The organism is Pseudomonas sp. PAMC25584, assembly GCF_058135675.1.
Window position 1 is genome coordinate 6,018,542 of record NZ_CM176870.1, and the last position, 56,086, is coordinate 6,074,627.

Below are 56,086 nucleotides of genomic sequence, written 5' to 3' on the forward strand. Positions count from 1 at the left end.
GCTTGCGATTCTTCGTCAATGCTTCGGGCTTCGCGCCGAGAGCATCAAACGCCCGAACCAGTTCGTGGCGTGCCTTCAGCCAGCTATCGATCAGCTTGTGCACCCCACCCCAGCGTTCCTGAGCATTCTGACAACTTTCCAGCATGATGATCTCTCTTCCCTATAGGGGCGCTGCCGCTGTGTGCCCGCGCAATACTTCAAGGATAAAGCGGCAGCCGGACAAAGCCGTATCTGACAACGGTTTCAATAACGCATTCGGGCCAGATTATGCCCGCATGACTATGGCTTCAAGGTACGCAGGAGAGAAAGTTCATACAAGTGTTTAATCCCCTCCTACAACCTACGACCGGTTTTCAGCGTCTCGACAGGCGCAACGGTTGGCTGAATATCAGCCGTGAAAATTGCATGAAGCCCAGGATCAGCATCGCCACGAAAAACAACAGACTCCACTCCGGAAGGCTCAAATCGAACAGGGTCCAAGTGATTTCCACGCAGTCAACGGTGCCGTTGAAGATCGAGCGCAGCGCCTGCGAAAAAGACAGGCTTTCGAGCATGTACTGCAAACTGGGCCAACAATGGCTGGCCTGATCCGACGTGGTGTTCTGCAATAACACCTGGCGCACGGCGGTAATTGCGCCAAGCGCGGCACAGCCTGTGCTCGCCAGCCCATACCCATAGACGCCGTAGCGTTTGGGGTTATGCACAGCCGCTACCAGGTTGATCAACGTAAAGGTGGCGAGGAATAGCCGTTGTACCTGGCACAGAAAGCAGGGCCGCAGCAGCGCGCCATATTCCAGGTAGAAAGACGCACCCAACGTCAGCGCACCGGCCATGAACGCCAGGAAAAACAAGGAGCGTGAGGGGGCCAAAGACATTGTTTATCCGTACCGCGAGAGATAGGCCGTTACGGTAGAGGAAAGGCCTGACCCCTTTCAATACGCGTTAGAGCAGACGATTCCGCGAAAACGTAGGGACATCCCGCCAGAACTTGGAGGACATAACCTGACGCAACGTAGGAATATATTACGCACCCAGTTAAACCGAGTCTTTACACAGAACCAAAAGGTTGGCTGTCGGACGCATCCGAGCCAACCCTCGCACCACTTCCTACTTCAACCCTGCGCCGGCACGGGTAACGGTGAGGCGAGCAAACGGTTGTCCAGCAGGCCCAAGCCTTCCTGGAACAACTGGTTGCTGCGCTCGGTGTCACCCAACTGGGCCAGCAGGCGTGCCAATTCGGCACACGCCTCGGGGTTGCGCTGCACTTGCAGGCTGCTTTCCAGGTAGTCCCGCGCCTTGCCCCACAGACTGTTTTGCAGACACAGGCGACCCAGGGTCAACAGCAAGCTGGCATCACCTGGATGGTCCTTGAGCCAGCCCTCGGCAAACTTCAACTGGCGGGCCGGGTCACTGCCGCGCAACAGGCCATACAGGCGGATCAGATGGCTGTCATAAGCCCGCTTGATCGCGCCGCGCAACACTTCCTCGGCCTTGGCATCAGCGCCCAACTGGCGCAGTTGCTCGGCGTAGGCCAACACCAATTGCGGCTCCTGGCGTTGGGCGGACGTCAGTTGTTGCCAGGCGCGCTCAAGCGCCTGCAAACCCGCTTCGCCCTGCTCTTCACGCTGGACGGCCAGGCTCAGGTTTTCACCCCAGGCACGGCGCTCCAGCTCGGCCAGTTCGCCGGCCGGCAACACTTTGTCCTTACGCAGCTCAGGCAACAGACGAATCACTGACGACCAATCGCCCCGCTGCTGATGCAAGCGTTGCAACTGGCGCAACACTTGGGCGTTATGGGGATGACGCTCGTGCATGGCCTGCAAGGTGATCAGCGCGCCGTCGGTATCGCCACGGTCCATCTGCAATTGCGCATGGCTCAAGGCAACCGCCAGTTCGGCCTGGGGCTGACGCTCGAGGGCACGCTCCAGCAAACCGTCGCACGCTTCATATCGCCCTTGCTCATTCGCCGCCCGGGCCGCGCCAAGGTAATACAGCAACGGCTGACGTTCGGCTTCGGCGGCACGATGCAGGTGGCGTTCGGCACTGGCCCAGCGGCCTTCGGCGAGGTCCATCTGGCCCTGCTCGATCGCGATCTGCACGCGACGGCTGCGGTTACGCCGCGACCACGGGTTGACCACGCCGCCCGAGGTGCTCAGCAGGCTCAACAGGACACGAATCAGGTAGATCGCCAGGCCGATGACAAACACCGCCACCAGGGTGGCCCACAGGCTCGACTCGTAATGCAGCAGATGGGGATAGGTAATCAGCACGTAGCCTGTGTGTTTCGAAATGCCCACAGCCAGCGCCAGGGCGATCGCAATCGCCAGCACCAGGATCACATAGAAACGCTTCATCGGCTCTACTCCTGGCTCGCCGGCGTGCCAGCCGAAGCCTTGGCTTCGTCGGCAGGCGAGTGACGACGTTCAAGGTATGCCTGCACGGCAGCCAGGCTGGCAGCCAGGTCCGGGGTCACGACCGAGACAGCCTTGGGCTCAAGCTCGGCGATACGCGCCAGCATCGCTTTGCTCTGTGGGTTGTCCTGGTTGAAGTTGTCCTGCAACACGCTGCGCGCCTCACCCAGCGAACGGCTGTACACCGCCGATTCACCATTGAGCGCAGCCCACTGCGCTTGCTCGAGGGCCAGGCTCAGGGCTAGGCGCACCTGGTTCAGGCCTTGGCCGGCGAGCAGCGGGCGAATGTTGTCATCCGGGTTGAAGTCGATGCGGAAGTAACGCGAGAGCTGCTCCCACCATTGGCTCCAGCGGTTTTCCGTATCGGTCGTCGGACGCCCTTGGGGCGCCGGTTCCTGAAGCTGGTATTCCGGCGCGATCGCCGCCAGTTGCACGACTTGATCACGCAAGGCCGCGAGCTGCAGGTACAGCCCGGTACGGTCCGGCTGTTCGGTACTGCGCAACGCGGCAAGGCTCTTGGCCAATTGCTCGCGCGCGGCGTAGGAACCCGGATCGCTCTGCTCGCGAAGAATCTCGTCGGCGCCCTGGACCAGCGACTGCGCGCTGTTGATATCCTGCAGGGCAGACAAGCGCAAACTCGCGAGACGAATCAAGTGTTCGGCTTCAGCCAGGCGCCAGTCCTTGCGGCTGGCTCCCAGCACGGTTTCCAGACGCTGGCCCAAACGCTGCTGGTCGCCCTGCAACTGCGCCACCAGACGGCGGCGCTCTTCCAGCTCGTCCGCACCCGGCAGTTGCGCCAGGCGTGCCGCCAACTGTTGCTGGCTTTGCTTGAGGGTCTGGGACTGGTCGTCGAGGGTCTGTACCTGGCTCAGCTGTTGCTGGCTGCTGGCTTGCAGGGCGCGGACCTGCCAGATCCCCCAGCCGCCGGCGGCAACGCCCGCAGCACCCAGCAGCAAGGCGACGATTGCCAGGCCATTGCCACGGCGCGGCGCGGTGACCGGTGTCTGGCCCGACGCATCGAGCGCGGGCTGAGCTTCATCTTTAGGCAAGGCTGTTTCGCTCACGTATCCATCCTTTGCGTATCAGAGAGTGGGAACGGAATGGCTCCGTAACGCCACTAACAAAGCCGCAGCACTCGCGCCGCGACAATCCACAACTTTTTCTGCGCCAGCGGCCCGCGCTATCTCATAGACTCGCGGGCTGGGCACGAACAGCGGCAGCCGCGCCACCTGTGGCCAATCCGGGCCGGCCAGGGCTTGCAGGTGTAAAAAACCCTGCCCACTGCTGACCACCAGGCCGTTCAAGCGTTCCAACTGGATGCGCTGCATGAGTACCCCCGGGTCGTAGGCCGGAAGAAAACGGCGATACAACTCCAGATAGTCGACACTAGCACCTTGCTCGCGCAAGCGCTCCGCCAGCAGCTCTCGCCCACCCTCGCCGCGCAGGATCAACACCCGTGCATCAGCATGTGCAATAGCCTCGCGCAAGGCGGGCAAGGCAAGCAAGGCCTCGCTGTCGTCGCCGCTGGGGGGATAATGAACGTCCAGGCCCTGTTCGGCGAGGACCTGCGCGGTGGCGGCCCCCACGCTGAACCACGGCAACTGCGGCCAGCGTCGATCCAAGCATTGCACGCCAAGGCGCGCCGCCGGTTTGCTCACCACAATGACCGCGCAATAGCGGCCCAGGTCAGCAAAGACCGCCTGCTGCGCAGGCGTGACCGGCAAGGCTTCGATCTCCAGCAACGGCAGGCTGCTGCTGAAAATCCCGACATCGGACAACGACGCCGCCAACAGCGCAGACTCCTCGGCAGGCCGCGTCAGCAGCACACGCCAATCGGTCACTGCGGGCCGGCCTCGCCGTAGACTTTTTGCAGAATGGCACCGGCACCCTTGTCCAGCAGCGCTTCGGCGACCTGGATACCCAGCGCCGTCGCATCACGCTGCGGCCCGCGCACTTGCGCGGTGATCAAGTTGCCGCCGTCAGGGTCGCCCACCAGGCCACGCAGCCACAGGTTTTCCCCTTCCAGCACGGCATAGCAGGCGATCGGCACCTGGCAGCCACCGTTGAGGTGTTTGTTCAGGGCGCGTTCGGCGGTGACACGGACGTCGGTGTCGTGGTGATCGAGCGGCTTGAGCAAGGCGTGGATTTCACGGTCGGCGGTGCGGCATTCGATGCCCACTGCGCCCTGCCCGCCGGCGGGCAAGCTGTCTTCGACGCTGATGACCGAGGTGATGCGGTCTTCGAAGCCGAGCCGGATCAAACCGGCCGCCGCGAGAATGATCGCGTCGTATTCACCAGCATCCAGCTTGGCCAGGCGGGTATTGACGTTGCCGCGCAGGAAGCGGATCTGCAAATCCGGGCGACGCGTCAGCAACTGGGCCTGACGACGCAGGCTGGAGGTGCCGACGATACTGCCCAACGGCAGCTCATCCAGGGACGCATAGGTATTGGACACGAAGGCGTCGCGCGGGTCTTCACGCTCGCAGATGCAAAACAGGCCCAGGCCTTCGGGGAAGTCCATGGGCACGTCTTTCATCGAGTGCACGGCGATGTCGGCTTCGTTTTCCAGCAGTGCGGTTTCCAGTTCCTTGACGAACAAACCCTTGCCGCCGATCTTCGACAGCGGCGAGTCCAGCAGCTTGTCGCCGCGACTGACCATGGGCACCAGGGACACCAGGAGGCCAGGGTGGGCCTGCTCGAGGCGTGCTTTGACGTATTCGGCCTGCCACAAGGCCAGGGCGCTTTTACGGGTGGCGATGCGGATTTCGCGAGAGGACATGGATCAATCCGTACTGAATAGATACGGCAGATAATAACAGCTCAGGAAAATTCGCTTTGATTTGAATCAGCAAGTGCGGGGCCTCCCTGGCCGCACCGCACCGCGATCACCGCTACAGCCCTTGCGCTAAAGCTGCTGCATCATCTTGCGCACGCCGGCGACATGACGCCGACTGACAATCAAAGCATCGCCGTTAAGCCCTTTCAGGAATAACTGAAAGTGCCCCAAGGGCGTGCGCTGCAGGCGTTCGATGCGCTCACGGGCCACCAGCGCATTGCGGTGGATGCGCACGAAACGGTCGCCAAATTCATCCTCAAGGGCCTTGAGCGGCTCATCAAGCAGCACTTCGCCAGCCTCGTGACGCAGGGTCACGTACTTGTGATCGGCGATGAAGTAGACCACCTGGCTCAGCGGGATCAGCTCGATACCTTTACGGGTGCGCGCACTGATATGGCTGCGCGGCCCGTTACCGCTCTGGGCGGCGGGCTGGGTCAGGGCGGCAAGCTGGATGCGATTGGGGCGCTCGGCCTTTTTCAGCGCCTTGAGCAACGCCTCGGCAGTCACCGGTTTGACCAGGAAACTGACACCGCTGGCTTCCAGGGTTTCGGCAGGGAACTCTTCCTCGGCGGCACACAACACCACGGCGGGTGGCGATTCGCGCTCGCTCAGGCGGGCGGCGACTTGCAGGCCATCCAGGCCCGGCATGCGGATATCGAGCAGCACCACATCCGGCTTGAGGCTGTCGATCAACGTCAACGCCTCCTCGCCCGTGGCGGCGCTCGGTTCAAGGACTGTATAACCCTCGAGCTCACTGACCAGACGGCTCAGTCGCTCGCGGGCTTGGGGTTCGTCATCAACGATCAGGACATTCATATTGCGCTGGATTCCTGCGTGAGTCTCGCACAAGGATAGCGTAGACAGGTGCGGTGACGTGCGTCACAGCGATCCACGCTAAGACTAGCGCGAGCGGCAAAAAGTGCCCCGAGAGCGACACTCATATTTATCCGGACCTGTTCAATAGCGCCCAAAACCTGCCGCCCTTGGGCATCGTCGTAGGGTTTGCTGATACACAATCCGAATACCCCCCTTGTTTAATGGTAGTCAGGGTTATGACCGCATCACCTGACTTTGGTGCATTCACACACTATCAGTCCAACTGTAGACGCTCGCCGAGACGACATTGCTCATTCGTCAAATATCGTTTCAATAAGCACCTTTGCCCAGTCTCTTCCCGGACGCGGTCGGCGGCAAGGCACTTAGCCATCCTTTGCACAAATAAAAATGCCGACCACCCACAGCACCGCCTCCACGGGCAACCCTGTTATTATCGGCGTCACACCTCCACGCCTCTTTTAAGCAGATCACGAGCGAATCCATGAGCACCGACAAGACCAACCAGTCCTGGGGCGGCCGCTTCAGTGAACCCGTCGACGCCTTCGTCGCCCGCTTCACCGCCTCCGTCACCTTCGACCAGCGCCTGTACCGCCACGACATCATGGGCTCGATCGCCCACGCCACGATGCTGGCCAAGGTCGGCGTGCTGACCGACGCCGAGCGCGACAGCATCATCGACGGCCTGACCACCATCCGTGGGGAGATCGAAGCCGGTACGTTCGACTGGCGCGTCGATCTGGAAGACGTGCACATGAACATCGAGGCCCGCCTCACCGATCGCATCGGCGTGACCGGCAAGAAACTGCACACCGGGCGCAGCCGTAACGACCAAGTGGCCACCGATATCCGCCTGTGGCTGCGTGACGAAATCGACCTGATCCTGGCCGAAATCACCCGCCTGCAAAAAGGTTTGCTGGAACAGGCCGAGCGTGAATCGGACACTATCATGCCCGGCTTCACCCACCTGCAGACCGCACAGCCCGTGACCTTCGGCCACCACTTGCTGGCCTGGTTCGAAATGCTCAGCCGCGATTACGAGCGCCTGGTGGATTGCCGCAAGCGCGCCAACCGCATGCCATTGGGCAGCGCCGCACTGGCGGGCACCACGTACCCGATCGACCGCGAGTACACTGCACAACTGCTGGGGTTTGACGCCGTGGGCGGCAACTCCCTGGACGGTGTGTCGGACCGCGACTTCGCTATCGAATTCTGCGCCGCCGCCAGTATCGCGATGATGCACCTGTCGCGCTTCTCCGAAGAACTGGTGCTGTGGACCAGCGCGCAATTCCAGTTCATCGACCTGCCCGACCGCTTCTGCACCGGCAGCTCGATCATGCCGCAAAAGAAAAACCCCGACGTGCCCGAGCTGGTACGTGGCAAGAGCGGCCGCGTATTCGGCGCGCTGATGGGCCTGCTGACCCTGATGAAAGGCCAACCCCTGGCCTACAACAAGGACAACCAGGAAGACAAGGAACCGCTGTTCGACGCTGCCGACACCCTGCGCGATTCGCTGCGTGCCTTTGCCGACATGATCCCGGCGATCAAGCCCAAGCACGCGATCATGCGGGAAGCGGCGCTGCGCGGGTTCTCCACTGCGACCGACCTGGCTGACTACCTGGTACGCCGTGGCCTGCCGTTCCGTGACTGCCACGAAATCGTCGGCCATGCCGTGAAATACGGCGTGGAAAGCGGCAAGGACCTGGCGGAAATGAGCCTGGAAGAACTGCGCAAATTCAGCGACCAGATCGAGCAGGACGTGTTTGCCGTGCTGACCCTGGAAGGCTCGGTGAATGCCCGCGACCACATCGGCGGCACTGCGCCGGGGCAGGTAAAAGCCGCCGTCGTGCGCGGCCAGGCACTGCTCGCCAGCCGCTAAAAGCATCAATGTGGGAGGGAGCAAGTCGAACCGTCGCACCGCCCCTCCCACATTGCTTACTTCTTCGCCGCCATCATCGCCATGAACGCCGGCATCGCCGCTTCCCTGTCCGCCGCCACCTTCATGGCGTTAGGCATGGCATGCAAGCGCTGCAGCAACGCCTTCGCCGCCGGCAATTCTGCCAGCAGATCCAGGCCAAACAGTTTCTCGCCCACGCCGCAGGCGAGGTTCAGGCTGTACATGAAATACAGATCGGCAATCGTAAAGCTCTCCCCAGCGACATAGGGCGCGAACTTGCCGTGCCGAGCTAAAGACCCCACCCCCAGCAGCAACTCGGCCCGGGCTTTGTCCTTGATCGCCTCCGGCACCGGCATGCCGAAAAACGCTTCAGCGAAACAGGCACGGGCGGGTAGCTCGATGTACAGCTCGATTTCCCTGCACAATGCCAGCACCTGGGCGCGCTGAAACGGCTCCGCCGGCAACAGTGCAGTGCCTTCCTGGGTTTGCTCGATGTATTCGAGGATCACACTGGTTTCGTTGATAAAGCCCTGTTTGACACCCAGCACCGGCACCTTGCCCCGCGGGCTGACCGCCAGGGCTGCGGGCGTTTGCCCGGCAAAAAAAGGCACCTCTTCGAACGTCAGGCCTTTCTCCAAGAGCGCCAGCTTGACCATGTTGTAGTAGTTGCTGACCGAAAATCCGTACAGTTTGAGCATCGCAAAGCCTCCAGGCCGTGTGCGGGGTTGGCTGCATGAGTTATAGATCGGCCCGACCAACCTGGCTAGCAGCATCACCTGCCTGAATGGAGGTAGACTGGCGCCCTTTCCTTGAGGAGCCTGCCATGAGCGAGCCGACCGATATCGACAACGACGAAGAAGAGTTCACCGAAAGCACGCTGACCCAGGCCATCGAAAACCAGATCGAAAGCGACAATCCGCCTGCCGCCAAGGCCACGCTCAACAAGCTGACGCTGGTGGGTTACGAGCGCGAAGAGATTTTGAATCTGATGGCCCATGTGCTGGCAGTGGAAATCGACAAGATGCTCGACGAAGACCGCGCCTTCGATACCGACTGGTATGAAACAGCCTTGCGCGCGCTGCCCGAACTGCCGCCTGAAAACGCCTGAACCGGCCGCCCGCGTGGCCGGGAAGCCTGCTTCCTCGCCACAACACTGCGCCATATCAACACCCGCGAGTTTCCCACTGGACAGCCCGTCAAAGTACGTTCACCTTAGGGCCTGCTAGCCTCTAACAAATTCTTAGAAAGTCTGGAGTCCCTATGTCGTATACCCCTGAGTTGGTTGCCGAACTGGAAATCCTTGCACTCTTCAACCTGGGCAGCTCCCAGGAAGGTCTGAAAGTCCATCAGACTGCCGCACCGACCGCTATCGCAGCCGCCAAACGCCTGTTCGAGAAAAAACTGATCGACCAACCGGACGGAGGCTACCTGACCAGCCTTGGCCGGGACGCCGCAGAACAAGCCCAATCCCTGCTGACCATCCTGACCACCACCACGACCAAAGAAGCTGCCTGATTCCGGATATCGCCCATGGGGTCCGCCTGCCGCGGATTCCTAGGGCGTTGCCGTGGACTGGATAAAATTCTGACGCCAAAAAGCGCTTCCCCCTCTAAACCTCCTACGCTTCTGACTGTAAACTCCTACACGGCCGCCCATGTCGGGCCTTGCGCGCCACCGAGTTCGACATGACCCGCACCCATGAAATCCGCCCCGACTTGGACGAAGGCATCGACCGCAAGGTGCTGGCCCAGTTGCGCGCGCGCTTCATGGTGCTGAACGAAGGGCGTATGGCCCGGGCCATCGAAGGGCTGACGCCGCGCCAGCAAAGCGTATTGACCCTGCTGCCGCTGTTTTTTCACGTTAATCACCCGCTGTTGCCCGGTTACGTGTCAGGCAGCACCCCGGCCGGGCTGTCGAATTTCGAACCCGACGCCCAGGCCCTGAGCGAAGCCCAACGCCTGACCCGTTCGTTTTCCTACAAACCGCGCCACGGCAAACCGCCGCAGCCGATCCATGGCCTGTTCCTGATGGGCAGCCTCGGCACCCTGGCCCAGGCCGATCAAAGCGACATGGACGTGTGGGTATGTCACGCCCCCGACCTGGGCGAGAACGACCTGGTCGAGCTGCGCAAGAAATGCCAGTTACTCGAAGCCTGGGCTCTGAGCATGGGTGCCGAAGCGCATTTTTTCCTGATCGAGCCGAGCCGTTTTGTATTGGGCGAGCGCGACACGCAACTGAGCTCCGACGACTGCGGCACAACCCAGCACTATTTGTTGCTGGATGAGTTCTATCGCACCGCGATCTGGCTCGCCGGCCGCACGCCGATCTGGTGGCTGGTGCCGGTGTACGAAGAAATCCGCTACGCCCAGTTCACCCACACGCTGATTTCCAAACGCTTTATTCGCGCCGATGAAACCCTCGACCTCGGTCATCTGGCGCGCATCCCACCCGGCGAATTCATTGGCGCCGGGCTGTGGCAACTGTTCAAGGGCATCGAATCGCCCTACAAGTCGCTGCTCAAGCTGCTGCTGACCGAGGTCTACGCCAGCGAGCACCCGAATGTGCAGTGCCTGAGCCTGCGCTTCAAACGGGCGGTGTTCGCCAACAAGATGGACCTGGACGAGCTGGACCCGTATGTCGTGGTCTATCGCCGCATCGAGGAGTACCTCAACGCGCGCAACGAGCCGGAACGCCTGGAACTGGTAAGGCGCGCACTGTATTTGAAGGTCAACCGCAAGCTCAGCGCCGGCCAGCGCACCCTCGGCTGGCAGCACCTGTTGCTGGAGCGCCTGGCCCGTGAATGGGGCTGGGACCCGCGTCAACTGGCCCTGCTCGACAGCCGCAGCCAGTGGAAAGTGCGCCAGGTGGCCTCCGAGCGACGCGCCCTGGTCAATGAGCTGAACTACAGCTATCGCTTCCTGACCCAGTTCGCCCGCACCGAGCAGACCGTCAGCCTGATCAATAAGCGCGACCTCAATGTGCTTGGCCGCCGTCTCTATGCGGCGTTTGAACGCAAGGCTGGCAAGGTCGAGTTCATCAACCCCGGCATCGCCCCGGACCTGGCCGAAGACACCCTAACCCTGGTGCAATCCCCCAACCGCAAGGAACCAGACCAGCATCATTGGGGGCTATACAACGGCAGCCTCACCGCTCTGGAATCGGAGCACTTCGCGCCGATCAAGCGCAGCCGCGACCTGCTGGAAATGCTCACCTGGTGCCACCGCAACGGCGTGATCGACAGCAGCACCCGCCTAGCGCTGCACCCGGGCGTCAGCGACATGACCGAATTCGAACTGTTCAACCTGCTGGGCAGCCTGCAACAGACCATCGCCCTGCCCCTGGCCAGCGTCGATGAAGATCGTCTGCTGCGCTCGGCGGTGCCGGAAGAGGTGTTGCTGCTGATCAACGTCGGCGTCGACCCGCTCAAGCACCACCGCGACCTGAACATCCTGATGACCACCGAGCGCACCGACTCGCTGAGTTACGCCGGCGTGCGTGACAACCTGGTGCTGACCCTCGATCAGGTCACGCTCAACAGTTGGAACGAGGTGATGGTCAGTCGCTACGACGGCCCCCATGCCCTGCTCGATTGCCTGCGCGACTACCTCAACCAATTGCCGTCGGACCACCTTCCACGCCTGCGGGTGCGCTGCTTCTGCCACAACCGCGCGCAGTTCATTGCCCGGCGCGTGGAAGAAATCTTCGACACCGCGCAGAACCTGCTGCTGGGCCAGGGCAACCATCGCTACCTGCTGCAGGTGCAGCAGCACTATCACGTGATGGAGCTGATGCCAGGCCAGGCTACCCACGTATCACTGGCGACGCAGGACGCGCTGATCGCCTACCTCAGCGAAGAACTGGCCAGCTACAGCCCATTGCACCTGGACGCGATGGCCCTGGAAGACCACGACCTGGCGCTGCTGCTACCGATGGGAATGGCCAATTGCGTGCAGGTGTTTTACCGGGTCAACGAAGGCTTCGCCGAGCTGTACGTGCTGGATGAGTTCAATGCGCTCTGGCAACAACGCTTGCCGTTCCACGATGAACAGAGCCTGTTGGCGCCGTTGCAGCGCTTTCTGCAGTCGATCATCTATCGCCGGGACGCGTTGTCGCCCGTGGACCCGCAAGAACCGCTGGGCGCGGTGCAAACCCTGTATTACCAACTGCTGCCATCGGGCAGCAACCGCGCACGCAGCATCGAGTCTCGGCCGGCGCCGCAAAACCCGGCCAACAAGCCGTTTTATGACGTGCAGGCGATTATCGGCAAGGCGACGCCGGGCCAGGTGGGGATTACCCTGTACTGCAATCAGCGGGAATTTTCCGAACTGGAGTTTGGCGACCAGCTGTTTGCAGTGGTCGCCCAGGAGATCGTCGGGCAGCGCCGGGAAACCGAGCGCTACCGCTGCTATATCACTGATCTGGACCTGTCGGGTCTGCTCGGTGATGTGCACAGCCCGAGCAATTTGTACCTGCGTTACAAGGCCGAGCTGGAACAGGCGCTCAATGAAGCGCTGAGCCGGACCTAGAGCGAGAACGCACCGCCGTCTTTGGGCTGGTTTTCTACACTGAGCAGTTCGAGCTTGAGGGTTTTGCCGCCGGGCGCAGGCCAGTCGATGTGCTGGCCCACTTTGAGGCCGAGCAACGCGCTGCCCACCGGCGCCAGGATCGAAATCTTGCCTGCGTCGGCATTCGCATCCTTGGGGTAAACCAGGGTCAGGTGATAGTCCTTCCCGCTGCCTTGCTCGCGGCAATGCACGCTGGAGTTCATGGTCACGACATCTGCAGGCACTTCATCGTGGCCAACCACTTCTTCGGCGCGGTCGAGTTCGTGTTGCAGGGCTTCTACGCCCGGCGAGTTTTCGCCGACACGGTCGATCAGTTGCTCAAGACGCTGCACGTCGAGACGGGTAAGAATGATGGAAGGTGCGGTCATGATTCAGGCAGACTCCTTTTTTCTGCACAAAAAAGCAAAACCCCGCCAGGAAAAGGCGGGGTTCTCACGGACCTCGATGAGTTGAGGTGTACCCGGACACTACCACAGCACCGTAAATAAACAAGAAGGGCTCAAGGCGCGACTTTGCGCCGCTCTGCCTGGGCCACGATCACTCGCCGCCGCTGATCGTCGGCGGAGCGCCATTCACGGATGTCTTCCACATGGCGAAAGCAGCCAAGGCAGACTTTTTGCTCGTCCAGCCGACACAAGCTGATACAAGGTGACGGCACCGCCGCGCTGACATTACTGAACAACGGCTTGGGCGGACGTACAGGCGCTGGCTGGTTCACGATCAGTTCTCGTCGGGGTTCAGCTCATCGAAGCCCAACTCGACGCCGGCCTGTTCCAGCGTGATGCGCGCGAGCATTTCGCTGAGCAGCTCATCGCTGGTGTCGCACTGCCAATTGCGGTCTTCTTCGTTGTAATCGAAGTGAAAACCGCCGGAGCGTGCCGCCAGCCACAGTTGGCGCAACGGTTCCTGGCGACTGAAGATCAGTTGAGTGCCGTTCTCGAACTTGACGGTCAGCACCCCGGCCGAGTTTTCCAGGTCCACATCCAGGCCGCTCTCGTCGAAAATATCTTCCAGCGCGTGCTGGGTCGAATCCACCAGGTCGTGAAAACGGGCTTCGGTCAAACTCATTGCGGCAACCTCAAAAGTGTCTGGTTTTGCTCAAGCGCCGCACGATACGGTCGCGCTCCGCCGATTGCAAAGGATACCGAGTTCGTTACCGATGACGGTAAGAAATATCCCCGACTACCGTAAGCCGCTTCGCTACTGTCTCGGCAAACCCCCGCCGGACGGGTATTTCGGTGCATAGGCAAGCTGGCGGGTGGTCGGTATACTCGGGCGCAATTAATGCATATTCAAGGATTTCGCCATGAAGCGCCTGATCTCTTCCCTTGCTGCGCTCGTCGCGGTCGCTTGCCTCGTTAGTGCCTGTGGTCAAAAAGGCCCGCTGTACCTGCCTGATGACAGCAAAGACCCAAATGAACAGGCGCAATCGTCGCAGAAACCACAAAAAGCGCACAAGCACGACACTTACTAAGGGAAACCCATGGACGCTTTTAACTACCGGAACGGCGAGCTGTTCGCGGAAGGCGTGGCGCTGTCCGCAATTGCCGAGCGCTTTGGCACCCCGACCTATGTGTACTCGCGCGCGCATATCGAAGCCCAATATCGCGCCTTCACCGACCCGTTGAACGGCGTGCCGCACCTGGTGTGCTACGCGGTCAAGGCCAACTCCAACCTGGGCGTGCTCAATGTCCTGGCGCGTCTGGGCGCCGGTTTCGACATTGTCTCCCGTGGCGAGCTGGAACGGGTTCTGGCCGCTGGCGGCCAGGCTGACAAAATCGTCTTCTCCGGCGTCGGCAAGAGCCGCGAAGACATGCGCCGCGCCCTGGAAGTCGGCGTGCATTGCTTCAACGTCGAATCCACCGACGAACTGGAGCGCCTGCAAGTCGTCGCTGCCGAGATGGGCGTTCGCGCGCCGATCTCCCTGCGCGTCAACCCGGACGTCGACGCCGGCACCCACCCGTACATTTCCACCGGTCTCAAAGAGAACAAGTTCGGCATCGCCATCGCCGACGCCGAGGACGTGTACATCCGCGCCGCCCAACTGCCGAACCTGGAAGTGCTGGGTGTCGACTGCCATATCGGCTCGCAACTCACCACCCTGCCTCCGTTCCTGGATGCCCTCGACCGCCTGCTGGCGCTGACCGACCGCCTCGGCGAGTGCGGCATCTACCTGCAGCACATCGACCTCGGTGGCGGCGTGGGCGTGCAGTATCGCGATGAAGAGCCGCCGCTGATCGGCGACTACATCAAGGCCGTGCGCGAACGCCTGGAAGGCCGCGACCTAACGCTGATGTTCGAGCCGGGCCGCTACATCGTCGCCAACGCCGGCGTGCTGCTGACCCAGGTCGAGTACCTCAAGCACACCGAGTACAAGGATTTCGCCATCGTCGACGCGGCGATGAACGACCTGATCCGCCCGGCGCTGTACCAGGCCTGGATGAATGTCACTGCCGTAACGCCTCGCGACAGCGAAGCGCGCGCCTATGACGTCGTCGGCCCGATCTGCGAAACCGGCGACTTCCTGGCCAAGGATCGTCAGTTGGCCCTGGAAGAAGGCGACCTGCTGGCCATTCATTCGGCCGGTGCCTACGGGTTTGTCATGAGTTCCAACTACAACACCCGCGGACGTGCCGCCGAGGTGCTGGTGGACGGTGATCAAGCGTTTGAAGTGCGTCGCCGCGAGACGGTAGCCGAGTTGTATACTGGCGAAAGCCTGCTGCCGGAGTAAGCCATGCTGTTGCGTTTTACCAAGATGCACGGGCTGGGCAATGACTTCATGGTCCTTGACCTGGTCAGCCAGCATGCGCACATTCTGCCCAAGCACGCTAAACAGTGGGGCGACCGCCATACCGGCATCGGTTTCGACCAGTTGCTGATCGTTGAGGCGCCCAGCAACCCGGAGGTGGATTTCCGTTACCGGATCTTCAACTCCGACGGTTCCGAAGTGGAACAGTGCGGCAACGGTGCGCGCTGCTTCGCCCGCTTTGTGCTGGACAAGCGCCTGACCGCCAAGCGGCAGATTCGCGTCGAGACCAAGAGCGGCGTGATCGAGCTGGATGTCCGCAGCGACGGCCAGATCAGCGTCAACATGGGCGCGCCACGCCTGGTGCCGGCGGATATTCCGTTCCAGGCCGCCGAGCAGGCCACCTGCTACACCGTTGACGTCGACGGCCAGGCTGTCGAATTGGCGGCCGTGTCCATGGGCAACCCCCATGCGGTGCTGCGCGTCGATGACATCAATAGCGCGCCGGTGCATGAGCTGGGGCCGAAGATCGAACATCACCCGCGCTTTCCGGCACGGGTCAATGTGGGCTTCCTGCAGGTGATCGACCGCTCCCGCGCGCAATTGCGTGTATGGGAGCGCGGCGCCGGTGAAACCCAGGCCTGCGGCACCGGTGCTTGCGCCGCTGCCGTGGCCGCGATCAGCCAGGGGTGGATGGATTCGCCGCTGCTGATCGACCTGCCCGGCGGACGCTTGTCCATCGAATGGGCAGGCCCCGGCCACCCGGTGATGATGACCGGGCCGGCCATGCGCGTATACGAAGGACAGGTCCGTCTATGAGTGAGCCAAGCAAATGACCGATAAGCCTCAAGTACCCGCACAAGCATCCCCGAGCGTCAGCCTGGAGGCCGCTGCTGTCGCGGCGTACCTTGAGGCTAATCCGGACTTCTTCGTCGAGCACGAAGAACTGCTGCCGGCCCTGCGCATCCCCCACCAGCGTGGCGATACAGTGTCGCTGGTGGAGCGGCAGATGAAGATCCTGCGCGAGCGCAACATCGAAATGCGCCATCGGCTCTCGCACTTGATGGACGTAGCCCGCGATAACGACCGCCTGTTCGACAAGACCCGGCGCCTGATTCTGACGCTGATGGACGCCACCAGCCTGGAAGAAACGGTGATCGCTGTGGAAGACAGCCTGCGCCAGGACTTCCAGGTGCCCTTCGTCAGCCTGATCCTGTTCAGCGACAACCCGATGCCGGTAGGCCGCTGGGTCAGCGGCGGCGAAGCGCAAACGGCGATTGGCGGCCTGCTTTCCGAAGGCAAGACCATCAGCGGCACCTTGCGCGAACATGAGTTGGACTTTTTGTTTGGCGCCGAGCAGCGCCAGCAGATCGGCTCTACCGCGGTGGTTGCCCTCAGCCATCAGGGCCTGCATGGGGTACTGGCCATCGCCAGCCGTGATCCTGCGCACTACAAAAGCTCGGTGGGCACGCTGTTCCTGACCTACATCGCCGAAGTGCTGGGCCGCGTACTACCGCGTTTCACCACCGCCCTGCGCGCGGTGCGCTAACCATGGAACGGCAACTGGACGCTTACTGCGCTCACCTGCGCAGCGAGCGCCAGGTGTCGCCCCACACCCTGGAAGCCTACCGACGGGACTTGAACAAGGTTCTGGCCTACTGCGAAAAGCAGCAAATCCCCAGTTGGAAAGCCCTGGATATCCAGGGGCTGCGCAGCCTGATCGCGCGCCTGCACCAGCAGGGCCAATCTTCCCGCAGCCTGGCACGCCTGCTATCGGCGGTGCGCGGCCTGTATCACTACCTCAACCGCGAAGGCCTGTGCGACCACGACCCGGCCAATGGCCTGGCCCCGCCCAAGGGCGAGCGGCGGCTGCCCAAGACTCTCGACACCGACCGCGCCCTGCAATTGCTCGATGGCGCCGTCGAGGATGATTTCCTGGCCCATCGCGACCAGGCGATCCTGGAGCTGTTCTATTCTTCGGGCCTGCGTCTGTCGGAACTGACCGGGCTGAACCTTGATCAACTCGACCTGGCCGACGGCCTGGTGCAAGTGCTCGGCAAAGGCAGCAAGACCCGCGTGCTGCCGGTGGGTAGAAAAGCCCGCGAAGCCTTGCAACTGTGGCTGCCCCTGCGCGCACTGACCAACCCGGCGGACGACGCCGTGTTTGTCAGCCAGCAGGGCCGGCGCCTTGGCCCGCGGGCGATTCAGCTGCGGGTCAAGGCGGCCGGCGAGCGCGAGCTGGGGCAGAACCTGCATCCGCACATGCTGCGGCACTCGTTTGCCAGCCATTTGCTGGAGTCGTCCCAAGACCTGCGCGCGGTGCAGGAACTGCTCGGCCACTCCGATATCAAAACCACGCAGATCTACACCCACCTGGATTTCCAACACCTGGCAACGGTGTACGACAGCGCCCATCCACGGGCCAAACGCATCAAGGGCGGCGACTCATGAGTATCAAGCTGATCACCTTCGACCTGGACGACACCCTCTGGGACAACGTACCCGTCATCATCAGCGCCGAAGCGTCGATGCGCGAATGGCTGGCCACCCATGCCGCCAAGGTCGGCGAACTGCCCCTGGAGCATTTCGCCAGCCTTCGCCAGCAGGTGCTGGAACGCCATCCCGAACTCAAACACCGCATCAGTGTGCTGCGCCACCGCGTATTGATGTACGCCTTCGAAGAAGCGGGCTACCCGCAGCCGCAAGCCGGGGAAATGGCCGACGTGTGCTTTGAAGCGTTCATTCATGCGCGCCACCAGCTCACCGTATTCCCCGAAGCCGAGCCGATGTTGCAAGCGTTGCGCGAGCACTTCTTGCTGGGGGTGATCACTAACGGCAACGCGGACGTGCAGCGTGTGGGCCTGGCGGACTACTTTCACTTTGCCCTGCGCGCCGAAGACCTCGGCATCGCCAAGCCGGATGCGCGGTTGTTTCAGGAAGCGCTGCAACGCGGTGGCGTGGACGCCAGCGCAGCGGTACATGTTGGCGATCATCCGGGGGATGACATCGCGGGAGCCCAACAAGCAGGACTGCGCGCGGTGTGGTTCAACCCGACGGGTAAGGTCTGGGAGGCGGATCAACGCCCGGATGCAGAGATTCGCAGCCTGACGGAGCTGCCACCGTTGCTCCGCAGTTGGCAGTAACGCTATAGCGGCAACACCGCTGGCTCATAGACATTGTTTCAGGCATGAAAAAGCCCGCAGCGACGGCGGGCTTTTTCAGCAAGCGGGAAGCTGACCTCAGATAGGTCGGCTGCCGTACTTGTTATCCGGTTTCTTGGGCGGGTCTGCCACCACGTTGGCCTCGACTTCCTGCACTTTGCCGCCTTTAGCGAGGAACTCTTCCATCGCACGGGCCAGCGCATCGCGCTCTTTGTTCTTGGCTTCAACGCTCGGCAGCTCATCGACCGAAACTGCGGCCTTGACCTTACCTTTGGCTGTTTTGGCAGGCGCATCATCGCCACCGTCATCGCCTTCGTCAGGAGCGTCTTCCGCTACCGCCTCCAGCTCTTCGGTGTCGTCGTCCTCACCTACTTCCAGGTCGTCTTCCAGATCATCGTCGCTCATGTTCTACCTCATGACTTGCGAAAAGCAGATTAGTTATAGCCCAGCTTCACCCTCTGTCGAAGGTCGCCGGAAAAAAAATCAACATCCACCGGATAACCAATGGCTTATGCCCCATCACCGTGCAAAGTGGCGAGGACTTTACGAGCACCGCCATGATCACGGTGCTCGCCCAGATAAACACCTTGCCAGGTCCCCATCGCCAAGCGGCCGGCCTTGACCGGCAAACTCAGCTGGCAGCCCAGGAGACTGGCCTTGAAGTGCGCCGGCAGATCGTCCGGGCCTTCGTCGTTGTGTTCGAACCCGGCTCGGCCTTGCGGCACCAGCGAGTTGAAAAAACGCTCGAAGTCACGACGAACCGCCGGATCGGCATTCTCGTTGATGGTCAACGAGGCCGAGGTATGCTGCAGCCACAGATGCAACAGGCCCACGCGACACGCCTTCAATTCAGGCAAGCCGGCCAGCAACTCGTCGGTTACCAGGTGAAAGCCCCGGGGCTTGGCCCGCAGGGTAATCAGGGTCTGTTGCCACATACAGTTCTCCGCCCATCGGCGCGCATTCTAGCGCGCTCAGGGAAAAAACAAAGTGCCGAATACGCCTACATGCCTGTAAGACATTCGCATCCGGAAAAGTGCCGTGTGCGCGCCATCACATACGCAGCGCAAAAACCGGCACCACGCGTCATGACTGACAAACGTCAGACAAAAAAATGCCCGGCAAGCCGGGCATGTTTTTTTCGCCTACTTACAAGTTGTAACCGCGTTCGTTGTGTTGCGCCAGGTCGAGGCCGACAGCTTCTTCTTCGTCGGTAACCCGCAGGCCCATGACCATGTCCAGCACCTTGAGGATGATGAAGGTCACGATGGCTGTGTAGATCACAGTGAAGCCGACGCCTTTGCACTGAATCCAGACCTGTGCCGCCACATCAGTCACGGTGCCGAAGCCACCCAGTGCTGGCGCTGCAAACACACCGGTCAAGATTGCGCCGAGGATACCGCCGATACCGTGCACACCGAAGGCGTCCAGGGAGTCGTCATAGCCCAGTTTGCGTTTCAGGGTCGTGGCGCAGAAGAAGCACACCACACCCGCCGCCAGGCCGATGATCAGCGCGCCCATCGGGCCCACGGTACCGGCAGCCGGCGTAATAGCCACAAGGCCCGCCACCACACCCGAGGCGATGCCCAGGGCGCTTGGTTTACCGTGGGTGACCCACTCGGCGAACATCCAGCCCAGTGCGGCGGCGGCAGTAGCGATCTGGGTCACCAGCATCGCCATACCGGCAGTGCCGTTGGCCGCCGCTGCAGAACCGGCGTTGAAGCCGAACCAGCCGACCCACAGCATGGCCGCACCCACCAGGGTGTAACCCAGGTTGTGAGGCGCCATTGGCGTGGTCGGGAAACCTTTACGCTTGCCGAGGACCAGGCACGCTACCAGGCCAGCCACACCGGCGTTGATATGCACCACCGTACCGCCGGCGAAGTCCAGCACGCCCCAGTCACCTAGCAGCGAACCCGGACCGCCCCACACCATGTGAGCAATCGGCGCGTAGACCAGGGTGAACCAAACGCCCATGAAGATCAGCATCGCGGAGAACTTCATACGCTCGGCGAAGGCACCGACAATCAGCGCCGGGGTGATGATGGCGAAGGTCATCTGGTAGGTGATGAACACCGCCTCAGGGAACAGCGCCGCAGGGCCGGTGATGCTGGCCGGGGTCACACCTGAGAGGAACAGCTTGGACAAGCCGCCCACGAACGAGTTGAAGTTGACGACGCCCGCTTCCATACCGGTGGTATCGAACGCCATGCTGTAGCCGTAGACGAACCACAGGATGGTGATCAAGCCAGTGATGGCGAAGCACTGCATCATCACCGACAGAATATTTTTGGAGCGAACCATACCGCCGTAGAACAGCGCCAGGCCGGGAATGGTCATGAACAGCACGAGCGCGGTGGATGTGAGCATCCACGCCGTGTCACCGGAATTGAGGACTGGAGCAGCCACTTCGTCTGCCGCCAAGGCCAGGCTTGGCATTACAAAGGACAACAGGGCTCCGAGCCCTGCGAATTTACGCAGAGTCATATTGTTTTCTCCTGGGGCGTTGGGGTTTGGCGGCTTAGATTGCGTCGGTATCGGTTTCGCCGGTACGGATGCGAATAGCCTGTTCCAGATTGACCACAAAGATCTTGCCGTCACCGATCTTGCCGGTGTTGGCAGCCTTGGTTATCGCCTCGATAACCCGGTCAAGATCCTTGTCGTCAATGGCGACATCAATCTTCACCTTCGGCAGGAAATCGACCACGTACTCCGCGCCGCGATACAGCTCGGTGTGACCCTTCTGCCGCCCGAAGCCTTTGACCTCAGTAACGGTAATGCCCTGCACGCCGATCTCGGACAACGACTCGCGTACATCGTCCAACTTGAACGGCTTGATGATGGCAGTGACTAGCTTCATGAAAACTCTCTCCCGAATTGGTGGACTTGCCCCAGGAAAACAAACCCGTCTCAAGTCTAAGCGCAGCGCCTGGCTTTGTAACGCGTCGTCGCAAGAGCAATTGCCATTACGACGCCAGCGAACCACTGGTGACGAAACCTGTACCCCTGATCCGTCGGCGCACTGCATTCGTCACAGCGACTGCATCAGTGCATGGGTCATGTTCGTCTAAGCAGAAACCTTGCCAGCTCCGTAAAAATCATTGAAATCAGTCCATTGCCTAGCTGCGCCCACCTGCGGGACCCTCTGGCGAATGCAATGCGCACGAAAAGGGTGCGCCACCGTGCGCCCCCATGCGCGAAAAGCGTGCGCGTGAGTCCGTGAAAATGACTATAGACGCTGCGTGATACACTGCCCGCCAACAGTTTTCCGGAAGATTTCCCATGCTCGCGCCCAAAGACCTCCTCGACGCCCTGAGCGGCCACGCCTCCCGCCTGTTCAGCGGCGACACCCCGCTGCCCCGCAATGAAATCGAAAGCCAGTTCAAGGCGTTGCTGCAAAGCGGCTTCAGCAAGCTCGACCTGGTCAGCCGGGAAGAATTCGACAGCCAAATGGTGGTACTGGCCCGCACCCGAGCGCGCCTGGAAAGCCTGGAGGCGAAGGTGGCGGAGTTGGAAGCGCGGTTGACCCCGGCAGCCGCTGAATAAACCCCGGTCAATGTAGGCGCTGGCTTGCCTGCGAGGGGATCGACTCGGTCCCTCTGACACACCTAACCGCCTATATCGCAGGCACGCCAGCCCACACACTCGTTCTGCGTCACTCTCCGGATACGTTCTGTAAAACCTCCCCCGCCTCGCTCTTCCCCACCTCGTCTACCCTTGAAAAACCGCAGGAAGCGGCCCGCCCTTTCAAGGAATGAGCATGTCCCTCGCCATCGTCCACAGCCGCGCCCAGATCGGCGTCGAAGCCCCCGCCGTCAGCGTCGAAGTGCATATGGCCAATGGTCTGCCATCGCTCACGCTGGTGGGTTTGCCGGAAACCGCCGTCAAGGAAAGCAAGGACCGCGTGCGCAGCGCCATCCTCAATTCAGCGCTGCAATACCCGGCCCGTCGCATCACCCTCAACCTCGCGCCCGCCGACCTGCCCAAGGACGGCGGGCGTTTTGACCTGGCGATTGCCCTCGGGATTCTCGCGGCGAGCGTGCAGGTGCCGGCGCTGATGCTCGATGACGTGGAGTGCCTGGGGGAATTGGCGCTATCGGGCGAGGTACGCGCGGTGAAAGGTGTGTTACCGGCGGCGCTGGCGGCGCGCAAGGCCGGGCGCAGCGTGATCGTGCCTCGGGCGAATGCCGAAGAGGCCTGCCTGGCGTCCGGGTTGAAGGTGATTGCGGTGGACCACCTGCTGCAGGTGGTGGCGCACCTGAATGGGCAAGTACCGATCGAGCCCTTCAAGTCTGACGGTTTGCTGTACTTGAACAAGCCCTACCCGGACCTCAGCGAAGTCCAGGGCCAACTCGCCGCCAAACGCGCGCTGCTGATCGCTGCGGCAGGCGCGCATAACCTATTGTTCAGCGGGCCGCCCGGCACCGGCAAGACCTTGCTCGCCAGCCGCCTGCCAGGTTTGCTGCCGCCACTGAGTGAACACGAAGCGCTGGAAGTCGCCGCGATTCAATCCGTGGTCAGCCTGGCGCCACTGAGCCATTGGCCCCACCGGCCGTTTCGCCAGCCGCACCATTCGGCCTCCGGCCCGGCACTGGTGGGCGGCGGGTCGAAGCCGCAACCGGGGGAAATCACCCTGGCCCACCACGGGGTGCTGTTCCTGGATGAGTTGCCGGAGTTTGATCGCAAGGTGCTGGAGGTTTTGCGCGAGCCACTGGAGTCGGGGCATATCGTGATCTCCCGCGCCCGCGACCGCGTGAGTTTCCCGGCGCGCTTTCAACTGGTCGCCGCGATGAACCCCTGCCCTTGCGGTTACATGGGCGACCCCAGCGCGCGCTGTCGCTGTACGCCGGAGCAGATCCAGCGCTACCGCAACAAACTCTCCGGGCCGTTGCTGGACCGGATCGACCTGCACCTGACCGTCGCCCGCGAAATCACCGCGCTGAACCCTGCCCCGCAGCCCGGCGACAACACGTCCACCGCCTCGGCGCTGGTTGCCCAGGCACGGGAACGCCAGCATCAGCGCCAGGGCTGCGCCAATGCGTTCCTGGATCTACCGGGGTTGCGCCAGCATTGTGCGCTGTCCAAGCCGGACGAAGCCTGGCTGGAAAGCGCCTGCGAGCGCCTGACCCTATCGCTTCGAGCAGCCCACCGCCTGCTCAAGGTCGCCCGCACTCTGGCGGATCTGGAACGCGCCGACACTATCGGCCGCCACCACATTGCCGAAGCCCTGCAATACCGGCCCTCGGCCTCCAGCCAAGTCGACTGCGCCAACGGTTAGAAATAAAAAATCAGCGATAAACCGGGTACCGGCGGCACAGCGCAATCACCTGTTCACGCACCTGATGCGCAACGCTCTCGCTCTCCCCGCGCTCCAGGGCGTCGAGTACATCGCACAGCCAACCGGCCAGTTGCTCGCACTCGAACACGCAGAAACCGCGGGTCGTGACGGCCGGCGTGCCGATGCGCAGCCCCGAGGTGACAAAGGGTGAGCGCGGATCGTTGGGCACCGAATTCTTGTTGGCGGTGATGCCGGCGTTGCTCAGGCCCGCATCGGCGTCTTTGCCGGTGTAGGGCCGGTCGGATAGGTCGATCAGCATCATGTGGTTATCGGTGCCACCCGAGACAATCGTGTAACCGCGCCGCTGCAGCACGGCCGCCATGGCCCGCGCGTTGACCACGACCTGGGCCTGGTAGGTTTTGAACTCGGGCCTCAAGGCTTCCTTGAAGGCCACCGCCTTGGCCGCGATCTGATGCATCAACGGCCCGCCCTGAACACCCGGGAATACCGCCGAGTCGAGCTTTTTGTAAAACGCTGCGTCCTGGCCCTTGGACAAAATCAACCCGCCCCGTGGGCCACGTAAGGTCTTGTGCGTGGTGCTGGTGACCACATGGGCGTGCGGCAACGGGTCCGGGTATTCGCCAGCAGCGACCAGCCCGGCGACGTGAGCCATGTCGACCCAGAAAATCGCGCCGACCTTGTCGGCAATCACCCGCATGCGCGCCCAGTCTTTGTACCGCGAGTAGGCAGAAAACCCACCGATCAGCATCTTCGGCTGCGTTTTCACGGCAATGCGCTCCATCTCGTCGTAGTCGAGCAAGCCCGTCTGCGGATCGAGCCCATAAGGCACGATGTGGTAATGCCGGCCCGAAAAGTTGGACGGATTGCCGTGGGTCAGGTGACCGCCCTGGGCCAGGCTCATGCCCATCACCGTATCCCCGGGGTTGATCAAGGCCAGGAACACCGCAGCGTTTGCCTGGGCCCCTGCATGGGGCTGCACGTTGGCGTAATCGCAGTCGAACAGGGTCTTGACCCGTTCGATGGCCAGGCGCTCGGCCACATCGACGTATTCGCACCCGCTGTAGTAGCGCTTGCCGGGATAGCCCTCGGCGTATTTGTTGGTCAATACCGTGCTCTGGAGGCGCATGACCAGCGGGCTGGCGTAGTTTTCGGAAGCGATCAGCTCGACGTGGTCTTCCTGGCGGCGCTCCTCGTTATGAATCGCCTCACACAACTGCGGGTCGAAGGCTTCAAGCGTCAATGTTGAGTCGTACATGATGAACAGGTCCTTGCTGGGAAAATCAGGTCGTTGATCAGTGATCAGCGCTCGGCCAGTAGCAGGCATCCGGCATGGCGCGGGCGCACGCGGGCCATGTCGGCCGGGAACAGCGCCAGCGTCATCAGCCCACGAACGCGCAAGGCCGGGAACGCCGGCAGGGCCTGCAGAAAGTCCGCGACGGCGTGCGGCACCAGGCCGTATTTGCTGGCTTCCCCGGAGGTGTTCACCTGCACGAACACATCCAGTTGCCGTCCTTCAATGTGCAGGCGACGATCCAGCGCCTCGGCCCCTCGCAGGCAGCGGCGATACGTTGCTGTACGGCCGCCAGATTGCGCCGAAAATCCTCCACGCTGGTGGCCTGCGGGTAACGCCCGTGACGCGCATGCAGGGTGGCGCTGGCTTGCGCTTCGGCGCGCATCATTGGGCCGCCTCCTTGGCCATCGTCACCGCCTCGGAAACCGCCGCACGACGACGGGGCAAGCGGCCGTTGAGCAGCGCATACGCGGCCAACCCGATCAACAACCCCCAAAACGCCCCACCGATCCCCAACAGGGTGATGTTCGCGGCGCACGCCAGAAAGGTGATCAGCGCGGCTTCACGCGACCTGACGTCTGCCATCGCGTTGGCCAGGCTGGCGCCGAGGGTGCCCAGCAGGGCCAAGCCGGCCAGCGTGGTGATGAACGCCGGCGGGAACGCCATGAATACGGCGGCCAGCGTCACCCCGAACACCCCGACAAGGATGTAGAACACACCAGCCGCAACCCCGGCGACCCAGCGCTTGGACGGGACCTCCGAGGCTTCCTTGCCCGTGCAGATGGCCGCCGTGATCGCCGCGACGTTGAACGCGTGCGAGCCGAACGGCGCCATCAACAGCGACCCCAGCCCGGTCACTGTCAGGATCGGGTTGGCGCTGGTCTTGAAGCCATCGTTACGCAACACCAGCATGCCCGGCATGTACTGGCCCGTTAGCGTGATCAGAAACAGCGGCAGCGCCACACTGAGCAACGCATTGAGCGAAAACTCGGGCCGGGTGAATACCGGCGCCGCCCGTTGCAGGGACAGGCCCGACAAGTCCACCCGCCCCTGCACCAGCAGGAATCCCAGCCCCAGCACCAGAATCCCGACCACGGCGTAGCGCGCAGTAAACCGCTTGAGCCCAACGTAAGCGGTGATCAGCAACCCAACCAACACAGGGTCGAGGCTCATGCCACCAAACGCGCCGATACCGAACTGCAGCAGAATTCCCGCCAGCATGGCCGCCGCGATGCCAGGCGGAATCAGCCGGATGACTTTTTCGAAACAGCCGGACAGCCCCAGCAGCACAAACGCCACGGCTGAAACCATGTACGCGCCGACCGCCTCGGCGTAAGGCGTGGCAGACAGCGCGACCACCAGAAACGCCGCAGCGGGGGTCGACCAGGCGGTGATGATCGGCTCACGGCTCACCCAACTGAGAAACAGCCCGGTCACCCCCACACCGATCGACACTGACCAGACCCACGAAGCGGTCAGCTCGGGACTCAGCCCCGCCACCTTGGCGGCCTGGAAGACCAGAATGAACGTGCCGCCATAATTGACGATGACTGAAATCATCCCGGCCACGATGGGGTGGAACAGGTCGCGCAGGCGCAGCGACGACGGCGATATTGACGAAGACATAGGTACTTAGCTCCTTGCCAGACGAGGGGTTGAGCCTCGCGTGATCGGCCATTGGCCGGCGTGAAGGCCGTGGCGCAGGTCGAAGTCTACGGATAGACTGGCCTGCCAATACCAGCCAATTCTTCAAGGCAAGGCAGACCGCATGGCGAAAACCTTCGAGCTGGAAACCCTGCAAATGCGCCTCAACGATGCGCAATTCCAGCGGTTGGGCCTGCACCAGCGAATTCAACGTGCCCTGCGCGCCTTGATCCTCGACGGCGCGCTGGCACCCGGTCTGAAGCTGCCGGCGACGCGGGTGTTGGCGAAGTCATTGGGGATCGCGCGCGATACGGTGGAGAACGCCTACGTGCAGTTGCAGCGCGATGGTTTTATCGTGCGGCGCGAGGGCTCCGGCAGTTACGTGTGCGAGGCCATCGGCACCGAATTGCGCGGCGCCTCGCGCCGCCGCATCAAGGCGCAGGCCGTCAAAACCAGCCAGGCGGCTCCCGGTGCCGGCTTGAGCCAGCGCGGGCGGATGATCCTCGACAGCGGCGGCGTGGCCGACCAACAGGTGATCAAGGCATTTGCCACGGGCCTGCCCGAAACCCGCTCGTTCCCGACCGACGTCTGGGAGCGCCTGCAGCGCCAGGTGATGAAGGACTATCGCAGCAGCGTGCTGTTGCACGGCGACCCACAAGGAGCCGAGTCGTTACGCAAAGCCATCGCCACTTATTTGACCCTTGAGCGTGGGGCCAAGTGCTCGCCCGACCAGGTCCTGGTGCTGAGCAGTACGCGCCAGGCGCTGTTTCTGTGTGCGCAGTTGCTGGTGGACGTCGGCAAACCGATCCTGCTGGAGAACCCGGGCTACTACGGCGCCAGGAAGGCCTTCGAAACCGCCGAGGCCAAGGTCGTGCCGATCGATGTCGATGAGTGGGGCATCCGCACCGAGCTGCTGCACGCCGACCGCAGCGGCGCCACGTGCGTGTATGTCACGCCCTCGCATCAATACCCGACCGGCGCCACGCTGCCCCTGGAACGGCGCCTTGAGTTGATCAACTGGGCTGCGGAAAAAGGCAAATGGGTCATCGAAGACGACTACGACAGCGAGTTTCACTACGACGGCAAACCCACGGCCTGTGTGCAGGGCCTGGACAAGTATCAGCGCACGCTGTACCTCGGCACCTTCAGCAAGACCCTGTTCCCCGGCCTGCGCATGGGCTACATGGTGCTGCCCCCTGAACTGGTCAAGGCCTTCACCTACGCGCGCAGCATGATGGACGGCCACACCCCGCAGATCCTGCAACTGACGCTGGCGCGCTTTATGGAGGACGGTCATTACAACGCCCATGTCCGTGCGATGCGCAAACTCTACGCCGGGCGCCAAGCCATCATGCTCGACGCCATCGGCAAGCACCTGGGCGATGTGGTCACGGCGTGCCGGCCCCAGGGCGGGCTGCAAATCCCTTGCGTGCTGCATGAAGGTTGGTCGGAAGAAAAAACCATCCGCCAGGCCGCCAACGCGGGCGTGCAACTGGCCGGCCTCAGCCGGCTGTATGCCGGTGCCGCCACGAAACAGGGATGGCTATTGGGCTACTCGTCCTTGACCGCCCATGAAATCGAAACCGCCATGCTGCGCCTGGCGAACGCGCTCAACGCGCGCTAGCCGCTCCAGGCGCACCTTCAACGAAACCGATCGACCTCTTGGCGCAAGCCCGACGCCAGCGTCTCCAGCTCCTTGGCGGTAATCGCCAGGTTCGACACCACTTCGCGTTGCTCGCTGTTGGCCAGCGCAATGCTCTGCAGGTTGCTGCTCAGCAACGTTGCCGTGCTGCTCTGCTCCTGGGTGGCGGTGGTGATCGCGGCGAATTGCTGCCCGGCCGAGCGGCTTTGCTCGTCGATGCGTGCCAGGGCCGACGCCACGTCGGCGTTGCGTGACAGGCCTTCCTGCATCAGCGCATTGCCCTGTTCCATGGTGCTGATGGCGTTACCGGTTTCCTGCTGGATGCTTTGGATCATCCCGGAAATTTCATCGGTGGCCTGGCGGGTGCGTGAAGCGAGGTTGCGTACTTCGTCAGCGACCACGGCAAACCCACGGCCTTGCTCACCGGCGCGGGCGGCTTCGATGGCAGCGTTGAGCGCCAGCAGGTTGGTCTGTTCGGCGATCGAGGTGATCACGCCGACGATGCCGCCGATTTCCTGGGAGCGCTGGCCGAGGGTGTTAATCACCGTGGCGGTGCTGTTCAGGGAGGTGGCGATGTGCTCCAGGGACGACGACGCCTGCTCCATCGAGTTACGGCCGATGCGCGTCTGCTGGGCGTTTTCCTGGGCCAAGCGTTCGGTGTTGCCCATGTTGTCGGCGATGTTCAGCGAGGTGGCGCTGAACTCTTCCACCGCGCCGGCCATGCTGGTGATCTCGCCAGACTGCTGCTCCATGCCCTCATAAGCACCACCGGACAAACCGGACAACGCCTGAGCGCGGCCGTTGACCTCCTCGGCGGCCTTGCGGATGTGCGACACCATGGTCGACAACGCTTCACCCATCTGGTTGAAGCTGCGCGCCAGTTGGCCTATCTCGTCATGACTGGACACGTTCAGGCGCGCGCTCAAATCCCCGGCGCCCAAGGCTTCGGCCTGGCGTACCAGGTCACTCAACGGCGCCAGTTTGCTGCGCAACAACCACACCGTCGCGCCCACCGCCAGCAGCATCGCCAACAGGCTGCCGATCACCAGGCGAGTGCCCACCGACCACGTGACCGCGCGGATCTCGGCTTTCGGCATGCTCGCCACTACCGCCCAGGGGCCGCCGTCAAACGGCACCGAGACGCTGTAGAAATCTTCGTTCTTGTCGCTCCAGAAGCGGCCCTTGCCGGGGGTCTTGGCCAGGTCCAGCATCACCGCAACAGACTGGTCCGGCGCCTGCACCCCGGCCGGCGGCACCAGCCAGTGTTTCTGCTCATCGAGCAGCGCCAGCGAACCGGTCTGGCCGATGCGGAAGCGTTTGAGGTTGTCGAACTGGGCGTTCTGCGCATCGGTGTAATCGAAGCCGATGAACAGCACCGCGATAACCTTGCCGCTGGCGTCGCGCACCGGGCTGTACTGGGTCATGTAGGAGCGATCGAACAGCACGGCGCGGCCTATATAGGTCTGTCCGCCGACCACCCGCGAGTAGGCCGGCCCCTGGCGATCCAGCACGGTGCCGATGGCACGGCTGCCGTCCTGCTTGGTCAAGGAGGTGCTGATACGGATAAAGTCATCGCCGCTGCGCACGAACACCGTGGCCACGCCGCCGGACATCTGCTTGAACTCGTCGACGCCATCGAAGTTGTTGTTCAGCAGCTCCTTGCCCAGGTACAGGCTCGGGGTTTGCACACCGGCCACGGCGATCGGCTGATCTGCCTGCACACTCAAGCCGGCGCTGAAGCGCTTTTCAAACAGCCCGCTCAAACGCTGGGTGCTCTCGCGCAAGGTGCCGTGGAACGTACTGAGTTGGTCGGCCAGCAGGCGCGCCTCGCTGGCCAGGTGTTCTTCCCGGGTATCGAGGTTGGCGGAGTCGAGGGAACGCAAGGCAAAAACAGTACTGCCGCTGATAACGACAGCCAGAATCACGGCTAACGCGAGGCCTAACTGGGAGGCGATCCGAGCACGAGGTTGAGACATGACAGCTCCTGGCCGAGGCCAGGATCATCCTGATCTCATAGCGTTGCTCGGCAAATTATCTAGTGAGATTCGTTGGTGCACGACAATTCCAACACACCTACTTCGGCGGACGCTGGCAATACTTGAGCGAAACGCAAACGATTGCTAGCTCACGCTGAAGCGCTTCAATCGAGACGTTCGACGACGGGCAAGACCATGGCCTGCACTTCGCCTTGCAGAAACTCCGCCAGCCGGCGCAGGCGCTCGCCGCCCGGGCGGGTTTTCGGCCACACCAGGTAATAATTTTCCCCACTGGCGACAGCGGTTGGCCACGGCAGGCTCAGGCGCCCTTGAGCCACGTCTTCGGCGACCATCAGCAGATCGCCCATGGACACGCCATAACCCCGTGCGGCGGCGATCATGCCCAATTCCAGGGTATCGAACACCTGCCCGCCCTTGAGCGACACCTGGGCAGACAGCCCCATGCGCTCCAGCCAGCTACGCCAGTCGCGGCGATCGGGCGTGGGGTGCAGCAACTCGGCGCTGGCCAGGCGATTGACGTCCCACGGGCCGTCGCTCAACAAGTTGGGCGCACCGACTGGAATCAACAGTTCCGGGAACAGGTAACTGGCGTCCCAATCCGCCGGAAAGTGCCCGTCGCTCAACAGCACTGCGCAGTCGAAAGGCTCTTGGTTGAAATCCACTTCATCCACGCTCATCCATGCGCTGGTGAGCTGCACTTCGTTGCCCGGCTGCAAATGCCGGAAACGACTGAGCCGCGCCAGCAGCCAGCGCATGGTCAGGGTCGAGGGGGCCTTCATGCGCAAAATGTCATCTTCGGCGTTGAGGGTATGACAGGCCCGCTCCAACGCGGCAAAGCCCTCACGCACCCCAGGTAACAGCAGGCGCGCGGCCTCGGTGAGCTGCAGGTTGCGGCCGCTGCGCTGGAACAGGCGGCAGGCGAAATGCTCTTCAAGGGTGCGGATATGCCGGCTCACCGCACTTTGAGTGATGGACAGTTCCTGCGCTGCACGGGTGAAGGAGTTGTGCCGGGAAGCGGCTTCAAAGGCCCGCAGGGCATAAAGCGGAGGAAGACGACGAGACATAAGGAAAGCTCCGACAGCACAATGCCGAAACCCTACCAGAATCAATCAAGCATGAGTTTTAATCATGCGAGCAATCGCTTTTATCCCTTTGTGCAATGGGCTGAGAGCGCCGAGAATCAGCCTTTTCCGAACCTTCCGAGCATTTGAGCGTGATGATCATCCAACATCCGGCACGTACCGAACTCTGGGCCATTCTGCGGCTAGCGGGGCCGCTGATTGCCTCACAGTTGGCGCACATGCTGATGGTGCTGACCGACACCCTGATGATGGCCCGCCTAAGCCCCGAGGCCCTGGCCGGCGGTGGCCTGGGCGCGGCGAGCTACTCGTTCGTGGCGATTTTCTGCATCGGCGTGATTGCTGCCGTGGGCACCCTGGTCGCCATCCGCCACGGCGCGGGCGACATCGACGGTGCCACCCGCCTGACCCAGGCCGGGCTGTGGCTAGCCTGGCTGATGGCCCTGGCGGCGGCGGTGCTGCTGTGGAACCTCAAGCCGGTGCTGCTGATGTTCGGCCAGACCGAGACCAACGTGGACGCGGCAGGACAATTCCTGACCATCCTGCCGTTCGCCCTGCCCGGCTATCTGAGCTTCATGGCCTTGCGCGGCTTCACCAGCGCCATCGGCAAGGCCACACCGGTGATGGTGATCAGCCTGGGCGGCACGCTGCTCAACTACCTGCTCAACCACGCGCTGATCGAGGGCATGTTCGGTCTGCCAAAACTCGGCTTGATGGGCATCGGCCTGGTCACGGCCATCGTCGCCAATGGGATGGCGCTGGCGCTGATGGGGTATATCCGCAGCAACCGTGCGTACTCGGCCTACCCGCTGAGCGCAGGCCTGTTGCGTCTGAACACCCAGTACTTGCGCGAGTTATGGCGCCTGGGCCTGCCGATTGGCGGCACCTACGCGGTGGAAGTCGGGTTGTTTGCCTTTGCAGCGCTGTGCATGGGCACCATGGGCAGTACGCAATTGGCGGCGCATCAGATCGCGCTGCAAATCGTCTCGGTGGCGTTCATGGTGCCAGCGGGGATGTCCTACGCGGTGACCATGCGCATCGGCCAGCACTATGGCGCCGGGCAACTGCTGCAGGCGCGCATGGCCGGGCGTGTCGGCATCGGCTTTGGCGCGGCGGTGATGTTGGGATTTGCCGCGGTGCTGTGGCTGTATTCCGATCCGCTGATCGGGCTATTCCTCGACCATAACGACCCGGCATTCCACGAGGTGATCGTGCTCGCCGTCAGCCTGCTGGCCGTGGCGGCCTGGTTCGAACTGTTCGACGGCGTGCAGACCATCGCCATGGGCTGCATCCGTGGGCTCAAGGACGCCAAGACCACCTTTCTGGTGGGCCTGGGTTGCTATTGGCTGATCGGTGCGCCGGCGGCCTGGATGATGGCCTTCACCCTGGGTTGGGGGCCAACCGGCGTGTGGTGGGGCCTCGCGCTGGGCCTGGCCTGCGCGGCGGTGAGCCTGACCTGGGCGTTTGAGGCGAAGATCAAGCGCATGATTCGGCACGAGCCAGACGCTCAACGCTCATTCCATGCCGCGCAGACCGACTAGAAGTCTTGCGCGGTTGAAATGTGGGAGCGGGTTGGCAAATAGAGGATGAGCTAGCCCAATAAAGCCTGCTGGTCCTTGCCAAACGTCAGGTAGTCCACCAGCTCCGGCAACGGCAGCGGCTTGCTGATCAGGTACCCCTGGGCCTGGTCGCAACCAAACAAACGCAACAGCGCCAACTGCTCCGCGGTTTCTACGCCTTCGGCCACCACTTCCAGATTCAGGTTGTGGGCCAGGTTGATCATGGCGTGAACCAGCTTGCGGTTTTCTTCGCGCTCTTCCATGCCGCCGACAAAACTCTTGTCGATTTTCAACAAGGCGATCGGCAGGCTATTGAGGTGTACGAACGATGAGAAACCAGTGCCGAAGTCGTCGAGGGAAAAGCGCACACCGAGGCGACCGAGGGCGTCCATGGTCTGCTTGACCAAATCACTGCGGCGCATCACGGCGGTTTCGGTCAGCTCGAATTCCAGCCATTGCGCATCCACCCCGCGCTCGGTAATCAGCCGGCTGAGGGTCGAAAGCAATTGGCTGTCCTGGAACTGGCGAAACGACAGGTTGACCGCCATATGCAGCGGCGGCAGGCCGCGTTCGCGCAGGTCCTGCATGTCGCGCAGGGCCCGGGAAATCACCCAGTAACCCAGCGGAACAATCAGCCCACTCTGTTCGGCCAGGGGCACGAATTCGCTGGGCGGCAACAGGCCGCGCTCGCCGTGGCGCCAACGCACCAGCGCTTCGAGACCGACGATATGGCCGTCGTCCAGGTCGAGGCGGGGTTGGTAATGCAGTTCCAGCTCGTCGCGACGCAGCGCTCGGCGCAATTCACTTTCCAGGTCGGCCAGGCTGCGGGCGTTGCGGTTGATGCGCTCGTTGAAGATATGAAAGGTGCAGCCCTGGGTGCCCTTGGCTTGCTGCATGGCGATATGGGCATGCCACATCAGCGGGTCGGCGCCGGCACGCGCGCGGGCATGCGCGACGCCCAGGCTACAGCCGATCAGCAGGCTTTCGCCATCCACCCAATACGGTTCAGCCATGGCTTCGGTGATGCGCTCGGCCATCCATTCGGCACGCTGGGGTGCGCGGCGGGTGTCGATCAGCAAGGCAAACTCATCGCTGCCCAGGCGTGCCAACTGGTCGCCGGCTTCGAGCTGGCTCTTGAGCCGCGAGACCACTTGCAGGATCAACCGGTCGCCGGCCTGGTGGCCGAGGGCATCGTTGGCGTGGCGGAAGTTGTCGAGGTCCAGGTGACCCAGGGCCAGGCCGCGACCTTCGTTGTCGGCCAGGCGCGCAGCCAGCAGGGTCTGGAAGCCCTGGCGGTTGGCGATGCCGGTCAGCGGGTCTTGTTCGGCCAGGCGCTGCAGGGTATTTTCCAACACACCGCGCTCGCGCACATGACGCAGGCAGCGGCGCAGGGTCGCGGTGTCCATGGCATGACGGACCAGCCAGTCACTGACCCCCAGGGGCGCCACCAGTGGCTCCAGTTCCAGCAACAACACGCACGGCAAGCTGCACCGCCCCGGGCCGGGTTGCAGGTTGGGCGTGGTCAACAGCACGGCGCTGTGGTCGTCCTCGAACAGACGACTCACCGAGTCCCAGTTGGGCGCACTGATCAGCACCGCCCCATCGCCCATCGGCACCAGGCACTCGCGCAACAATGCTGCCCACTCAGGCGCATCGGCCAGCAGCAGCAAACGCAAGGGTTCGACAGGCGTAGACAAGCTAGCTCCCTAGACTCTGCAAGATTTCGTTGGCGGCGGGCATTATGACGTGCGGCCTAGCAACCACCAATGATAATGTTTATCAAATACAAACCATGCGCACAATAGTCGCAAATACCCGCACATCCTGCGGCAAAGTAACAAAAGCGGCAAATTTAGATCGAGTGGTACGTCACACCGTCGATCCAAGGCAGCAGAATCTTGCCAGCCTGTTAAAATGCCCGCCCTTTTGAACAATGACTCCCTGAACTCTGTATGTCCCGACTCAATCCCCGGCAGCAAGAAGCCGTGAACTACGTCGGCGGCCCTCTATTGGTGCTCGCCGGTGCTGGCTCCGGCAAGACCAGCGTGATCACCCGCAAGATCGCGCACCTGATCCAGAACTGCGGCATCCGCGCCCAGTACATCGTCGCCATGACCTTTACCAACAAGGCGGCGCGGGAAATGAAAGAGCGTGTCGCCACCCTGCTCAAGGGTGGCGAAGGCCGTGGCCTCACTGTGTGTACCTTCCACAACCTGGGGCTGAACATCATCCGCAAGGAGCATGTGCGACTGGGCTACAAGCCAGGCTTCTCGATCTTCGACGAGACCGACGTCAAGGCCCTGATGACCGACATCATGCAGAAGGAATACGCGGGCGACGATGGCGTCGACGAGATCAAGAACATGATCGGCGCGTGGAAAAACGACCTGGTCCTGCCCGCCGAAGCCCTGGAAAACGCGCGCAACCCCAAGGAACAGACCGCCGCCATCGTCTACACCCACTACCAGCGCACGCTCAAGGCGTTCAACGCGGTGGACTTCGACGACCTGATCCTGCAGCCGGTCAAGCTGTTCCAGGAACACGCCGACATCCTCGAAAAGTGGCAGAACAAGGTGCGCTACCTGCTGGTGGACGAATACCAGGACACCAACGCCAGCCAGTACCTGCTGGTGAAGTTGCTGATCGGCAAGCGCAACCAGTTCACCGTGGTGGGTGACGACGACCAGTCGATCTACGCCTGGCGCGGTGCACGCCCGGAAAACCTGATGCTGCTCAAGGTCGACTACCCGTCCTTGAAAGTGGTGATGCTGGAGCAGAACTACCGCTCCACCAGCCGTATCCTGCGCTGCGCCAACGTGCTGATCTCGAACAACCCCCACGAGTTTGAAAAACAACTGTGGAGCGAGATGGGCCACGGCGATGAGATCCGCGTGATCCGCTGCCGCAACGAAGACGCCGAAGCCGAGCGCGTGGCCGTCGAACTGCTGACCCTGCACCTGCGCACCGACCGGCCCTACAGTGACTTTGCGATCCTGTATCGCGGGAACTACCAGGCCAAGTTGATCGAGCTGAAGCTGCAGCACCACCAGATTCCGTATCGTCTGTCGGGCGGCAACAGCTTTTTCGGACGCCAGGAAGTGAAAGACCTGATGGCCTACTTCCGGCTGATCGTGAACCCGGATGATGACAACGCCTTCCTGCGGGTGATCAACGTCCCACGCAGGGAAATCGGTTCGACGACGCTTGAGAAACTCGGCAACTACGCCACCGAACGCAAGATCTCGATGTACGCCGCCACCGACGAAATCGGCCTGGGCGAACACCTGGACACGCGCTTCACCGATCGCCTGTCGCGCTTCAAGCGCTTCATGGACAAAGTGCGCGAGCAGTGCGCCGGCGAAGACCCGATCAGCGCCCTGCGCAGCATGGTCATGGACATCGACTATGAAAACTGGCTACGCACCAACAGTTCCAGCGACAAGGCCGCGGATTACCGCATGGGCAACGTCTGGTTCCTGATCGAAGCGCTGAAGAACACCCTGGAAAAAGACGAAGACGGCGAAATGACCGTCGAAGACGCCATCGGCAAGCTGGTGCTACGCGACATGCTCGAGCGCCAGCAGGAAGAGGAAGACGGCGCCGAAGGTGTACAGATGATGACCTTGCATGCGTCCAAGGGCCTGGAATTTCCCTACGTGTTCATCATGGGCATGGAAGAGGAAATCCTCCCGCACCGCTCCAGCATCGAAGCCGACACCATCGAGGAAGAACGGCGCCTGGCCTACGTGGGCATTACCCGCGCGCGTCAGACACTGGCCTTCACCTTTGCCGCCAAGCGCAAGCAATACGGCGAAATCATCGATTGTGCCCCCAGCCGGTTCCTCGACGAACTGCCGCCGGACGACCTGGCCTGGGAAGGCAATGACGACACCCCGACCGAGGTGAAGGCCGTTCGCGGCAACACCGCCCTGGCGGATATACGCGCGATGTTAAAGCGCTAGAATTGACTATTTTTTAATCTACTTTCGGCGCACTGCGCGCCATTAGAGGAAGCGTTCCGTGGAAGCACTGCACAAGAAAATTCGCGAAGAAGGCGTCGTGCTTTCCGATCAGGTACTCAAGGTCGACGCCTTTCTGAACCACCAGATCGACCCGGCGCTGATGAAACTGATCGGCGACGAATTCGCCGCGCTGTTCAAAGATTCGGGCATCACCAAGATCGTCACCATCGAAGCCTCGGGGATAGCCCCGGCGATCATGACCGGCCTGAACCTCGGCGTGCCGGTAATCTTCGCCCGTAAGCAGCAGTCCCTGACCCTGACCGAAAACCTGCTGTCGGCGACGGTGTATTCCTTCACCAAGAAAGTCGAAAGCACCGTGGCGATCTCGCCGCGCCACCTGACCAGCAGCGACCGCGTACTGATCATCGATGACTTCCTGGCCAACGGCAAAGCATCCCAGGCGCTGATCTCGATCATCAAACAGGCCGGCGCCACCGTTGCCGGCGTGGGGATTGTGATCGAGAAGTCGTTCCAGGGTGGGCGTGCCGAACTGGATGCGCAGGGTTATCGGGTTGAGTCGCTGGCGCGGGTGAAATCGCTGAGCGGTGGTGTCGTCACCTTCATCGAGTAATTTGCTACACAGCAAATACCAGGTGAGCACGGATCAAAATGTGGGAGGGGCGGTGCGACGATTCGACTTGCCCCCGATAGCGGTGTATCAGTCACCAAATGTGTTGGCTGACCCACTGCTATCGGGGGCAAGTCGAATCGTCGCACCGCCCCTCTCACATTTAGTGCGCGGTGGCCTGGAGGCCGGCGAGCAACAGCCGCTGATACACGTCCTCCTTCAAACCTTCAGGCTTATCCAACCGCATCCGCTTCAGATGCTCTGGAAACGCCTCCGGCTCCGGTGCATCCAGCGCCGCCTTGCCCAAGTCGAAAATCTCGCTCAGCTTGAATTTGCTCTTGAGCCAGTTCAACGCCCGCAACAGATCCCGCTCCTCATCCGTGAAGTCAGTGCCCAGCGGATACTCCGGAAACAATCGGCGATGCCGTGCCTGAAGGGCCTGAAGCCGCTCCGGAGTATTGTCGGTAAAGCGCGGGTCCAGCTGGAAATCCTGGGGTAACTTGCCAGCCTTTTGCGCCTGCTCGATCAAGTCGCCCTGGAACCTGGAGTCGGTGATGTTGAGCAACGCCTCGATCACCTTGGCGTCGGTCTGACCGCGCAAGTCGGCAATTCCGTATTCGGTGATCACAATGTCCCGCAGGTGCCGTGGGATGGTGCAATGGCCGTACTCCCAAACGATATTGGAACTGACCTCTCCCCCCGCTTCGCGCCAACTGCGCAGCATCAGGATCGAGCGCGCGCCTTCCAGCGCGTGGCCCTGGGCAACGAAGTTGTACTGCCCGCCCACGCCACTGAGCACGTGGCCACCTTCCAGTTGGTCGGCAACCCCGGCGCCGAGCAAGGTCACCACGATCGCGCTGTTGATAAACCGCGCATCCAGACGCTGCAAACGCTTGAGTTCTTCCTGCCCGTACAGCTCGTTGATGTAACTGATGCGCGTCATGTTGAATGCCTGACGCTTGGCGAGCGGCATGTCCTGCAAACGTTGGTAGAAACTGCGCGGGCCAACGAAAAAACCGCCATGGATCGAAACGCCGTCGGGCTGCGCCGCGTCATCGAGCAGGCCGGCATTCGCCTGTTCCTGGGTTGCCACATCCGGGTAGACCTTGCGCCGCACAATCCCGGCATCCGTCAATACCAGCAGGCCGTTGACGAACATTTCGCTGCAACCATAAAGGCCTTTGGCGAAGGGCTCAACGCCACCTTCACGGCTGATCAGCGGCGCCCACTGGTACACATCGAGGTCGGTCAGCAGCAGCCGATAGGCTTCATTATCCGCCTGGCGCGCGAGCAAGGCGGCGGTCAGCGCATCGCCCATCGAACCGATCCCGATCTGCAAGGTGCCGCCATCACGCACCAGCGTACTGGCATGCAGGCCGATAAAGTGGTCCTGGAAGCCCACCGGCATATTCGGCGTGGAGAACAGCGTGGTGCTGTCCTTTTCATCGAGCAGGTAGTCGAATTCATCCATGCCCAGCTCCGAATCACCGGGCATGTAGGGCAGATCGGTGTGGACCTGGCCGACAATCAGCACGGTTTCCCCGGCGGCGCGGCGCTTGGCGATCATCGGCAGCAGGTCGAGGGTGATATCGGGGTTGCAGCTCAGGCTCAGCCGGTCGGGGTGTTCGGCGCTGCTGGCCACCAGTTGCGCCACCAGGTTCAGGCCCGCGGCGTAGATATCGCGCGCGGCGTGGCTGTAGTTACTGCTGACGTAGTCCTGTTGCGCTGATTGGCTGTGAAGCAGGCTGCCTGGCTGCATGAAAAATTGCTGTACGTGGATATTTTTTGGAAGACTGTCTTTATGCAGAGCGGCGAGGAAATCCAGCTCGGGATAGTCGCCAAACACCCGTTCGGTAAACGGTTCCAGGAAGCGCTTCTGTAAGCCATCGCCCAACGCCGGGCGACCCAGGCTCAATGCGGTGTAGATCGTCAGCGCCCGCTCCGGCAGCTTGGCGATACGGCGGTACAGCGCATTAACGAACAAATTGGGCTTGCCCAGGCCCAGAGGCAAGCCCATGTGGATATGCGCCGGCAAGCGCGCAAGTACGTCGTCAACGGCTTGCTCGATTGAACATAACTGCACCATCCGACCCTCCTGAACATTTCGTGATTAGGGGTTGGACAGAGAGTGGCGGGTCTTTGCTGCAAAGAACAGCCTCTAAACATAAATCGAGGGCACAAAAAAGCCGCTCGTAAGCGGCATTTTTGACGAAGATCGCTGGATTACAACCCGGACATCTTCTTGATTGCGCCCTTCAGATCAGCATCCGAGCAATCAGCACACGTGCCTTTTGGCGGCATGGAATTGATACCCGTGATCGCCTTGGCCAGGATGCCGTCGAGGCCGCCCTGGTGGTCGGCGCGGTCTTTCCAGGCGGCGGTGTCGCCGATTTTCGGGGCGCCCAACAGGCCGGTTTGGTGGCACGCACTGCAGTGCTTGGTGATGATCTCATCCGGTGTTTTTGCACCGCCGCCGCCCGCTGTTACGGCGACTTCCATCCCCTTGCACTCCTGCCCCTGCACACACACTTGGCCAACAGGCTCCAGGCGCTTGGCAATGTCATCATTGGTCGCAGCTTGAGCGCTGACAGCCCATAGGGCCAGTACGGTTGCTGGTACAGCCAGCATTTTCATAATTAGGTTCACGCGTTCACCCTCAATGGTGGCTATTCACGCCTGCGGCCACGGTTTCGCAGGCGGCGAAAGTATAACGGTTAGCCCGCTTGGCTGAAACAACCCTATTAAGCAAAGGGAGATTCAGTTTCGCGGAATACGGCTGCGGGTGTCTCTGCAATGCTGGCAGGACGCCTCTTCTGTCAAAAGTTCGCGGGTGTGGCTGCGCTGATTAGTCGCGCCGGCACATCGAACGGATTGCGAAAACGATGGGGTTTGGTGCTTTCAAAGTAGTAGCTATCGCCGGCTTCGAGCACAAAAGTTTCAAGACCGACCACCAACTCCAGGCGACCTTCCACCAAAATCCCGGTTTCCTCGCCTTCATGGGTGAGCATTTCTCCGCCGGTATCGGCGCCAGGCGGATAAATTTCGTTGAGAAACGTGATCGCCCGGCTCGGATGTGCGCGGCCCACCAGTTTCATGGTGACAGCGCCGTCGGAGATGTCGATCAGCTCGTTGGCTTTATAGACGATCTGGGTCGGTATTTCCTCGAGGATTTCCTCGGAAAAGAACTCGACCATCGACATAGGGATGCCGCCCAGCACCTTGCGCAAGGAACTGATGGAAGGGCTGACACTGTTCTTTTCGATCATCGAAATGGTGCTGTTGGTGACACCCGCACGCTTGGCGAGCTCACGCTGGGAAAGACCCTTCAGCTTACGGATGGATTGCAGTCGTTCGCCGACGTCCAATGCGGGAGCCTCCTAGGATTCAGGCTTTGTTGTAATTGAGCGTTATCATGGCGACAGCGTTCAGTATTTACAACACTTGAGCCTAAATCCTCGCCAGCTCCGTTCGTAACGGCCGATCAAGCGCCGGAATAGAGCCTTGGCACGCGGTGCAGGTTGCAGAATATCTGGTAAGGGATGGTCTCGGCGGCGACTGCGATGTCACTGGCGAGGATGTTCTTGCCCCACAACTCCACGGTGGAACCGAGGCCGGCCTGGGGCACGTCGGTGAGGTCGATGCACAGCATGTCCATGGATACGCGGCCCAGTAACTGGCTGCGCTGCCCCGCCACCAACACCGGCGTACCGGTGGGCGCGTGACGCGGATAACCGTCGGCATAACCCATCGCAACCACGCCGATCCGCATCGATTTGGGCGTGATGAACTTGGCGCCGTAGCCTACCGGCTCGCCGGCCGGCAATTCGCGCACGCAGATGACTTTCGACTCCAGGGTCATCACCGGCTGCAAGCGTGCGGCGATGGCCTGGTCTTCACCAAACGGCGTCGCGCCGTACAACATGATGCCCGGGCGCACCCAGTCGCTGGACACATTCGGCCAGCCCATCACCGAGGGTGAATTGCGCAGGCTGACCTCAGCCGACAAGCCCTGGCGCGCTGCCTCGAACACCGCTACTTGTTCATTGCTGCGCACACAATCGAGCTCATCGGCGCGGGCGAAGTGGCTCATCAGCACGATCTTCGCCACCTTACCGCTGGCCAGCAGGCGCTGGTACGCCTCGTGGTAATCCTTGGGATGCAGGCCGACGCGGTGCATGCCCGAATCCAGCTTGAGCCAGAGGGTCAGTGGCTTGCTCAACTTGGCCTGTTCGATCGCCTCCAGTTGCCACAGCGAATGCACCACGCACCAGAAATCATGCTCGACGATCAGCGGCAGCTCGTCGGCTTCGAAAAACCCTTCGAGCAGCAATACCGGCGCGCGGATGCCGGCGGCCCGCAGTTCCAGCGCTTCCTCGATACACGCCACGGCAAAACCATCGGCCTCGGCTTCCAGCGCCTGGGCCACGCGCACGGCACCATGGCCGTAGGCATCGGCCTTGACCACGGCGAGGGCCTTGGCCCCCGTGACTTCACGGGCCAGTTGGTAGTTGTTGCGCAGGGCTTGGAGGTCGATCAGGGCACGGGCTGGACGCATGGCGGCAGGCTTCTAGGCGGCAGAGTGAAAAAAAACCGGCACCGACCAACAACATCGGTGCCGGGAGAGGGATCGTTGCTTAAGGCAGGGCGGCCACGACGGACAGCTCCACCAGGATCTGCGGTTCGCACAGTTTCGCTTCAACCGTCGCGCGGGCCGGGGCAACGCCTTTAGGCAGCCACGTGTCCCACACTGAGTTCATGCCGGCGAAATCGGCGTCAATGTCTTTCAGGTAGATCGTCACCGACAGCAACTTGGTCTTGTCGGTACCGGCCAGGTCCAGCAGGCGCTCGATAGTAGCCAGCGCTTCACGGGTCTGCTGTTCAACCCCGGCACTCAAGTCATCGCCGACTTGCCCTGACAAATACACGGTCCCGCTGTGGGCAACGATCTGGCTCATGCGCTCATTGGTGAGCTGGCGCTGGATTGACATGTTTTTCAGACTCCTGGTGGTTGCCATAACGGGAAATATCGAGGCCTTCGGCGCTGATCTGCGGCGTCTTCTTCGCCATCAGGTCCGCCAGCAAACGACCGGAACCGCATGCCATGGTCCAACCGAGGGTGCCGTGGCCGGTGTTCAGGAACAGGTTCTTGAACGGGGTGGCACCGACAATCGGCGTGCCGTCGGGAGTGGTTGGGCGCAGCCCGGTCCAAAAGATCGCTTCGCTCAGATCGCCGCCCTGAGGATAAAGGTCGTTGACGATCATCTCCAGGGTTTCACGCCGACGCGGGTTAAGCGACAGGTCAAAACCGGCTATTTCAGCCATGCCGCCGACACGGATACGGTTGTCGAAACGGGTGATCGCGACCTTGTAGGTCTCGTCGAGAATGGTCGACGTCGGCGCCATCGCCGGGTTGGTGATCGGCACGGTCAGCGAGTAGCCCTTGAGCGGGTACACCGGCGCCTTGATCCCCAACGGCTTGAGCAACTGCGGCGAGTAACTGCCGAGGGCCAGCACGTAGCGGTCGGCGGTTTCCAGCTTGCCGTCGATCAACACGCCGTTGATGCGATCACCGGCGTAGTCGAGGCGTTGGATATCCTGTTCGAACCGGAATTCGACGCCCAACTGCTTGCACATGTCGACCAGGCGGGTGGTGAACATCTGGCAGTCGCCGGTCTGGTCGTTCGGCAGGCGCAGGGCACCGGCGAGGATGTCGGTGACACTGGCCAGGGCCGGTTCGACGCGGGCGATGCCGGCGCGGTCGAGCAATTCGAACGGCACGCCGGACTCTTTCAACACGGCGATATCTTTGGCCGCCCCATCGAGTTGGGCCTGGGTGCGGAACAGTTGGGTCGTACCGAGGCTGCGGCCTTCGTAGGCAATCCCGGTTTCAGCGCGCAGCTCGTCGAGGCAGTCGCGGCTGTACTCGGACAGGCGGACCATGCGCTCCTTGTTCACCGCATACCGGCTGGCGGTGCAGTTGCGCAGCATCTGCGCCATCCACAGGTATTGGTTGATATCAGCGGTAGCCTTGATCGCCAGCGGCGCATGGCGTTGCAGCAGCCACTTGATGGCCTTGAGCGGCACACCCGGCGCAGCCCATGGCGAAGCGTAGCCTGGAGACACTTGGCCGGCGTTGGCGAAACTGGTTTCCATGGCAGCGGCAGGCTGACGATCGACCACGACCACCTCAAAACCGGCTCGCGCCAAATAGTAGGCACTGGTCACACCAATGACGCCGCTACCCAAGACCAGAACGCGCATTTTTATATCCTCATCGCGGCTTGACCGCCGACGTGTGTTGTTCGAGCAATAATGTGAGCAGTATAAAAAGCAATCACCAGTGCATTTCACTATATAAATGCTTATATTTGGCGACAATTCTCGGCAAAAACCCTTTTAACAGAGGCGTATCCCCTATGCGTACCAACACCCAGACCAAGCGGGAGCTGGACAAGATCGACCGCAATATCCTGCGCATCCTGCAAGCCGACGGGCGTATTTCGTTCACGGAGCTGGGGGAAAAGGTCGGGCTGTCGACCACCCCCTGCACCGAGCGCGTGCGCCGCCTGGAGCGTGAAGGGATCATCATGGGCTACAACGCGCGGCTCAACCCCCAGCATTTGAAGGGGAGTTTGCTGGTATTTGTCGAGATCAGCCTCGATTACAAATCCGGCGACACCTTTGAAGAATTCCGCCGCGCCGTGCTGAAATTGCCCCATGTGCTGGAGTGCCACCTAGTGTCGGGGGACTTCGACTACCTGGTGAAAGCGCGGATTTCCGAGATGGCCTCGTACCGCAAGTTGCTCGGCGACATCCTGCTCAAACTGCCCCATGTGCGGGAGTCCAAGAGCTATATCGTGATGGAGGAAGTGAAAGAGAGCCTCAATCTGCCGATCCCCGACTGACTGACACAACTGGGTCAATGTGGGAGGGGGCTTGCCCCCTCCCACATTTTGACCGCATACCTCTGTTAGACCAGCACCTGCCGGGTACTCGCCATGTATTCATGGATCTGCTTCTCGACGCGCGGGTGAATCAGCTCCACCGGCCCGCGCCCATTGGGGCACGGCAAGGTCTTTGTGGTGCCGAAAAGCCTACAGATCAGCGGTCGCTCGCCATACACCGTGCAGCCATTGGGGCCCAGGTGGACACAGTTTAATTCGTCCATGGCAGCTTCCTGCTCGGCAGCGGTCTTACGCGGCAGGCGCGACATTTCCTCGGGTGAGGTCGTCACCGGCCCACAGCAATCGTGGCAGCCGGGGACGCACTCGAACGAGGGAATCTGTCGGCGCAACGCGCTGATTTTCTGACTGTTGCAACTCATCGAAACACGTACCGAACGGCGAATAGGCGTGGATTCTGCCGCAAAAGCCCACGGTGAGACAGCTTCGTCCGACCGCTGTATCCTGCGTCAAGTTTTCCAAACAGGGATATTCCCCATGACCGCCAGTGCCCGGCACACCGCTTCCTACTACGCCGCCAGCAGCCTGCCGCAACCCGACTACCCGGCGTTGGCCGGCGAAAGGGTTGCCGACGTGTGCGTGATCGGCGGTGGTTTTTCCGGGCTCAACACCGCCCTGGAACTGGCCGAACGTGGGTTCAGCGTGGTGCTGCTGGAGGCGCGCAAGATTGCCTGGGGCGCCAGCGGGCGCAACGGCGGCCAATTGATTCGCGGCGTCGGCCACGGCCTGGAGCAGTTCGCCAATGTGATCGGCACCGACGGCGTGCGCCAGATGAAATTGATGGGCCTGGAGGCGGTAGAAATTGTGCGCCAGCGCGTCGAGCGCTTCCAGATCGCCTGTGACCTGACCTGGGGTTACTGCGACCTGGCCAACAAACCCCGCGACCTGCTCGGCCTCGCCGAAGACGCCGAAGCGTTGCGCAGCCTGGGCTATCGCCATGAAGTACGCCTGCTGCAAGCCGGCGAAATGGGCAGCGTGATCGGCTCCGACCGCTACGTGGGCGGCATGATCGACATGGGCTCGGGCCACCTGCACCCGCTGAACCTGGCCCTCGGCGAAGCGGCCGCCGCAGCGCAACTGGGCGCGCAACTGTTCGAGCACTCCGAAGTGACGCGCATCGACTACGGCCCCGAGGTCAACGTACACACCGCCCGCGGCAATGTGCGCGCCAAGACCCTGGTGCTGGCCTGCAATGCCTACCTGAATGGCCTGAACCCCCAACTGAGCGGCAAAGTGCTGCCCGCCGGCAGCTACATCATCGCCACCGAGCCGTTAAGCGCAGCCCAGGCCGCCCAGTTACTGCCGCAAAACATGGCGGTGTGTGATCAGCGGGTGACGGTGGACTACTTCCGCCTGTCCGCCGACCGTCGCCTGCTGTTCGGCGGCGCCTGTCATTATTCCGGCCGCGACCCGCAGGACATCAGCGCCTACATGCGACCGAAGATGTTGCAGGTGTTCCCGCAACTGGCCGACGTGAAGATCGACTACCAATGGGGCGGCATGATCGGCATCGGCGCCAACCGCTTGCCGCAGATCGGCCGATTGGCGGATCAACCCAATGTGTATTACGCCCAGGCCTACGCCGGTCATGGCCTCAACGCTACGCACCTGGCGGGCAAGCTGCTGGGCGAAGCCATCAGCGGCCAGCAGCAGGGACGTTTCGATCTGTTCGCCCAGGTGCCGCACATCACCTTCCCCGGCGGCAAGCACTTGCGCTCGCCGCTGTTGGCGCTGGGGATGCTCTGGCACCGGCTGAAAGAACAGGTGTGACTCAACGGCGCCAGAACGGCTTCAGGCCTTCCTGGCGCGCCTGCTCGGCGGTCAGCCCGATATCCCGCAGTTGCTCGGCAGTCAGGTCCAGCAACGCCTTACGCGTGTGGCGGCGACACCAGAACAGGCTCCAGCGGTTGCGCGTCAGGGTCGACATCGTCGGCTCCTGCCCAGCTTCCAGTTCCTGACTGTGTAACGTCAGCCGCACATCGCTCATCCCGTTCATTTTGCTGCCCTCATTTGCTGGTTGCCATGAGTGACTAGAATGAGCGGGCGGACAAAACCATTACAGATTCAACCGAATTTTATTAAATCCATACAGACACTGCCCACGAACGGCTGAATCCTGTATTTTCCCTGGATCTGTACTGGTCCTTTGGGAGTGATCACCGTGACCCTTTACGTCAACCTCGCCGAATTGCTGGGCACCCGCATCGAGCAAGGCTTCTACCGCCCCGGCGATAGGCTGCCTTCTGTACGGGCCTTGAGCGTGGAGCACGGGGTCAGTTTGAGCACCGTGCAGCAAGCGTATCGCGTGCTGGAAGACAACGGCCTGGCGATGCCGAAGCCCAAGTCCGGTTACTTTGTGCCCGCGAGCCGTGAGCTGCCGGCCTTGCCCGAAGTCGGCCGCCCGGCCCAGCGCCCGGTGGAAATTTCCCAGTGGGACCAGGTACTCGAGTTGATTCGCGCAGTGCCGCGTAAAGATGTCATACAGATGGGGCGCGGCATGCCGGACGTGTTGTCGCCCACCCTCAAGCCCCTGCTGCGCAGCCTGGCCCGCGTCAGCCGGCGTCAGGATCTGCCGGGGTTGTATTACGACAACATCCTCGGCTGTAAGGAACTGCGCGAGCAAATCGCTCGACTGTCATTGGATTCCGGCTGCCAATTGACCGCCGAAGACATCGTGATCACCACCGGCTGCCATGAAGCGCTGTCCGCCAGCATCCGTGCCATTTGCGAGGCAGGCGATATCGTCGCGGTAGACTCGCCGAGCTTCCACGGCGCCATGCAAACCCTCAAGGGCCTGGGCATGAAAGCCCTGGAAATCCCTACGGACCCGCTCACCGGCATCAGCCTCGAAGCCCTGGAACTGGCCCTGGAACAGTGGCCGATCAAAATCATTCAACTGACCCCCAACTGCAACAACCCCTTGGGCTACATCATGCCGGAGGCGCGCAAGCGGGCACTGCTGACCCTGGCCCAGCGCTTTGACGTGGCGATCATCGAAGACGATGTGTATGGCGAACTGGCCTACAGCTACCCGCGCCCGCGCACCATCAAATCCTTCGACGAAGATGGTCGCGTATTGCTCTGCAGCTCCTTCTCGAAAACCCTGGCGCCGGGGCTGCGGATTGGCTGGGTCGCTCCGGGCCGCTACCTGGAGCGGGTGCTGCACATGAAATACATCAGCACCGGCTCCACCGCGACCCAGCCGCAGATCGCCATCGCTGAATTTCTCAAAGGCGGCCATTTCGAACCGCATTTGCGGCGGATGCGCACGCAATACCAACGTAATCGCGACTTGATGCTCGACTGGGTCAGCCGTTATTTCCCCGCAGGCACCCGCGCCAGCCGACCTCAAGGCAGCTTCATGCTGTGGATTGAGCTGCCGGAAGGCTTCGACACCCTCAAGCTCAACCGTGCGTTGATGGAACAAGGCGTACAAATCGCCGTGGGCAGTATCTTTTCCGCTTCCGGCAAGTACAGGAACTGCCTGCGCATGAACTACGCGGCCAAACCTACGCCGCAGATTGAAGAGGCGGTGCGCAAGGTCGGCGCCGCCGCGAGCAAGATGCTGGCCGAGGCCGCCGACTGACCTTTCCCGGGAAATAGCCGTCATATGTCGACAAACGCCCTGATGTGGAAGCAGCGCCCTTGATGACTCGACGGCTTTTAGCGTTTTTCCTGGTGGGCGCCCTGGCCCTGGGCGGCTGCGCTACGGTCGATGTGCCGCGCATCCCCAGCGACGCCCTGCCGGCGGCGCAATCGTCGTTCGGTCGCTCGATCCAGGCCCAGGCCGCGCCGCATCAGGGCCGCTCCGGCTTTCGCTTGCTGCCCAACAGCAGCGAGGCGTTCATGGCCCGTGCCGAACTGATCCGCAACGCCCAGACCAGCCTCGACCTGCAGTACTACATCGTCCACGACGGCATCAGCACTCGCCTGCTCGTGGATGAACTGCTCAAGGCCGCCGACCGTGGCGTGCGCGTGCGCATCCTGCTGGACGACACCACCAGCGACGGCCTCGATCAGGTCATCGCCACCCTCGCCGCCCACCCCAACATCCAGATTCGCCTATTCAACCCGTTGCACCTGGGGCGCAGCACCGGCGTGACGCGGGCCATGGGGCGCCTGCTCAACCTGTCGCGGCAACATCGACGCATGCACAACAAGCTGTGGCTGGCGGACAACAGCGCGGCCATCGTCGGCGGGCGTAACCTGGGCGACGAATATTTCGACGCCGAACCGAACCTGAATTTCACCGATATCGACATGCTCAGCGTGGGCCCGGTGGCCGAGCAACTGGGCCACAGTTTCGACCAGTACTGGAACAGCGCACTGAGCAAACCCATCGATGAGTTCGTCTCTAACCTGCCGTCCAAAGGTGACTTGAGCAAAGGACGCTTGCGCCTGGAAGAGTCACTGGCCCAATCGCGCCAACAGAACCACGCGCTCTACAACCGTCTACGCATCTACAAGACCGAACCGCGCCTGGACATCTGGCGCAGCGAGCTGATCTGGGCCTGGAACCAGGCACTGTGGGACGCACCGAGCAAGGTACTCGCCAAGGCTGATCCGGACCCACGGCTGCTGCTGACCACCCAACTGGCGCCGGAGTTGGCAGGCGTCGACCATGAGCTGGTGATGATCTCGGCGTATTTCGTGCCGGGCCAGCCGGGCCTGGTGTACTTGACCGGACGCGCAGACGCGGGCGTCTCGGTAAGCCTGCTGACCAACTCCCTCGAAGCCACCGACGTTCCGGCCGTACACGGCGGCTACGCACCCTATCGCAAGGCGCTGCTGGAGCACGGCGTGAAACTCTATGAGTTGCGCCGCCAACCGGGTGCGCCCGGCACAGGCAGCGGGCCACACCTGTTTCGTCGCGGCACCTTCCTCGGCTCGGACTCCAGCCTGCACAGCAAGGCGATGATTTTTGATCGGCAGAAATCGTTTATCGGCTCGTTCAACTTCGACCCGCGCTCGGTGCTGTGGAACACCGAAGTCGGCGTGCTGGTGGACAGCCCCGAGCTGGCCGAGCACGTGCGCAACCTGGCGCTGCAAGGCATGGCGCCAGCATTGAGCTACGAAGCAAAACTACAGGATGGCCAGGTGGTGTGGACGACCGAGGATAACGGGCAACTGCACACCCTGACCCGCGAGCCCGGCAGTTGGTGGCGCCGTTTCAACGCCTGGTTCGCCACCTCCGTCGGCCTGGAACGCATGCTCTAAGACCAAATCAGGTGCTAGGCCGATTGCACGACGCCAAACGCGCCCTGGCGCAACAACAGCACCACCAGCCCAAGCGCTCCCGCCGCCATCAGCCACGGCAACGCCTGCCCGCTGACCCACTGACTGCCCGCACCGGCGACCAAAGGCCCGATCAGGCAACCGATGCCCCAGAGTTGCGCCACGTGGGCATTGGCGCGCACCAGCGCATCGTCGCGGTAACGCTCGCCAATCAGGATCAACGACAACGTAAACAACCCGCCCGCACTGGCGCCGAACAGCACCCACACCGGCCAGATCAACGGCGTGTGCAGCAACAACGGAATCGCCAGGCTCGACGCCAGCAACACGAGGGCGCAACTCAAGAACAGCGTGCGGCGCGGTAGGTAGTCGGCCAGTGCGCCGATGGGCAACTGCAGCAACGCGTCGCCCACCACCACTGTACTGACCATCGCCAGGGCGACCTCGGCCGTGAAGCCCTGTTGCAGGCAATACACCGGCAGCAGCGTCAGAATCATCGCCTCGAACGCAGCGAACAACGCCACCGCCCAGGCAATCGCCGGCAGGCTCCGGCAAAAGCGCCACAGCTCGGCAAACGTCACGCTGAAGGAGTCGGCGGTCGGCGCCCCGGAACGCCCCAGCAACAGCAACGGCGCCAGCGTCAACAGGCCTACGCCCACCCAGAACCCATAATCATGGTCGGTGCCCAGCAGGCCCAACAACAACGGCCCCGACAACTGGCTCAACGCATAGGTGCAGCCATACAGCGCCACCAGCCGGCCACGCCATTGCTCCACCACCAACTGGTTGATCCAGCTTTCGCCCAGGATAAACACGATGGTCAGGATCACCCCGATCATCAGCCGCAGCACCAGCCACACCGGGTAGCTCGGCAGAATCGCCAGCAGGCCGATGGACACCGCCCCCGCCCACAGGCACAAGCGCATCAGGTGGGCGGTGCCCAGCCAGGACGCCAGCCGGCTGGAGACCTTCGCCCCCAACAGCACGCCGAAGGCCGGCATCGCAGCCATCACCCCGATGGCGAAGCTGCCGTAGCCCCAGCCTTCCAGGCGCAGGGATACCAACGGCATGCTGACGCCCAACGCCAGGCCGACGCTGAGCACCGAGGCCAGGACGGCGAAATAAGTCGCCCAACGCATTTCCACGCTCCTGTGGATAACTATTTTCAGGGTTGTAAACGAACTGTAGGAGCGAGTTTGCTCACGAAGAACTCAAAGACACCGCGTTCAACCAGACAGCACGCGTTATCGTTGACGTTTTTCGCGAGCACGCTCGCTCCTACAGGGGGCTGCGGTGTTGCTTAGAGCTTGATCCAGGTCGCCTTCAGCTCGGTGTACTTGTCGAACGCATGCAGCGACTTGTCGCGACCGTTACCCGACTGCTTGAAGCCGCCAAACGGCGCGGTCATGTCACCGCCGTCGTACTGGTTGACCCATACGCTACCGGCGCGCAAGGCTTTGGCGGTGAGGTGCGCCTTGGAGAGATCCGCCGTCCACACTGCTGCGGCCAGGCCGTATTGGGTGTCGTTGGCGATGGCGATGGCTTCTTCGGCGCTGTCGAAGGTGAGCACCGAGAGCACCGGGCCGAAGATTTCTTCCCGGGCAATCTTCATGGCGTTGGTTACGCCGTCGAAAATCGTCGGTTCGACGTAGGTGCCGCCGGTCTCTTCCAGGATGCGCTTGCCACCGGCCACCAATTTGGCGCCGTCGGCGTGGCCGGCTTCGATGTAGGACAGCACGGTGTTCATCTGTTGAGTGTCCACCAGCGCGCCGACGTTCGTGGCCGGGTCCAGCGGGTTGCCTGGCTTCCAGCCCTTCAGCGCAGCGATCACCAGCGGTAGGAATTTATCCTTGATGGAACGCTCCACCAGCAGGCGCGAACCGGCGGTGCAAACTTCACCCTGGTTGAAGGCAATGGCACCGGCGGCGGATTCGGCGGCGGCTTGCAGGTCCGGGGCATCGGCGAACACGATGTTCGGGCTCTTGCCGCCCGCCTCCAGCCATACCCGCTTCATGTTCGACTCACCGGAGCGGATCAACAACTGTTTGGCGATTTTGGTGGAACCGGTGAACACCAGGGTGTCGACATCCATGTGCAGCGCCAGCGCGTTACCCACGGTGTGGCCATAACCCGGCAGCACGTTGAACACGCCTTTTGGAATACCGGCCTCAACGGCCAGGGCCGCGATGCGGATGGCAGTCAGCGGGGATTTTTCGGACGGCTTGAGGATCACGGAGTTACCGGTGGACAGCGCCGGCCCGAGTTTCCAGCAAGCCATCATCAGCGGGAAGTTCCACGGCACGATGGCGCCGACCACACCGATCGGCTCACGGGTCACCAGACCCAATTGATCGTGAGGGGTGGCGGCAACCTCATCGTAAATCTTGTCGATTGCCTCGCCGCTCCAGCTCAGGGCATTCGCCGCGCCAGGTACATCGATGTTCAGGGCATCGCTGATCGGCTTGCCCATGTCCAGGGTTTCCAGCAGCGCCAGCTCTTCGGCATTGGCCTTGAGCAACGCGGCGAAACGGATCATGGTGGCCTTGCGCTTGGCCGGCGCCAGGCGCGACCAGACACCGGAATTGAACGTGGCGCGGGCATTTTCCACGGCGCGCTGGGCGTCGGCGGCGTCACAACTGGCAACGCTGGTCAGCAGGCGGCCATCGACCGGGCTGATGCATTCAAACGTGTCGCCGGAAACCGCAGCGGTGTACTCGCCATTGATATAGGCGCGACCTTCGATCTTCAGGTCCTTGGCGCGTTGTTCCCAGTCGGCACGGGTCAGGGTGGTCATGCGAGTGTCCTCCTCTTATTGAATACAAGGGCCAGGCGATGTGCCCCGGCAGCCTCAAAGAATGCTTGCCTCGCCAGCCATTTTTTCGGCTAAAGGCAGCTACCACCCTAAACCAGCGGCTGGGGATGTATCAATATATTTGACATAACGCCGGTAAACGCCCTTGCGATGTTCATTTTAATAAACATAGACTTTGGGTTCCCCAACCGCAGGCCAGACGGGACACGCACATGAGCATCCAGGACATCATCGACTTCAGCCAAGCCAAAACCGCCGCCGATCGCTATCGCCCTGCTGCCGAGAAAATCCTCAAGGGCGATCCCGAGCAGACGATCTACAACCACTACAACAGCCCGTGCGGCCAGATGAGCGCCGGGGTCTGGGAAGGCGAGGTCGGGCAGTGGAAGGTCAACTACACCGAGCATGAGTACTGCGAGATTGTGCAGGGGGTTTCCGTATTGCGCGATGCCGAGGGCAACGCCAAGACCTTGCGGGCCGGCGACCGCTTCGTGATCCCGGCCGGCTTCAGCGGCACCTGGGAAGTGCTGGAGCCCTGCCGCAAGATCTACGTGGTGTTCGAACAGAAAGCCTGATCAGCAAATCCCACGCAAAAAAAAGGTTCTTCACGGATTACCGGGAAAGACGCTCTTGATCTTCATGAAAAAGAATTCGCTATCCCGGTAACCATACGCCATACGCTTGATCACCTTTATTCGATTGTTTATTCCTTCCAACTGACCGGTGTGCATTGGCCAGCGAACCCGACTGACGATGCCTCGCCAGTAACCCTTTAGTCTTTTGGCAAACTGCATCAGGGCAGGTATCTCGCTTTCATGGGCGTGACGCAGCCATTGGTTCCAAGCTGATCTCCAGTCCCAGGCGGTGCTCGGCGTCCAGAGCGTTTTGAGTTCAGCCTTCATTAAATAGACCGTCATCAGCGACTGGTTGGCCGCCAGCAGATCCTGCAAATGAACCTGTTGCTCTGGGTTTTTCAGGTTCTCAGGATTGCGCAGCAGTAACCATCGCGCCTGCTTGATGACTTTGCGTGCAGGCCTGTCATGGCGCAGTCGATTGGCTTCGTCGACACGAACCCGGTCAATTACCTCTCGACCATATTTGGCCACCACATGAAAGAGGTCGTAGACCACTCGCGCTTTGGGGCAGTGGTGACGAACCTCCAGATCAAAAGCGGTGTTCATGTCCATCGCCACCGCTTCGATTAGCGCGCAGCCCTCGGGCCCCAGCTCTTCAAAAAGGGTCTAACCGCCGCCCGACTACGGCCTTCGCCGATCCACAGCACCCGTCGCGTATCCGCATCCAGGACAACGGTGGCATAACGATGACCTTTGAAGAGTGCGAACTCGTCCATGACCAAGCGTCGCGGTTTCGCCTTTGGCAAAACGCTTAATGCTGCTTGCAGGGCTCGACGCTCCAGTAAACGAACGGTCTCCCAATGCAGGCCAAACATCTGCGCCACGTGCAGCGTTGGAAGGCGCTCGCACGCTTGAATGACGGCATCTGCCAGGCGCCGGGTCATGCGGGCATAGCGATCCAGCCAACTAACCGCCTCCATGCGCTTGCCACAATCGCGGCAACCAACGCGCCGGAGCAAAACGCTCAAGCGCACCGCATGGCCGAGAATAGGCAAGTCACGAATGATGCGCTCGCAATACTCATGAGTGGTTGAGCAGAGCTTTTGACAGCCGCCACAATATGGGAACCGGGTGGCATGGGGGATCAGGTCGATCTGAAGGGCATCGCCGTCAGGCTTGATGTTGACGACAGAAAAGCCCTCCCAAAAGGGAAGGAAAGTATTAATATCTCGCATAAGAACGCCGGTTTGTTAGATGTGTTTGCTCGCACGAACATCATCAACCAAATCGGCGTTCTTGTTTCTGTGTTTCCCGAGATTCCGTGAAGAACCAAAAAAAAGCCCGCATCGTGAGATACGGGCTTTTTTTCACAAGGAAGAAAATCAATTACTTGATTTTGCCTTCTTTGTAGATCACGTGCTTGCGAACGCGCGGGTCGAACATTTTCTTTTCGAGCTTGTCCGGGGTAGTACGCTTGTTCTTGTCGGTAGTGTAGAAGTGACCAGTACCGGCGCTAGAGATCATTCGAATCAATTCACGCATGATAGAGCTCCTTAGATCTTGCCAGCGGCACGGATTTCGGCCAGCACGACAGTGATGCCACGCTTGTCGATGATGCGCATGCCTTTGGCAGATACACGCAGGCGAACAAAACGTTTCTCTTCTTCAACCCAGAAGCGGTGATGCTGCAGGTTCGGCAGGAAACGACGACGGGTTTTGTTATTTGCGTGGGAAATGTTATTCCCAGTCACCGGACCCTTACCGGTAACTTGACAGACTCTCGACATGCCTCAGCCCTCTAAAACCACATGCCCAACCCGGCATGGGTTGGCCGCTTAATCTCTCAGTCATTTGGCGCCAGGCGCCGCGTTTCTTTAGGGTCTTACCGGCTACACCTACAAGCGAAGGAACCGGGCCCCTAGAAAAGAGCGCTGCTTTATACCAGAAAGACCCAAGTGCAACAACAGCCCGTGTGTTTTTAACGGCGTAAATCTCGGCGACAGATGCCCGAACCGTTGCCAGGAGGGGCCGCTGCAACAGCCGACCGCTCGTCGCACAGAATGATTTACAACGCCCGCCGGCACCAAAAAGTACACGGCGAAACGCGCTGAGGCGCCATCAAAACAGCATTTGAGGCAAAAGCACAGGCAAAAATGGACTAGTCATTTATCAATCAGACCACTACGGTAGGACTTTTCCAGACTGCACTCGCAGATGGGCCTTCGATCTGCACAGGAAACCGAACATGCGCCTCGCTGCCCTAGCGCTTTTGCTAGCCCCTCTATTTATCGCGTCGCAGGCCTTGGCGGCGACCAATCTGAGCGTTTGTACCGAGGCCAGTCCCGAAGGGTTCGACGTGGTGCAGTACAACTCGCTGACCACCACCAACGCCTCGGCCGACGTGCTGATGAACAGCTTGGTGGACTATGACGCGGCCAGCGGCAAACTGGTGCCAAGCCTGGCGGACAGTTGGGAAGTGTCGCCGGACGGCCTGACCTACACCTTCCAATTGCACCCCAACGTAAAATTCCACCGCACCGACTATTTCACCCCGAGCCGCACCCTGACCGCCGAAGATGTACGCTTCAGCTTCGAGCGCATGCTCGACCCGGCCAACCCGTGGCACAAGATCGCCCAGAGCGGTTTCCCCCACGCTCAGTCGCTGCAATTGCCGGCACTGATCAAGAAGATCGACGCCCTTGACCCGCTGACCGTGCGCTTCACCCTCGATCACGCCGACTCGACTTTCCTCGCCGCGCTGAGCATGGGTTTTGCCTCGATCTACCCGGCCGAATACGCCGACAAGCTGCTCAAGGCCGGCACCCCGGAGAAGCTCAACAGCCAGCCCATCGGCACGGGCCCGTTCATTTTCACGCGGTTCCAGAAAGATGCCGTGGTGCGCTACAAAGCCAACCCGGACTACTTCGCCGGCAAACCGGCTGTGGATAACTTGA

54 protein-coding genes and 3 pseudogenes (2 of these 57 cut by a window edge) are annotated in these 56,086 nt (G+C 61.6%); 22 read left to right on the forward strand and 35 right to left on the reverse strand.

The window, feature by feature from the left end; all coding sequences use genetic code 11:
* The 8 genes and pseudogenes from rsd to ACS5Q8_RS28290 all read right to left on the reverse strand — a co-directional run.
* On the reverse strand, positions 1–145 hold the 5' portion of the coding sequence (gene rsd / locus ACS5Q8_RS28255) for a sigma D regulator (protein ID WP_247406450.1). Its footprint begins 314 nt before the window's first position; the window shows 145 of its 459 coding nt (coding positions 1–145); its start codon is at positions 143–145; the stop codon falls past the left edge of the window.
* 208 nt (positions 146–353) lie between these two features.
* A complete protein-coding gene (locus ACS5Q8_RS28260) occupies positions 354–875 on the reverse strand; it encodes a disulfide bond formation protein B (RefSeq protein ID WP_276195400.1) in 522 nt (173 codons plus the stop codon).
* 237 nt (positions 876–1,112) lie between these two features.
* Entirely contained in the window at positions 1,113–2,354 is a 1,242-nt protein-coding gene (locus ACS5Q8_RS28265; protein WP_443696638.1) for a heme biosynthesis protein HemY, read from the reverse strand.
* Between the two features lie 5 nt (positions 2,355–2,359).
* Positions 2,360–3,475: a uroporphyrinogen-III C-methyltransferase gene (locus tag ACS5Q8_RS28270; RefSeq protein ID WP_276195402.1), complete on the reverse strand. Its 1,116-nt coding sequence runs from the start codon at positions 3,473–3,475 to the stop codon at positions 2,360–2,362.
* A gap of 18 nt (positions 3,476–3,493) precedes the next feature.
* A complete protein-coding gene (locus ACS5Q8_RS28275) occupies positions 3,494–4,252 on the reverse strand; it encodes a uroporphyrinogen-III synthase (RefSeq protein ID WP_426099920.1) in 759 nt (252 codons plus the stop codon).
* On the reverse strand, positions 4,249–5,190 hold the full coding sequence (hemC, locus tag ACS5Q8_RS28280) for a hydroxymethylbilane synthase (protein ID WP_276195404.1): 942 nt from the start codon (positions 5,188–5,190) through the stop codon (positions 4,249–4,251). Before hemC ends, ACS5Q8_RS28275 begins: the two co-directional genes overlap by 4 nt.
* Before the next feature lie 126 nt (positions 5,191–5,316).
* A complete protein-coding gene (locus ACS5Q8_RS28285; RefSeq protein WP_253400091.1) occupies positions 5,317–6,063 on the reverse strand; it encodes a LytR/AlgR family response regulator transcription factor in 747 nt (248 codons plus the stop codon).
* Positions 6,060–6,176, reverse strand: a pseudogene (locus ACS5Q8_RS28290) (sensor histidine kinase); the annotation flags it as partial. The gene ACS5Q8_RS28285 and the pseudogene ACS5Q8_RS28290, both read right to left, overlap by 4 nt.
* 389 nt (positions 6,177–6,565) lie before the next feature.
* Here ACS5Q8_RS28290 and argH point away from each other — a divergent pair.
* Positions 6,566–7,960, forward strand: a complete 1,395-nt coding sequence (gene argH, locus ACS5Q8_RS28295) for an argininosuccinate lyase (protein WP_276195405.1) — start codon at positions 6,566–6,568, stop codon at positions 7,958–7,960.
* Between the two features lie 56 nt (positions 7,961–8,016).
* On the opposite strand, the gene ACS5Q8_RS28300 is transcribed toward argH, so the two are convergent.
* Positions 8,017–8,676 carry a glutathione S-transferase family protein gene (locus ACS5Q8_RS28300; RefSeq protein WP_465159670.1) on the reverse strand — a complete coding sequence of 220 codons (660 nt, stop codon included), beginning with the start codon at positions 8,674–8,676 and terminating at the stop codon, positions 8,017–8,019.
* Between the two features lie 125 nt (positions 8,677–8,801).
* Here ACS5Q8_RS28300 and ACS5Q8_RS28305 point away from each other — a divergent pair, with 125 nt between their 5' ends.
* The 3 genes from ACS5Q8_RS28305 to ACS5Q8_RS28315 all read left to right on the forward strand — a co-directional run bounded on the left by ACS5Q8_RS28305 (position 8,802) and on the right by ACS5Q8_RS28315 (position 12,504).
* The gene (locus tag ACS5Q8_RS28305; protein ID WP_426099918.1) at positions 8,802–9,086 is read left to right on the forward strand and encodes a hypothetical protein; all 285 of its coding nucleotides are present in this window, start codon (positions 8,802–8,804) and stop codon (positions 9,084–9,086) included.
* Positions 9,087–9,238: 152 nt separating this feature from the next.
* The gene (locus ACS5Q8_RS28310; RefSeq protein ID WP_247401881.1) at positions 9,239–9,493 is read left to right on the forward strand and encodes a TIGR02647 family protein; all 255 of its coding nucleotides are present in this window, start codon (positions 9,239–9,241) and stop codon (positions 9,491–9,493) included.
* Between the two features lie 170 nt (positions 9,494–9,663).
* Entirely contained in the window at positions 9,664–12,504 is a 2,841-nt protein-coding gene (locus tag ACS5Q8_RS28315) for a class I adenylate cyclase (protein ID WP_465159671.1), read from the forward strand.
* Here the strand turns inward: ACS5Q8_RS28315 and rnk are convergent.
* The 3 genes from rnk to cyaY all read right to left on the reverse strand — a co-directional run bounded on the left by rnk (position 12,501) and on the right by cyaY (position 13,611).
* Positions 12,501–12,911 carry a nucleoside diphosphate kinase regulator gene (gene rnk, locus ACS5Q8_RS28320; protein WP_247401875.1) on the reverse strand — a complete coding sequence of 137 codons (411 nt, stop codon included), beginning with the start codon at positions 12,909–12,911 and terminating at the stop codon, positions 12,501–12,503. The two genes, ACS5Q8_RS28315 and rnk, sit on opposite strands and share 4 nt — an antisense overlap.
* Positions 12,912–13,042: 131 nt before the next feature.
* A complete protein-coding gene (locus tag ACS5Q8_RS28325; protein WP_247401872.1) occupies positions 13,043–13,261 on the reverse strand; it encodes a DUF1289 domain-containing protein in 219 nt (72 codons plus the stop codon).
* Between the two features lie 2 nt (positions 13,262–13,263).
* Positions 13,264–13,611, reverse strand: a complete 348-nt coding sequence (cyaY, locus tag ACS5Q8_RS28330; protein ID WP_276195410.1) for an iron donor protein CyaY — start codon at positions 13,609–13,611, stop codon at positions 13,264–13,266.
* A 238-nt stretch (positions 13,612–13,849) separates the two neighbouring features.
* Here cyaY and lptM point away from each other — a divergent pair, with 238 nt between their 5' ends.
* From lptM to ACS5Q8_RS28360, 6 genes are read left to right on the forward strand one after another with little or no spacing between them, the layout of a single operon-like run.
* Complete coding sequence (gene lptM, locus ACS5Q8_RS28335) at positions 13,850–14,017, forward strand: LPS translocon maturation chaperone LptM (RefSeq protein ID WP_048723727.1); 168 nt, start codon at positions 13,850–13,852, stop codon at positions 14,015–14,017.
* A gap of 9 nt (positions 14,018–14,026) precedes the next feature.
* On the forward strand, positions 14,027–15,274 hold the full coding sequence (gene lysA, locus ACS5Q8_RS28340; protein ID WP_465159672.1) for a diaminopimelate decarboxylase: 1,248 nt from the start codon (positions 14,027–14,029) through the stop codon (positions 15,272–15,274).
* A 3-nt stretch (positions 15,275–15,277) separates the two neighbouring features.
* Entirely contained in the window at positions 15,278–16,108 is an 831-nt protein-coding gene (gene dapF, locus ACS5Q8_RS28345) for a diaminopimelate epimerase (protein ID WP_276195412.1), read from the forward strand.
* A gap of 13 nt (positions 16,109–16,121) precedes the next feature.
* A complete protein-coding gene (locus ACS5Q8_RS28350; RefSeq protein WP_426099915.1) occupies positions 16,122–16,838 on the forward strand; it encodes a DUF484 family protein in 717 nt (238 codons plus the stop codon).
* 2 nt (positions 16,839–16,840) lie between these two features.
* Positions 16,841–17,740: a tyrosine recombinase XerC gene (xerC, locus tag ACS5Q8_RS28355; RefSeq protein ID WP_046381665.1), complete on the forward strand. Its 900-nt coding sequence runs from the start codon at positions 16,841–16,843 to the stop codon at positions 17,738–17,740.
* The gene (locus ACS5Q8_RS28360) at positions 17,737–18,432 is read left to right on the forward strand and encodes an HAD family hydrolase (RefSeq protein WP_465159673.1); all 696 of its coding nucleotides are present in this window, start codon (positions 17,737–17,739) and stop codon (positions 18,430–18,432) included. Before xerC ends, ACS5Q8_RS28360 begins: the two co-directional genes overlap by 4 nt.
* 96 nt (positions 18,433–18,528) lie before the next feature.
* Here ACS5Q8_RS28360 and sutA read toward each other — a convergent pair whose 3' ends face one another.
* The 4 genes from sutA to glnK form a co-directional block, all read right to left on the reverse strand.
* Positions 18,529–18,855 (reverse strand): dormancy-specific transcriptional regulator SutA, encoded by a 327-nt coding sequence (sutA, locus tag ACS5Q8_RS28365; protein ID WP_247406754.1) that lies wholly within the window; start codon positions 18,853–18,855, stop codon positions 18,529–18,531.
* Positions 18,856–18,959: 104 nt separating this feature from the next.
* Complete coding sequence (locus ACS5Q8_RS28370; RefSeq protein ID WP_017845176.1) at positions 18,960–19,385, reverse strand: secondary thiamine-phosphate synthase enzyme YjbQ; 426 nt, start codon at positions 19,383–19,385, stop codon at positions 18,960–18,962.
* 211 nt (positions 19,386–19,596) lie between these two features.
* On the reverse strand, positions 19,597–20,934 hold the full coding sequence (locus ACS5Q8_RS28375; protein WP_276195415.1) for an ammonium transporter: 1,338 nt from the start codon (positions 20,932–20,934) through the stop codon (positions 19,597–19,599).
* Positions 20,935–20,968: 34 nt separating this feature from the next.
* The gene (gene glnK / locus ACS5Q8_RS28380; RefSeq protein WP_002555808.1) at positions 20,969–21,307 is read right to left on the reverse strand and encodes a P-II family nitrogen regulator; all 339 of its coding nucleotides are present in this window, start codon (positions 21,305–21,307) and stop codon (positions 20,969–20,971) included.
* Between the two features lie 422 nt (positions 21,308–21,729).
* On the opposite strand from glnK, the gene ACS5Q8_RS28385 reads away from it, so the two are divergent.
* Together ACS5Q8_RS28385 and ACS5Q8_RS28390 are read left to right on the forward strand one after the other, a co-directional pair.
* A complete protein-coding gene (locus ACS5Q8_RS28385; protein ID WP_276195426.1) occupies positions 21,730–21,993 on the forward strand; it encodes an accessory factor UbiK family protein in 264 nt (87 codons plus the stop codon).
* A 214-nt stretch (positions 21,994–22,207) separates the two neighbouring features.
* On the forward strand, positions 22,208–23,725 hold the full coding sequence (locus tag ACS5Q8_RS28390) for a YifB family Mg chelatase-like AAA ATPase (RefSeq protein ID WP_463884207.1): 1,518 nt from the start codon (positions 22,208–22,210) through the stop codon (positions 23,723–23,725).
* A gap of 10 nt (positions 23,726–23,735) precedes the next feature.
* Here ACS5Q8_RS28390 and glyA read toward each other — a convergent pair whose 3' ends face one another.
* From glyA to ACS5Q8_RS28405, 3 genes and pseudogenes are all read right to left on the reverse strand, one after another.
* Complete coding sequence (gene glyA / locus ACS5Q8_RS28395; RefSeq protein WP_465159674.1) at positions 23,736–25,001, reverse strand: serine hydroxymethyltransferase; 1,266 nt, start codon at positions 24,999–25,001, stop codon at positions 23,736–23,738.
* 80 nt (positions 25,002–25,081) lie between these two features.
* Positions 25,082–25,425 (reverse strand): annotated as a pseudogene (locus tag ACS5Q8_RS28400) (alanine racemase); the annotation flags it as partial.
* Positions 25,422–26,663: a benzoate/H(+) symporter BenE family transporter gene (locus ACS5Q8_RS28405; protein WP_443695329.1), complete on the reverse strand. Its 1,242-nt coding sequence runs from the start codon at positions 26,661–26,663 to the stop codon at positions 25,422–25,424. The gene ACS5Q8_RS28405 and the pseudogene ACS5Q8_RS28400, both read right to left, overlap by 4 nt.
* 142 nt (positions 26,664–26,805) lie before the next feature.
* Between ACS5Q8_RS28405 and pdxR the strand changes: the two genes are divergently transcribed.
* Positions 26,806–28,305: a MocR-like pyridoxine biosynthesis transcription factor PdxR gene (gene pdxR / locus ACS5Q8_RS28410; RefSeq protein WP_465159676.1), complete on the forward strand. Its 1,500-nt coding sequence runs from the start codon at positions 26,806–26,808 to the stop codon at positions 28,303–28,305.
* A 17-nt stretch (positions 28,306–28,322) separates the two neighbouring features.
* On the opposite strand, the gene ACS5Q8_RS28415 is transcribed toward pdxR, so the two are convergent.
* Positions 28,323–30,299, reverse strand: a complete 1,977-nt coding sequence (locus ACS5Q8_RS28415) for a methyl-accepting chemotaxis protein (RefSeq protein WP_443699744.1) — start codon at positions 30,297–30,299, stop codon at positions 28,323–28,325.
* A 164-nt stretch (positions 30,300–30,463) separates the two neighbouring features.
* Positions 30,464–31,384: a LysR substrate-binding domain-containing protein gene (locus ACS5Q8_RS28420; RefSeq protein ID WP_276195432.1), complete on the reverse strand. Its 921-nt coding sequence runs from the start codon at positions 31,382–31,384 to the stop codon at positions 30,464–30,466.
* Between the two features lie 152 nt (positions 31,385–31,536).
* On the opposite strand from ACS5Q8_RS28420, the gene ACS5Q8_RS28425 reads away from it, so the two are divergent.
* Complete coding sequence (locus ACS5Q8_RS28425) at positions 31,537–32,940, forward strand: NorM family multidrug efflux MATE transporter (protein WP_276195433.1); 1,404 nt, start codon at positions 31,537–31,539, stop codon at positions 32,938–32,940.
* A 50-nt stretch (positions 32,941–32,990) separates the two neighbouring features.
* Here the strand turns inward: ACS5Q8_RS28425 and ACS5Q8_RS28430 are convergent, their stop codons facing one another.
* The gene (locus tag ACS5Q8_RS28430; RefSeq protein ID WP_276195434.1) at positions 32,991–34,655 is read right to left on the reverse strand and encodes a putative bifunctional diguanylate cyclase/phosphodiesterase; all 1,665 of its coding nucleotides are present in this window, start codon (positions 34,653–34,655) and stop codon (positions 32,991–32,993) included.
* A 255-nt stretch (positions 34,656–34,910) separates the two neighbouring features.
* Between ACS5Q8_RS28430 and rep the strand changes: the two genes are divergently transcribed.
* Together rep and ACS5Q8_RS28440 are read left to right on the forward strand one after the other, a co-directional pair.
* Complete coding sequence (rep, locus tag ACS5Q8_RS28435) at positions 34,911–36,920, forward strand: DNA helicase Rep (RefSeq protein WP_276195435.1); 2,010 nt, start codon at positions 34,911–34,913, stop codon at positions 36,918–36,920.
* 58 nt (positions 36,921–36,978) lie between these two features.
* Positions 36,979–37,551 (forward strand): xanthine phosphoribosyltransferase, encoded by a 573-nt coding sequence (locus ACS5Q8_RS28440; RefSeq protein ID WP_276195436.1) that lies wholly within the window; start codon positions 36,979–36,981, stop codon positions 37,549–37,551.
* Between the two features lie 160 nt (positions 37,552–37,711).
* On the opposite strand, the gene ACS5Q8_RS28445 is transcribed toward ACS5Q8_RS28440, so the two are convergent.
* The 6 genes from ACS5Q8_RS28445 to dadA form a co-directional block, all read right to left on the reverse strand.
* Complete coding sequence (locus tag ACS5Q8_RS28445) at positions 37,712–39,634, reverse strand: acetyl-CoA hydrolase/transferase C-terminal domain-containing protein (RefSeq protein ID WP_465159677.1); 1,923 nt, start codon at positions 39,632–39,634, stop codon at positions 37,712–37,714.
* A gap of 137 nt (positions 39,635–39,771) precedes the next feature.
* On the reverse strand, positions 39,772–40,182 hold the full coding sequence (locus ACS5Q8_RS28450; RefSeq protein WP_465160376.1) for a c-type cytochrome: 411 nt from the start codon (positions 40,180–40,182) through the stop codon (positions 39,772–39,774).
* A gap of 182 nt (positions 40,183–40,364) precedes the next feature.
* Positions 40,365–40,913, reverse strand: coding sequence for a cupin domain-containing protein (locus ACS5Q8_RS28455; RefSeq protein WP_247401978.1), 549 nt, complete (start codon positions 40,911–40,913; stop codon positions 40,365–40,367).
* 116 nt (positions 40,914–41,029) lie between these two features.
* Positions 41,030–42,103, reverse strand: coding sequence for an alanine racemase (gene alr / locus ACS5Q8_RS28460; RefSeq protein WP_465159678.1), 1,074 nt, complete (start codon positions 42,101–42,103; stop codon positions 41,030–41,032).
* 79 nt (positions 42,104–42,182) lie between these two features.
* Positions 42,183–42,536, reverse strand: a complete 354-nt coding sequence (locus ACS5Q8_RS28465; RefSeq protein ID WP_465159679.1) for a RidA family protein — start codon at positions 42,534–42,536, stop codon at positions 42,183–42,185.
* Positions 42,508–43,809 carry a D-amino acid dehydrogenase gene (gene dadA / locus ACS5Q8_RS28470; RefSeq protein WP_276195441.1) on the reverse strand — a complete coding sequence of 434 codons (1,302 nt, stop codon included), beginning with the start codon at positions 43,807–43,809 and terminating at the stop codon, positions 42,508–42,510. The genes ACS5Q8_RS28465 and dadA overlap by 29 nt, the downstream gene beginning before the upstream one ends.
* A gap of 155 nt (positions 43,810–43,964) precedes the next feature.
* On the opposite strand from dadA, the gene ACS5Q8_RS28475 reads away from it, so the two are divergent.
* Entirely contained in the window at positions 43,965–44,453 is a 489-nt protein-coding gene (locus ACS5Q8_RS28475) for an Lrp/AsnC ligand binding domain-containing protein (RefSeq protein ID WP_003206849.1), read from the forward strand.
* Between the two features lie 65 nt (positions 44,454–44,518).
* Here the strand turns inward: ACS5Q8_RS28475 and ACS5Q8_RS28480 are convergent, their stop codons facing one another.
* Positions 44,519–44,872 (reverse strand): YkgJ family cysteine cluster protein, encoded by a 354-nt coding sequence (locus ACS5Q8_RS28480; protein WP_276195442.1) that lies wholly within the window; start codon positions 44,870–44,872, stop codon positions 44,519–44,521.
* Between the two features lie 115 nt (positions 44,873–44,987).
* Between ACS5Q8_RS28480 and ACS5Q8_RS28485 the strand changes: the two genes are divergently transcribed.
* Positions 44,988–46,280 carry an NAD(P)/FAD-dependent oxidoreductase gene (locus ACS5Q8_RS28485; RefSeq protein WP_443695337.1) on the forward strand — a complete coding sequence of 431 codons (1,293 nt, stop codon included), beginning with the start codon at positions 44,988–44,990 and terminating at the stop codon, positions 46,278–46,280.
* 1 nt (position 46,281) lies between these two features.
* Here ACS5Q8_RS28485 and ACS5Q8_RS28490 read toward each other — a convergent pair whose 3' ends face one another.
* On the reverse strand, positions 46,282–46,506 hold the full coding sequence (locus tag ACS5Q8_RS28490; protein WP_276195444.1) for a DUF1127 domain-containing protein: 225 nt from the start codon (positions 46,504–46,506) through the stop codon (positions 46,282–46,284).
* A 165-nt stretch (positions 46,507–46,671) separates the two neighbouring features.
* Here ACS5Q8_RS28490 and ACS5Q8_RS28495 point away from each other — a divergent pair, with 165 nt between their 5' ends.
* Positions 46,672–48,096 (forward strand): aminotransferase-like domain-containing protein, encoded by a 1,425-nt coding sequence (locus ACS5Q8_RS28495; protein WP_465159680.1) that lies wholly within the window; start codon positions 46,672–46,674, stop codon positions 48,094–48,096.
* A gap of 62 nt (positions 48,097–48,158) precedes the next feature.
* Positions 48,159–49,727 carry a phospholipase D family protein gene (locus ACS5Q8_RS28500; protein ID WP_426099906.1) on the forward strand — a complete coding sequence of 523 codons (1,569 nt, stop codon included), beginning with the start codon at positions 48,159–48,161 and terminating at the stop codon, positions 49,725–49,727.
* 14 nt (positions 49,728–49,741) lie between these two features.
* Here the strand turns inward: ACS5Q8_RS28500 and ACS5Q8_RS28505 are convergent, their stop codons facing one another.
* Together ACS5Q8_RS28505 and ACS5Q8_RS28510 are read right to left on the reverse strand one after the other, a co-directional pair.
* Positions 49,742–50,884, reverse strand: a complete 1,143-nt coding sequence (locus tag ACS5Q8_RS28505) for an MFS transporter (protein WP_247398325.1) — start codon at positions 50,882–50,884, stop codon at positions 49,742–49,744.
* 161 nt (positions 50,885–51,045) lie between these two features.
* Positions 51,046–52,539, reverse strand: a complete 1,494-nt coding sequence (locus tag ACS5Q8_RS28510) for an aldehyde dehydrogenase (protein ID WP_465159681.1) — start codon at positions 52,537–52,539, stop codon at positions 51,046–51,048.
* Between the two features lie 230 nt (positions 52,540–52,769).
* Here ACS5Q8_RS28510 and ACS5Q8_RS28515 point away from each other — a divergent pair, with 230 nt between their 5' ends.
* Entirely contained in the window at positions 52,770–53,132 is a 363-nt protein-coding gene (locus ACS5Q8_RS28515) for a cupin domain-containing protein (protein WP_247398331.1), read from the forward strand.
* A gap of 30 nt (positions 53,133–53,162) precedes the next feature.
* Here the strand turns inward: ACS5Q8_RS28515 and ACS5Q8_RS28520 are convergent.
* The 3 genes and pseudogenes from ACS5Q8_RS28520 to rpmB all read right to left on the reverse strand — a co-directional run bounded on the left by ACS5Q8_RS28520 (position 53,163) and on the right by rpmB (position 54,919).
* A pseudogene (locus tag ACS5Q8_RS28520) lies at positions 53,163–54,367 on the reverse strand (ISL3 family transposase).
* Between the two features lie 151 nt (positions 54,368–54,518).
* A complete protein-coding gene (gene rpmG, locus ACS5Q8_RS28525; RefSeq protein WP_003176906.1) occupies positions 54,519–54,674 on the reverse strand; it encodes a 50S ribosomal protein L33 in 156 nt (51 codons plus the stop codon).
* Between the two features lie 11 nt (positions 54,675–54,685).
* Positions 54,686–54,919 carry a 50S ribosomal protein L28 gene (rpmB, locus tag ACS5Q8_RS28530; RefSeq protein WP_003176907.1) on the reverse strand — a complete coding sequence of 78 codons (234 nt, stop codon included), beginning with the start codon at positions 54,917–54,919 and terminating at the stop codon, positions 54,686–54,688.
* A 458-nt stretch (positions 54,920–55,377) separates the two neighbouring features.
* Between rpmB and ACS5Q8_RS28535 the strand changes: the two genes are divergently transcribed.
* Positions 55,378–56,086 carry the 5' end (the start) of an ABC transporter substrate-binding protein gene (locus ACS5Q8_RS28535; protein WP_426099905.1) on the forward strand. 884 nt of this gene lie beyond the right edge of the window, so only the first 709 of its 1,593 coding nucleotides appear in the window; its start codon is at positions 55,378–55,380; its stop codon lies beyond the right edge, outside the window.

Excerpts from the sequence above, each read along its gene's own strand:
- ACS5Q8_RS28415 (WP_443699744.1), bottom strand. The coding sequence starts at position 30,299 with ATGTCTCAACCTCGTGCTCGGATCGCCTCCCAGTTAGGCCTCGCGTTA.
- ACS5Q8_RS28265 (WP_443696638.1), bottom strand. The coding sequence starts at position 2,354 with ATGAAGCGTTTCTATGTGATCCTGGTGCTGGCGATTGCGATCGCCCTG.
- dadA (WP_276195441.1), bottom strand. The coding sequence starts at position 43,809 with ATGCGCGTTCTGGTCTTGGGTAGCGGCGTCATTGGTGTGACCAGTGCC.
- ACS5Q8_RS28375 (WP_276195415.1), bottom strand. The coding sequence starts at position 20,934 with ATGACTCTGCGTAAATTCGCAGGGCTCGGAGCCCTGTTGTCCTTTGTA.
- sutA (WP_247406754.1), bottom strand. The coding sequence starts at position 18,855 with ATGAGCGACGATGATCTGGAAGACGACCTGGAAGTAGGTGAGGACGAC.
- ACS5Q8_RS28515 (WP_247398331.1), top strand. The coding sequence starts at position 52,770 with ATGAGCATCCAGGACATCATCGACTTCAGCCAAGCCAAAACCGCCGCC.
- hemC (WP_276195404.1), bottom strand. The coding sequence starts at position 5,190 with ATGTCCTCTCGCGAAATCCGCATCGCCACCCGTAAAAGCGCCCTGGCC.
- ACS5Q8_RS28300 (WP_465159670.1), bottom strand. The coding sequence starts at position 8,676 with ATGCTCAAACTGTACGGATTTTCGGTCAGCAACTACTACAACATGGTC.
- ACS5Q8_RS28350 (WP_426099915.1), top strand. The coding sequence starts at position 16,122 with ATGACCGATAAGCCTCAAGTACCCGCACAAGCATCCCCGAGCGTCAGC.
- ACS5Q8_RS28385 (WP_276195426.1), top strand. The coding sequence starts at position 21,730 with ATGCTCGCGCCCAAAGACCTCCTCGACGCCCTGAGCGGCCACGCCTCC.
- ACS5Q8_RS28450 (WP_465160376.1), bottom strand. The coding sequence starts at position 40,182 with ATGAAAATGCTGGCTGTACCAGCAACCGTACTGGCCCTATGGGCTGTC.
- ACS5Q8_RS28425 (WP_276195433.1), top strand. The coding sequence starts at position 31,537 with ATGATCATCCAACATCCGGCACGTACCGAACTCTGGGCCATTCTGCGG.
- rpmG (WP_003176906.1), bottom strand. The coding sequence starts at position 54,674 with ATGCGTGAATTGATTCGAATGATCTCTAGCGCCGGTACTGGTCACTTC.
- ACS5Q8_RS28315 (WP_465159671.1), top strand. The coding sequence starts at position 9,664 with ATGACCCGCACCCATGAAATCCGCCCCGACTTGGACGAAGGCATCGAC.
- ACS5Q8_RS28445 (WP_465159677.1), bottom strand. The coding sequence starts at position 39,634 with ATGGTGCAGTTATGTTCAATCGAGCAAGCCGTTGACGACGTACTTGCG.
- ACS5Q8_RS28465 (WP_465159679.1), bottom strand. The coding sequence starts at position 42,536 with ATGTCAATCCAGCGCCAGCTCACCAATGAGCGCATGAGCCAGATCGTT.
- ACS5Q8_RS28485 (WP_443695337.1), top strand. The coding sequence starts at position 44,988 with ATGACCGCCAGTGCCCGGCACACCGCTTCCTACTACGCCGCCAGCAGC.
- rpmB (WP_003176907.1), bottom strand. The coding sequence starts at position 54,919 with ATGTCGAGAGTCTGTCAAGTTACCGGTAAGGGTCCGGTGACTGGGAAT.
- rnk (WP_247401875.1), bottom strand. The coding sequence starts at position 12,911 with ATGACCGCACCTTCCATCATTCTTACCCGTCTCGACGTGCAGCGTCTT.
- lptM (WP_048723727.1), top strand. The coding sequence starts at position 13,850 with ATGAAGCGCCTGATCTCTTCCCTTGCTGCGCTCGTCGCGGTCGCTTGC.
- glyA (WP_465159674.1), bottom strand. The coding sequence starts at position 25,001 with ATGTACGACTCAACATTGACGCTTGAAGCCTTCGACCCGCAGTTGTGT.
- ACS5Q8_RS28405 (WP_443695329.1), bottom strand. The coding sequence starts at position 26,663 with ATGTCTTCGTCAATATCGCCGTCGTCGCTGCGCCTGCGCGACCTGTTC.
- argH (WP_276195405.1), top strand. The coding sequence starts at position 6,566 with ATGAGCACCGACAAGACCAACCAGTCCTGGGGCGGCCGCTTCAGTGAA.
- ACS5Q8_RS28305 (WP_426099918.1), top strand. The coding sequence starts at position 8,802 with ATGAGCGAGCCGACCGATATCGACAACGACGAAGAAGAGTTCACCGAA.
- ACS5Q8_RS28500 (WP_426099906.1), top strand. The coding sequence starts at position 48,159 with ATGACTCGACGGCTTTTAGCGTTTTTCCTGGTGGGCGCCCTGGCCCTG.
- rep (WP_276195435.1), top strand. The coding sequence starts at position 34,911 with ATGTCCCGACTCAATCCCCGGCAGCAAGAAGCCGTGAACTACGTCGGC.
- ACS5Q8_RS28420 (WP_276195432.1), bottom strand. The coding sequence starts at position 31,384 with ATGTCTCGTCGTCTTCCTCCGCTTTATGCCCTGCGGGCCTTTGAAGCC.
- ACS5Q8_RS28475 (WP_003206849.1), top strand. The coding sequence starts at position 43,965 with ATGCGTACCAACACCCAGACCAAGCGGGAGCTGGACAAGATCGACCGC.
- dapF (WP_276195412.1), top strand. The coding sequence starts at position 15,278 with ATGCTGTTGCGTTTTACCAAGATGCACGGGCTGGGCAATGACTTCATG.
- cyaY (WP_276195410.1), bottom strand. The coding sequence starts at position 13,611 with ATGAGTTTGACCGAAGCCCGTTTTCACGACCTGGTGGATTCGACCCAG.
- glnK (WP_002555808.1), bottom strand. The coding sequence starts at position 21,307 with ATGAAGCTAGTCACTGCCATCATCAAGCCGTTCAAGTTGGACGATGTA.
- xerC (WP_046381665.1), top strand. The coding sequence starts at position 16,841 with ATGGAACGGCAACTGGACGCTTACTGCGCTCACCTGCGCAGCGAGCGC.
- ACS5Q8_RS28310 (WP_247401881.1), top strand. The coding sequence starts at position 9,239 with ATGTCGTATACCCCTGAGTTGGTTGCCGAACTGGAAATCCTTGCACTC.
- ACS5Q8_RS28505 (WP_247398325.1), bottom strand. The coding sequence starts at position 50,884 with ATGCGTTGGGCGACTTATTTCGCCGTCCTGGCCTCGGTGCTCAGCGTC.
- ACS5Q8_RS28360 (WP_465159673.1), top strand. The coding sequence starts at position 17,737 with ATGAGTATCAAGCTGATCACCTTCGACCTGGACGACACCCTCTGGGAC.
- ACS5Q8_RS28370 (WP_017845176.1), bottom strand. The coding sequence starts at position 19,385 with ATGTGGCAACAGACCCTGATTACCCTGCGGGCCAAGCCCCGGGGCTTT.
- ACS5Q8_RS28390 (WP_463884207.1), top strand. The coding sequence starts at position 22,208 with ATGTCCCTCGCCATCGTCCACAGCCGCGCCCAGATCGGCGTCGAAGCC.
- alr (WP_465159678.1), bottom strand. The coding sequence starts at position 42,103 with ATGCGTCCAGCCCGTGCCCTGATCGACCTCCAAGCCCTGCGCAACAAC.
- ACS5Q8_RS28490 (WP_276195444.1), bottom strand. The coding sequence starts at position 46,506 with ATGAACGGGATGAGCGATGTGCGGCTGACGTTACACAGTCAGGAACTG.
- pdxR (WP_465159676.1), top strand. The coding sequence starts at position 26,806 with ATGGCGAAAACCTTCGAGCTGGAAACCCTGCAAATGCGCCTCAACGAT.
- ACS5Q8_RS28285 (WP_253400091.1), bottom strand. The coding sequence starts at position 6,063 with ATGAATGTCCTGATCGTTGATGACGAACCCCAAGCCCGCGAGCGACTG.
- ACS5Q8_RS28260 (WP_276195400.1), bottom strand. The coding sequence starts at position 875 with ATGTCTTTGGCCCCCTCACGCTCCTTGTTTTTCCTGGCGTTCATGGCC.
- ACS5Q8_RS28480 (WP_276195442.1), bottom strand. The coding sequence starts at position 44,872 with ATGAGTTGCAACAGTCAGAAAATCAGCGCGTTGCGCCGACAGATTCCC.
- ACS5Q8_RS28510 (WP_465159681.1), bottom strand. The coding sequence starts at position 52,539 with ATGACCACCCTGACCCGTGCCGACTGGGAACAACGCGCCAAGGACCTG.
- lysA (WP_465159672.1), top strand. The coding sequence starts at position 14,027 with ATGGACGCTTTTAACTACCGGAACGGCGAGCTGTTCGCGGAAGGCGTG.